At 30.2% G+C, this 57,671-nt stretch carries 55 protein-coding genes (2 of these 55 cut by a window edge); 52 read left to right on the top strand and 3 right to left on the bottom strand.

Going from position 1 to position 57,671, the window contains the following annotated elements:
- The 6 genes in view from cas6 to csm5 are tightly spaced (at most 9 nt apart) and all read left to right on the top strand, a layout consistent with a single transcriptional unit that may run on beyond the window.
- Positions 1–266, top strand: partial view of a CRISPR-associated endoribonuclease Cas6 gene (gene cas6 / locus BN3657_RS07600; RefSeq protein ID WP_062552429.1) — the final stretch only. 478 nt of this gene lie to the left of the window's left edge; 266 of the gene's 744 nt are visible here — the last part of the coding sequence; its start codon lies off the left edge, out of view; its stop codon occupies positions 264–266.
- Positions 259–2,580, top strand: coding sequence for a type III-A CRISPR-associated protein Cas10/Csm1 (gene cas10 / locus BN3657_RS07595; protein ID WP_062552428.1), 2,322 nt, complete (start codon positions 259–261; stop codon positions 2,578–2,580). Before cas6 ends, cas10 begins: the two co-directional genes overlap by 8 nt.
- A 1-nt stretch (position 2,581) precedes the next feature.
- Complete coding sequence (csm2, locus tag BN3657_RS07590; protein WP_062552427.1) at positions 2,582–2,962, top strand: type III-A CRISPR-associated protein Csm2; 381 nt, start codon at positions 2,582–2,584, stop codon at positions 2,960–2,962.
- 9 nt (positions 2,963–2,971) lie between these two features.
- Positions 2,972–3,649, top strand: a complete 678-nt coding sequence (csm3, locus tag BN3657_RS07585; RefSeq protein WP_062552426.1) for a type III-A CRISPR-associated RAMP protein Csm3 — start codon at positions 2,972–2,974, stop codon at positions 3,647–3,649.
- On the top strand, positions 3,649–4,572 hold the full coding sequence (gene csm4 / locus BN3657_RS07580; RefSeq protein ID WP_062552425.1) for a type III-A CRISPR-associated RAMP protein Csm4: 924 nt from the start codon (positions 3,649–3,651) through the stop codon (positions 4,570–4,572). Before csm3 ends, csm4 begins: the two co-directional genes overlap by 1 nt.
- 1 nt (position 4,573) lies before the next feature.
- Positions 4,574–5,644, top strand: coding sequence for a type III-A CRISPR-associated RAMP protein Csm5 (gene csm5, locus BN3657_RS07575; RefSeq protein ID WP_062552424.1), 1,071 nt, complete (start codon positions 4,574–4,576; stop codon positions 5,642–5,644).
- A gap of 745 nt (positions 5,645–6,389) precedes the next feature.
- Here csm5 and BN3657_RS07570 read toward each other — a convergent pair.
- Positions 6,390–6,752, bottom strand: coding sequence for a hypothetical protein (locus BN3657_RS07570; RefSeq protein ID WP_062552423.1), 363 nt, complete (start codon positions 6,750–6,752; stop codon positions 6,390–6,392).
- 507 nt (positions 6,753–7,259) lie between these two features.
- On the opposite strand from BN3657_RS07570, the gene csm6 reads away from it, so the two are divergent.
- The 27 genes from csm6 to tsaD all read left to right on the top strand — a co-directional run bounded on the left by csm6 (position 7,260) and on the right by tsaD (position 30,981).
- Positions 7,260–8,591, top strand: coding sequence for a type III-A CRISPR-associated CARF protein Csm6 (gene csm6 / locus BN3657_RS07565; RefSeq protein WP_062552422.1), 1,332 nt, complete (start codon positions 7,260–7,262; stop codon positions 8,589–8,591).
- A gap of 144 nt (positions 8,592–8,735) precedes the next feature.
- On the top strand, positions 8,736–9,122 hold the full coding sequence (locus tag BN3657_RS07560; RefSeq protein ID WP_019138472.1) for an Asp23/Gls24 family envelope stress response protein: 387 nt from the start codon (positions 8,736–8,738) through the stop codon (positions 9,120–9,122).
- Positions 9,119–9,517 (top strand): transcription antitermination factor NusB, encoded by a 399-nt coding sequence (gene nusB / locus BN3657_RS07555; protein WP_062552421.1) that lies wholly within the window; start codon positions 9,119–9,121, stop codon positions 9,515–9,517. The genes BN3657_RS07560 and nusB overlap by 4 nt, the downstream gene beginning before the upstream one ends.
- A gap of 1 nt (position 9,518) precedes the next feature.
- Positions 9,519–10,970, top strand: a complete 1,452-nt coding sequence (gene xseA, locus BN3657_RS07550) for an exodeoxyribonuclease VII large subunit (protein ID WP_062552420.1) — start codon at positions 9,519–9,521, stop codon at positions 10,968–10,970.
- Positions 10,971–11,195: an exodeoxyribonuclease VII small subunit gene (gene xseB, locus BN3657_RS07545; protein ID WP_019138468.1), complete on the top strand. Its 225-nt coding sequence runs from the start codon at positions 10,971–10,973 to the stop codon at positions 11,193–11,195.
- Positions 11,179–12,036 carry a polyprenyl synthetase family protein gene (locus BN3657_RS07540; protein WP_062552419.1) on the top strand — a complete coding sequence of 286 codons (858 nt, stop codon included), beginning with the start codon at positions 11,179–11,181 and terminating at the stop codon, positions 12,034–12,036. The genes xseB and BN3657_RS07540 overlap by 17 nt, the downstream gene beginning before the upstream one ends.
- Positions 12,036–12,836 (top strand): TlyA family RNA methyltransferase, encoded by an 801-nt coding sequence (locus tag BN3657_RS07535; protein WP_019138466.1) that lies wholly within the window; start codon positions 12,036–12,038, stop codon positions 12,834–12,836. The genes BN3657_RS07540 and BN3657_RS07535 overlap by 1 nt, the downstream gene beginning before the upstream one ends.
- A 7-nt stretch (positions 12,837–12,843) precedes the next feature.
- Positions 12,844–14,505, top strand: coding sequence for a DNA repair protein RecN (recN, locus tag BN3657_RS07530; RefSeq protein ID WP_062552418.1), 1,662 nt, complete (start codon positions 12,844–12,846; stop codon positions 14,503–14,505).
- Positions 14,506–15,057 (top strand): NUDIX hydrolase, encoded by a 552-nt coding sequence (locus tag BN3657_RS07525; RefSeq protein WP_019138464.1) that lies wholly within the window; start codon positions 14,506–14,508, stop codon positions 15,055–15,057.
- Complete coding sequence (locus BN3657_RS07520; RefSeq protein WP_062552417.1) at positions 15,050–15,850, top strand: purine-nucleoside phosphorylase; 801 nt, start codon at positions 15,050–15,052, stop codon at positions 15,848–15,850. The genes BN3657_RS07525 and BN3657_RS07520 overlap by 8 nt, the downstream gene beginning before the upstream one ends.
- Positions 15,850–17,151 (top strand): thymidine phosphorylase, encoded by a 1,302-nt coding sequence (locus BN3657_RS07515; protein WP_062552416.1) that lies wholly within the window; start codon positions 15,850–15,852, stop codon positions 17,149–17,151. The genes BN3657_RS07520 and BN3657_RS07515 overlap by 1 nt, the downstream gene beginning before the upstream one ends.
- A gap of 1 nt (position 17,152) precedes the next feature.
- Positions 17,153–17,785 carry a site-2 protease family protein gene (locus BN3657_RS07510; protein ID WP_019138462.1) on the top strand — a complete coding sequence of 211 codons (633 nt, stop codon included), beginning with the start codon at positions 17,153–17,155 and terminating at the stop codon, positions 17,783–17,785.
- On the top strand, positions 17,764–18,510 hold the full coding sequence (locus tag BN3657_RS07505; RefSeq protein WP_062552415.1) for a segregation and condensation protein A: 747 nt from the start codon (positions 17,764–17,766) through the stop codon (positions 18,508–18,510). The genes BN3657_RS07510 and BN3657_RS07505 overlap by 22 nt, the downstream gene beginning before the upstream one ends.
- Entirely contained in the window at positions 18,479–19,006 is a 528-nt protein-coding gene (gene scpB / locus BN3657_RS07500; protein WP_062552414.1) for an SMC-Scp complex subunit ScpB, read from the top strand. Before BN3657_RS07505 ends, scpB begins: the two co-directional genes overlap by 32 nt.
- Positions 19,003–19,710, top strand: coding sequence for a pseudouridine synthase (locus BN3657_RS07495; RefSeq protein ID WP_062552413.1), 708 nt, complete (start codon positions 19,003–19,005; stop codon positions 19,708–19,710). The genes scpB and BN3657_RS07495 overlap by 4 nt, the downstream gene beginning before the upstream one ends.
- Positions 19,707–20,261 carry a tRNA (mnm(5)s(2)U34)-methyltransferase gene (locus BN3657_RS07490; RefSeq protein WP_062552412.1) on the top strand — a complete coding sequence of 185 codons (555 nt, stop codon included), beginning with the start codon at positions 19,707–19,709 and terminating at the stop codon, positions 20,259–20,261. The genes BN3657_RS07495 and BN3657_RS07490 overlap by 4 nt, the downstream gene beginning before the upstream one ends.
- Positions 20,258–21,448 carry a BaiN/RdsA family NAD(P)/FAD-dependent oxidoreductase gene (locus tag BN3657_RS07485; protein ID WP_062552411.1) on the top strand — a complete coding sequence of 397 codons (1,191 nt, stop codon included), beginning with the start codon at positions 20,258–20,260 and terminating at the stop codon, positions 21,446–21,448. Before BN3657_RS07490 ends, BN3657_RS07485 begins: the two co-directional genes overlap by 4 nt.
- Positions 21,449–21,537: 89 nt before the next feature.
- Positions 21,538–22,158: a (d)CMP kinase gene (gene cmk, locus BN3657_RS07480; protein WP_062552410.1), complete on the top strand. Its 621-nt coding sequence runs from the start codon at positions 21,538–21,540 to the stop codon at positions 22,156–22,158.
- 3 nt (positions 22,159–22,161) lie between these two features.
- A complete protein-coding gene (locus BN3657_RS07475) occupies positions 22,162–22,752 on the top strand; it encodes a lysophospholipid acyltransferase family protein (protein ID WP_062552409.1) in 591 nt (196 codons plus the stop codon).
- Entirely contained in the window at positions 22,737–24,821 is a 2,085-nt protein-coding gene (locus tag BN3657_RS07470) for a bifunctional 4-hydroxy-3-methylbut-2-enyl diphosphate reductase/30S ribosomal protein S1 (protein WP_062552408.1), read from the top strand. Before BN3657_RS07475 ends, BN3657_RS07470 begins: the two co-directional genes overlap by 16 nt.
- A gap of 197 nt (positions 24,822–25,018) precedes the next feature.
- Positions 25,019–25,624 carry a hypothetical protein gene (locus BN3657_RS07465; protein WP_062552407.1) on the top strand — a complete coding sequence of 202 codons (606 nt, stop codon included), beginning with the start codon at positions 25,019–25,021 and terminating at the stop codon, positions 25,622–25,624.
- A complete protein-coding gene (locus BN3657_RS07460; protein ID WP_062552406.1) occupies positions 25,615–27,858 on the top strand; it encodes a DUF3160 domain-containing protein in 2,244 nt (747 codons plus the stop codon). The genes BN3657_RS07465 and BN3657_RS07460 overlap by 10 nt, the downstream gene beginning before the upstream one ends.
- An 83-nt stretch (positions 27,859–27,941) precedes the next feature.
- Positions 27,942–28,475: a nitroreductase family protein gene (locus tag BN3657_RS07455; protein WP_062552405.1), complete on the top strand. Its 534-nt coding sequence runs from the start codon at positions 27,942–27,944 to the stop codon at positions 28,473–28,475.
- Positions 28,459–28,917 (top strand): tRNA (adenosine(37)-N6)-threonylcarbamoyltransferase complex ATPase subunit type 1 TsaE, encoded by a 459-nt coding sequence (gene tsaE, locus BN3657_RS07450; protein WP_062552404.1) that lies wholly within the window; start codon positions 28,459–28,461, stop codon positions 28,915–28,917. Before BN3657_RS07455 ends, tsaE begins: the two co-directional genes overlap by 17 nt.
- Positions 28,898–29,572, top strand: coding sequence for a tRNA (adenosine(37)-N6)-threonylcarbamoyltransferase complex dimerization subunit type 1 TsaB (gene tsaB, locus BN3657_RS07445; RefSeq protein WP_062552403.1), 675 nt, complete (start codon positions 28,898–28,900; stop codon positions 29,570–29,572). The genes tsaE and tsaB overlap by 20 nt, the downstream gene beginning before the upstream one ends.
- Positions 29,544–29,978, top strand: coding sequence for a ribosomal protein S18-alanine N-acetyltransferase (rimI, locus tag BN3657_RS07440; protein ID WP_019138448.1), 435 nt, complete (start codon positions 29,544–29,546; stop codon positions 29,976–29,978). Before tsaB ends, rimI begins: the two co-directional genes overlap by 29 nt.
- A 4-nt stretch (positions 29,979–29,982) precedes the next feature.
- Positions 29,983–30,981 (top strand): tRNA (adenosine(37)-N6)-threonylcarbamoyltransferase complex transferase subunit TsaD, encoded by a 999-nt coding sequence (gene tsaD / locus BN3657_RS07435; protein ID WP_019138447.1) that lies wholly within the window; start codon positions 29,983–29,985, stop codon positions 30,979–30,981.
- Positions 30,982–31,091: 110 nt separating this feature from the next.
- Here the strand turns inward: tsaD and BN3657_RS07430 are convergent, their stop codons facing one another.
- Positions 31,092–32,609, bottom strand: coding sequence for an oleate hydratase (locus BN3657_RS07430; protein ID WP_062552402.1), 1,518 nt, complete (start codon positions 32,607–32,609; stop codon positions 31,092–31,094).
- 98 nt (positions 32,610–32,707) lie between these two features.
- Here BN3657_RS07430 and BN3657_RS07425 point away from each other — a divergent pair, with 98 nt between their 5' ends.
- The 16 genes from BN3657_RS07425 to BN3657_RS07350 all read left to right on the top strand — a co-directional run bounded on the left by BN3657_RS07425 (position 32,708) and on the right by BN3657_RS07350 (position 53,523).
- Positions 32,708–35,599, top strand: coding sequence for an insulinase family protein (locus BN3657_RS07425; RefSeq protein ID WP_062552401.1), 2,892 nt, complete (start codon positions 32,708–32,710; stop codon positions 35,597–35,599).
- Between the two features lie 13 nt (positions 35,600–35,612).
- Complete coding sequence (locus BN3657_RS07420) at positions 35,613–36,392, top strand: inositol monophosphatase family protein (protein WP_062552400.1); 780 nt, start codon at positions 35,613–35,615, stop codon at positions 36,390–36,392.
- 167 nt (positions 36,393–36,559) lie between these two features.
- Complete coding sequence (locus BN3657_RS07415; RefSeq protein WP_062552399.1) at positions 36,560–37,477, top strand: Ppx/GppA phosphatase family protein; 918 nt, start codon at positions 36,560–36,562, stop codon at positions 37,475–37,477.
- Complete coding sequence (gene ppk1 / locus BN3657_RS07410; RefSeq protein ID WP_062552398.1) at positions 37,455–39,605, top strand: polyphosphate kinase 1; 2,151 nt, start codon at positions 37,455–37,457, stop codon at positions 39,603–39,605. Before BN3657_RS07415 ends, ppk1 begins: the two co-directional genes overlap by 23 nt.
- A 253-nt stretch (positions 39,606–39,858) precedes the next feature.
- A complete protein-coding gene (locus BN3657_RS07405; RefSeq protein ID WP_062552397.1) occupies positions 39,859–41,037 on the top strand; it encodes a CAMP factor family pore-forming toxin in 1,179 nt (392 codons plus the stop codon).
- A gap of 466 nt (positions 41,038–41,503) precedes the next feature.
- Positions 41,504–42,184, top strand: a complete 681-nt coding sequence (locus tag BN3657_RS07400; protein WP_062552396.1) for a phosphoribosylaminoimidazolesuccinocarboxamide synthase — start codon at positions 41,504–41,506, stop codon at positions 42,182–42,184.
- A gap of 9 nt (positions 42,185–42,193) precedes the next feature.
- Entirely contained in the window at positions 42,194–42,670 is a 477-nt protein-coding gene (purE, locus tag BN3657_RS07395; protein ID WP_062552395.1) for a 5-(carboxyamino)imidazole ribonucleotide mutase, read from the top strand.
- Between the two features lie 11 nt (positions 42,671–42,681).
- Complete coding sequence (purM, locus tag BN3657_RS07390) at positions 42,682–43,713, top strand: phosphoribosylformylglycinamidine cyclo-ligase (protein ID WP_062552394.1); 1,032 nt, start codon at positions 42,682–42,684, stop codon at positions 43,711–43,713.
- Positions 43,697–44,299, top strand: a complete 603-nt coding sequence (gene purN, locus BN3657_RS07385) for a phosphoribosylglycinamide formyltransferase (protein ID WP_062552393.1) — start codon at positions 43,697–43,699, stop codon at positions 44,297–44,299. Before purM ends, purN begins: the two co-directional genes overlap by 17 nt.
- Before the next feature lies 1 nt (position 44,300).
- Positions 44,301–45,812, top strand: coding sequence for a bifunctional phosphoribosylaminoimidazolecarboxamide formyltransferase/IMP cyclohydrolase (gene purH, locus BN3657_RS07380; protein ID WP_062552392.1), 1,512 nt, complete (start codon positions 44,301–44,303; stop codon positions 45,810–45,812).
- A gap of 8 nt (positions 45,813–45,820) precedes the next feature.
- Entirely contained in the window at positions 45,821–47,068 is a 1,248-nt protein-coding gene (gene purD / locus BN3657_RS07375; protein WP_062552391.1) for a phosphoribosylamine--glycine ligase, read from the top strand.
- Positions 47,069–47,168: 100 nt separating this feature from the next.
- Positions 47,169–47,843: a YoaK family protein gene (locus BN3657_RS07370; RefSeq protein WP_230204199.1), complete on the top strand. Its 675-nt coding sequence runs from the start codon at positions 47,169–47,171 to the stop codon at positions 47,841–47,843.
- A 445-nt stretch (positions 47,844–48,288) separates the two neighbouring features.
- Positions 48,289–49,626, top strand: coding sequence for a DUF3798 domain-containing protein (locus BN3657_RS07365; protein ID WP_062552389.1), 1,338 nt, complete (start codon positions 48,289–48,291; stop codon positions 49,624–49,626).
- Between the two features lie 100 nt (positions 49,627–49,726).
- Positions 49,727–51,319 carry a sugar ABC transporter ATP-binding protein gene (locus tag BN3657_RS07360; protein WP_062552388.1) on the top strand — a complete coding sequence of 531 codons (1,593 nt, stop codon included), beginning with the start codon at positions 49,727–49,729 and terminating at the stop codon, positions 51,317–51,319.
- Positions 51,312–52,388, top strand: a complete 1,077-nt coding sequence (locus BN3657_RS07355; protein ID WP_062552387.1) for an ABC transporter permease subunit — start codon at positions 51,312–51,314, stop codon at positions 52,386–52,388. The genes BN3657_RS07360 and BN3657_RS07355 overlap by 8 nt, the downstream gene beginning before the upstream one ends.
- Positions 52,381–53,523: an ABC transporter permease subunit gene (locus tag BN3657_RS07350; RefSeq protein WP_062552386.1), complete on the top strand. Its 1,143-nt coding sequence runs from the start codon at positions 52,381–52,383 to the stop codon at positions 53,521–53,523. Before BN3657_RS07355 ends, BN3657_RS07350 begins: the two co-directional genes overlap by 8 nt.
- A gap of 189 nt (positions 53,524–53,712) precedes the next feature.
- Here BN3657_RS07350 and BN3657_RS07345 read toward each other — a convergent pair whose 3' ends face one another.
- Positions 53,713–54,555, bottom strand: coding sequence for a DUF4300 family protein (locus BN3657_RS07345; RefSeq protein WP_062552385.1), 843 nt, complete (start codon positions 54,553–54,555; stop codon positions 53,713–53,715).
- A 157-nt stretch (positions 54,556–54,712) separates the two neighbouring features.
- On the opposite strand from BN3657_RS07345, the gene dpaL reads away from it, so the two are divergent.
- The 3 genes from dpaL to BN3657_RS07330 all read left to right on the top strand — a co-directional run.
- Entirely contained in the window at positions 54,713–55,906 is a 1,194-nt protein-coding gene (gene dpaL, locus BN3657_RS07340; RefSeq protein WP_062552384.1) for a diaminopropionate ammonia-lyase, read from the top strand.
- Positions 55,907–56,330: 424 nt separating this feature from the next.
- The gene (locus BN3657_RS07335; RefSeq protein ID WP_062552569.1) at positions 56,331–56,861 is read left to right on the top strand and encodes a TetR/AcrR family transcriptional regulator; all 531 of its coding nucleotides are present in this window, start codon (positions 56,331–56,333) and stop codon (positions 56,859–56,861) included.
- 9 nt (positions 56,862–56,870) lie between these two features.
- Positions 56,871–57,671 carry the beginning of an efflux RND transporter permease subunit gene (locus tag BN3657_RS07330; protein ID WP_062552383.1) on the top strand. The gene runs 1,254 nt beyond the window's last position, so 801 of the gene's 2,055 nt are visible here — the first part of the coding sequence; it begins with the start codon at positions 56,871–56,873; the stop codon falls past the right edge of the window.

The raw sequence follows: 57,671 nt of genomic DNA, 5'->3' as shown, positions 1-57,671 counted from the left end.
AAGAAGAGATGTTTAGTTATGAACTTTTAAGAGAAATAGATGAATTAGTAAATATTTCTAAATACAATTTGAGGAGTAGATTATTTTACTTAGAAAAGACAAAGATTCCCGGTTTCGTGGGGAGTGTAAGTTTAAAATCATATACAAATAAAGAGATTTTAAAAATATTAAATTTATTAAATAAGTTTAGTGAATTTTCTGGCACAGGTATTAAATCCTCCATGGGCATGGGAGGAACAAGAGCTGGAGGTGAAAGGCTTGGATGAAAGAAAATTAAAATTGACATTTGCTACAATGCTAAAGGATTTAGAGGAAAATATATATTTTACAGAAAATAGTATAAAAAATTTTTCTTATCCTCAGTTTTTAGAAAATGATTTAAATATTAAAGATAGAGATATTTTAGATTCTAGCATTTATAAAAATCCTAAGGGTTTAAGAAAATCACAAATTCCTAAAGATAGTTTAGCCTATATAATTTCTCTCGCAAATGATATTTCCAGAGATTCAGATAAAATAGAATTTAAAAAAGTAAAAGAAATAAATAAAAATAATATTGCCTTAAGAAGTATTTTTAATATTTTAAATGGAAATAACAAAAATGGAAAATATGAAGGGAAATATTTAAGCCATGAATATGGCATTAATTATCCAAGTGAAGATGTAATTAATTCTAATGCAAATTATTATAGGGAGATTGAGAATAAACTTAAAGTCTTATTTAAAGACTTTAAGCTAGAAAAAAATCACCTTGCATTTTTGATAGAGAGCTTTGAAGGATATTTTTCATATTTGCCTTATTTAGATGACAAAAGAGAAGCTTTTGATATTTCACTTTTTGACCACATAAAAATGACAAGCACTTTTGCATCTTGTATTTACGACTATCTAATTTCAAAAAATATAAATGATTTTTCGATGCTATTAGAAGAAAAAGATAAATTCTACGAAGAAGACATATTTTATATATACAGCTTTGATTTTTCAGGAATACAAAGTTTTATTTACAATATTTCATCAGATAAAGCTATGAGAAGTCTTAGAACTAGGTCTTTTTATCTTGAAATTTTACTCGAAGATATTATTGATACTTTGCTAGATAAATTAAATTTATTTAGGACAAATTTATTATATTCAGGAGGAGGACACTGTTACTTAATTCTTCCGAATACAGATTTTGTGAAAAATACTCTTGATGAATTTAAAAGTCAAGTAAATGAGTGGCTTCTAAATTTGTTTGGCAGTGAATTATATTTAGCTGGTGGAGGAGAAGTCTGCAGTGCAAGGACATTTAGTGCAAAAAACACAGGTGAATACAGTGAGCTTTTCAGATCTATTTCAAATAAAATATCAAAAAATAAATTAAATAGGTATAATGCATCCGATCTTAAAAAATTAAACTTTGAAGAAATAGTAGATGGAGCACGAGAATGCAAAGTATGCAGGCGAGTGGACCATTTAATAGAAACTGAAAATGGGCTAATTTGTAATATTTGTGACGAAATTGAAAATTTTTCTAAATCTATATTAGAATCCAAAATCTTTATTGTAGAAAATAAATCTGGGGATAAAAAAAGATATTCATTGCCACTTCCTTTTGATAAAATTTTAAGCTCTGTAAAGGACGAAGATGAGTTTAAAAATAAATTTGAAAAGCAAGATTTTATCAGGGCATATAGCAAAAACAATGATTTTTCAGAGAAGAAAAATTTAACAAGACTTTGGATTGGTGATTACTGTTACGACAATAAATTAAATATTTTGACAGAAAATGCAGAGGGAATCAAGAGGCTTGGTGTAATAAGAGCAGACGTAGACAATTTAGGAGAGTCTTTTGTAAGAGGTTTTTCTAAGGAAGAAACATCACTTACAAGGAGTGCAGTTTTCTCTAGAAATATGTCATTATTTTTTAAATATCACATAAATTATTTATTGGAGAATGGAAAATATTCTCTCACAGGAGAAAAAACACCTATAAAGAGAAAAGCTCTAATTGTTTATTCTGGTGGAGACGATATTTTTGTTGTAGGTGCGTGGGATGACATAATAGAGTTTTCCATAGATTTAGTAAAAAGTTTAAAAAAATTTACTTTAAATTCTCTAACAATTTCTGCAGGACTTGGACTTTTTGCTGAAAAATTTCCAATAAAATCTATGGCAGAAATTACTGGAGATTTGGAAGATTATGCAAAGACAAATAAATATGAAGTAGATGGAGTAGAAAAGGCTAAAAATTCTGTATGTATATTTGATAAAGAAAATATTTATTCTTGGAAGGATTTTGAAGAAAAAGTTTTGGGAGAGAAATTAAAACTTTTACAAGATTATTTTAAAGTAATTGACGAGAGAGGCAAGAGTTTTTTATATAGACTTTTAAATCTTTTAAGAGAAGTAGAAGATGACAAATTAAATATAGCAAGGCTTGCTTATTTACTGGCAAGATTGGAGCCACAAAATGAGGATTTAAAAGAAAAACACAGCGAATTTTCTAAAAAGATTTATCGCTATGCAAAAAATGAAAAGGATAGAAGTGAACTTATAACTGCGATATATATATTTGTGTATCTAGAAAGGAGATAAAATGGAACTTACAAAGACAAATTATGTTGACCAAGCTGAAAATGTAATTGCAAGACTAGTTAGGAATAAAAAAAATAAATTGGTTTTAACTACATCAAAAATAAGAAATATCCTCACAACTTCAGCCACTATTTATGACAAAGTTAGAAGAAAACAAGGTAGTTTAACAGAAACTGAAAAAGCTGATATACAAAATTTGAGAATGAAACTTGTCTATGAATATGGAAGAAATGAAGCGGGAGTACAAGATTTTATTGACAAGTCGCAGTTAATTGAAGAAATAAAAAAGATTGGCGACGACAGAGAAAAGTTAATTATATATTGCAAATATATAGAAGCTCTAGTTGCATATCACAGATACTTTGGCGGACAAGATAAATAGGAGGATGAAATGTATAGCAAATTAGAAATCACTGGAAAAATAAAAATTATGACTGGTCTACACATTGGCGGATCAAAAGAATTTTCTGCAATTGGTGCAGTGGATTCACCAGTTATGAGAGATACTTATTCAAATATGCCCTTCATCCCTGGATCTTCTTTAAAGGGAAAACTGAGATTTTTGCTTCAAGAAAAATACGGTAAAAAGGCACGCAATGAAAAAACTAATCATAATGATGACGATTTGAGAGTAAAAAGACTTTTTGGAAGTTCAAATGATAAAAAAGATGAGAAATCCTTTAAAAGTAGACTATATTTTTCTGACTCCTTTATATCTAATGAAAAAGACTTAAATAAAATGGGCATAGAACAAATGACAGAAGTAAAGTTTGAAAACACAATCAATAGATTTACAGCAATTGCAAACCCAAGACAAATTGAGAGAGTTATTAGAGGAACTGAATTTGACATGTCTGTAATTTATAATGCAGATAGTAAAGAAGATTTAAGAGAAGATATAAAAAATTTAAAAGAAGCTTTTGAACTTTTAGAGTACGATTATCTTGGTGGCAATGGTTCAAGAGGATATGGAAGAGTAAAAATAGAAAATTTAGAATTAAATCAAGTTTTTGGAGATTTAGAGAATCAAGAGATAGAGGAACTTAAAAAAATTATAGGAGAAATTTAATGAAATATAAAATATATAAAATGTATTTCAAAACTGGTGTCAGGTCTGGTATGGGTAAAACAGAACTCAATTCCATTGAAATACCTGCTGATATTATTTTTTCTGCCATAATTAACGAAGCATCAAAAGTTGATGAAAAAATTTTAAAAGATATTTTAGATTCTTTTAAAAAGAGAACAATTCTTTTGTCGGATGCTTTTCCTTTTATAGGTGATGAATATTTGCTCCCAAAACCACTTATTTCTTTTACAAAAAATGATAGTAATTCTTCAGAGAAAAAACTTTATAAGAAAATAAATCATATACCAATTTCTAATTTTAAGGATTATGTGAGAGGAAATTCCAATCCACAAGAAATATTAGAGAAAATAGAAAACTTAGGCAGTACACAAATTGATACAAAAATCCAAAAAAAATTAGAAAGAGATAATGAAATATATTTTTTATCCTACTTTAGATTTAATAAAGACAATGGCTTGTATTTTATTTTAGCTTTTGAAGATGAAAGACTTGAAAAATTATTGCATAATTTAATTTATTCAATTGGATTTACAGGTATTGGTGGCAAAAAAACATCGGGACTTGGAAAATTTGAAATAATAGAAGAAGAATTGCCAAGGAATATTTTAAATAAAATAAATTCAGAAAAGGCAAATATGCTTTTGACATCATCAATGGCAAGAGAAGATGAACTAGAAAAAATTGACAAAGATGCAAAATATTCACTTATAAGACGAGGCGGATTTATATATTCAGAAAGTGAAGTAGGAAGCAAAAACAATGTTAAAAGAAAAAGGACAATGCATTTTTTTAAATCAGGTTCCATTTTTAATAAAAAATTTGAGGGCGACATATTTAGAGTAGATGACGGATTTGTTCATCCTGTTTACAGATATGGCATACCTATGTGGCTGGAGGTGTGATATGAAAAATTATGAAATTACATTAAAAACATTAGGACCAGTCTTTATAGGAAGTGGTGAAATTTTAAAGAAATCTGGATATATTTATGACAGAAAAGAAGGAAGAGTTTATATACCAGATGATAGAAAAATGATAAATTGGATGATCCATAATAACTTATTGGACTCCTTTGAAGATTTTTTCTATGATAATAGATCAAAAACAAAAGATTTGTATACTTGGTTTAAGTTAAATAACTTACTTGGATCTTATAAAGAACTCATGAAATATTCTCTTCCAGTGGGAGATTTTAGTCGGGATAGAAAAAAAGGACTAAATGATATTCAACTCTTTATAAAAGGAGGAGATGGAAAAGCTTATATACCTGGAAGTTCCTTAAAAGGTGCTATCAGAAATATACTATTTGCAGAAAAAAATAGATTTTCAAATCCAAAATATTTTTCAGATTATTTAAACAAAAAAGAAAATATAAAATATATTGAAAGAAAATCGGTCCAGGAAGATAAAGAAAGTTTTAGAAGAAAAATTAATGAAAGAGATTATGAAGATATAATGAAATATCTTTTAATATCTGATAGCAATCCAATTAGTGTCGAAGATTTTATTATAGTGCAAAAAATTGACAGAAATATAAAGGGCAAGGAAAGTACAATATCTACATTTAGAGAATGTATAAAACCTGGTACTAAAATAAAGTTTCAAATGAAAATAAAAGATGGATTAGCTTTTAATATTAATGGAATAAAAAATGCCGTAGAAAATTTTTACAATGATATAGATTATTATTTCTTGCAAGAATTTGGAGTAGAAGAAAGAGAAGGAGACTATATCTATCTAGGTGAAGGAGCTGGCTTTGTAACAAAAACATCAACATACCCTCTTCTAGGAGAAAATAAAAAAGCAAAAGAAATAGTGGGAAAAATTCTAGAAGATAAATTTAGAAAAATAAAACACAGAAGTTTAGCAATAAGAAATGATGTATCTCCTCAAGTATTAAAAGTTACAAAATACAAAAATGAATATTATGAAATGGGACTTTGTAAAATTGATTTTAAAGAAGTTAATATTTAAGATATAATTAATAAAACCCCGCAAGGGGACGGTAACAAAAAAATATTTAATTGTTTTTTGTTGCTCTTATTATATCAACATGAACGAAAGAAAAACCCCGCAAGGGGACGGTAACTTTTTTATTAAACTTTTTTTACTTAACTACATTCTTATTTTTTACAAAACATGAAAAAAAGAAAAACCCCAAAAGGGGACGGTAACATTATTATTTCAGAGCCTTTTTTTAGTTCGATTGTTTTGTTATGAACAAAATAAAAACCCCACAAGGGGACGGTAACGTATAAGGCTAAATTTACCCTTGATTTTTTTGAATTGCTTATGAACAAAAGAAAAACCCCATTAGGGGACGGTAACTCTTTTATGAAGACTCCGTTAATTGTCTTGCCTTTTCTATCCTATGAAAAAAATAAAAAGCCCCAGAAGGGGACGGTGACCAGATTGAGTAAAAGTATTGTTATTTCTAGTAGCTCTTTTTTAATGAACAAAACAAAAACCCCATAAGGGGACGGTAACCTAAAAAGCACTTCTTCCATAGGTTCTTTTTAATTATGAACAAAACAAAAACCCCAAGAGGGGACGGTAACTGCTCCAGTACACTCTCATGTCCTCTCTTGATAATATTATTATGAACAAAAGAAAAACCCCACAAGGGGACGGTAACTTAGCTATCCATAGGGCAACGTTCCATGTACTTCTATTTTTCCAATGAAAAAAATAAAAACCCCATTAGGGGACGGTAACAGTCCTAGCTCTTCTTGCTTTTTAATAACTTCTTCTTTTGTTTTATGAAAAAAAAGAAAAAACCCCAGTAGGGGACGGTAACTAGGTTTGCTTGGATTTGGTTTATATTATTTATTAATTCTTTCATGAACAAAACAAAAACCCCACAAGGGGACGGTAACCAGTCAGTCTCCCAGTCTGTGAAAAAATATTCTTCGTTAAATATGAACAAAATAAAAACCCCACAAGGGGACGGTAACTTTTCTATTCTGTAAGCTTCTTCTGTTAATTCATCGTAAGTATGGACAAAATAAAAACCCACATGAGGGGACGGTAACCCAAAGTACTCTACACCTTTCTTAGGGTGCTTAGTTTCAGGGATGAACAAAAGGAAAACCCCAAGAGGGGACGGTAACGTTACTGAATCTGGGATTGTTACACTTGTTAGTTGGTTGTAATGAACAAAACAAAAACCCCATAAGGGGACGGTAACCTTATAAAATAGTCAATCAAGCTTCCCATTTGCTTGGAGTCATGAAAAAAAGAAAAACCCTAAGAGGGGACGGTAACTTCATTAAATCTTCTTCTTGAGGCATTTCGGGAACATTAATAGATGAACAAAAGAAAAACCCCAAGAGGGGACGGTAACTGTCAAAAAGCTCCTTCATTTCTTCAGGTGGGTTATCTGTTTGCTTATGAACGAAAGAAAAACCCCAAAAGGGGACGGTAATTCCTTAGGCTCGTCCTTTGGTTCTTCTTGAACTTCAGAAGTTTGACTAAAAAACCCCGAAAGGGGACGATAAATTTTTATCAGGATTTTCTTCTGGTTTTTCTTCACGGTAAAAAAACAAAAAACCCCAGCAGGGGACGTAAAATATAAATAAAGGAGTATTACATGAAAGTATTATTTTCACCAATTGGGATGACGGATCCAGTTTCGCAAAGAAATTTGAATGAAGGTTCTCTTTTAAATATCTGCAGATTCTATAAGCCTGATAAAATTTATCTATATATGTCAAAGGAAGTTATGGAATATCACGAAAAAGACGATAGATACATTAAATGCCTAGAGAGAGTTTATAAATATTTGGGGAAAAGTTTTGAATATGAAATCATAGATAGAAGTGAGCTTGAAGAAGTTCAAATTTTTGACTTTTTCTATAAAGAATATAGGGATATCTTGTATACAATTCATGAAGAAAATCCAGGAGCAGAGATTCTTTTAAATGTTTCTTCTGGGACTCCTGCCATGAAGTCGGCACTTTTTGTTCTATGTGCTTTATTTAATTTTCCAATGACACCAGTCCAAGTTTCTACGCCTGAAAAGAAGTCAAATTCTGAATCTGAAGAAAATCCTCTTGATGATTTTTTGGGACTAATTGATGAAATTATGACTGAGCCTGAAATTTATGGGGATAGGACAGAAATTGCTATAAAGGAAAATTTAAACCTTGAACTTTCAAAGGATATTATTAAAAATCATTTGAAAAAATATAATTATTCCGCGGCTTTTGAAGTTGCACAAATGACTCGTGAATTTTTGTCAGAAAAATCTTATTATTTGATTAAAGCTGCTTTTTACAGAAGCAATCTTGACAGAAATAGAGTTAAGGAAAACTTAAAACTTGCCAATGATAAGTTTGATTATTATGAAACTGCACAATTAAAATTAGTGGAATATATTTTGTATTTATCAGTTAATGTAAAGAGAAATATGCTCTTGGAATTTATTAGAGGAATTTCTCCAGTTTTAGATTTATTATTTAAAAGAGCTTTTGAATCGGAAAGTGGAATAAATTTAGATAACTATTTGACAGATAAAAAAGGAAAAGTTAGTTGGAATAAGAAAAAGCTTTTGTCAGATAAAAATGGAGAAAAAATTCTCAAGGTATTAAATGAATCCTATAATGGCTTTACTTTTAAAAATACTGCTTCTAGCGATAATTATTTGAAATTGATGGAATCTGATGATTTTGGAATGTCTGAAAGGTTTATTACAAAGAAGGCAGAAAAATTAAGAGATATTGAAAGAGATGGAAGAAATAAGGCAGCTCATCAAATTGTTTCCATTGATGATGATTTCTTAAAAAGAGAAACTGGATATAATAGTGAAGAAATTTTAAATAGAATTATTGATTTTGTAGAAGATATTAAACTTGGCATTAAAAAAGAACATTGGAACTCTTATGAAATTATGAATGAAAAAATTATAGATTTATTAAAATAAATTAAGCCCTCGGGCTTTTTTTATTTTACTTTTAATGATATTTTCATTTTAAATTTTTTATGCAAAATCTTTCTAAAACTGCAATAAATTGATAATATAAAAAGTATTTGGTATAATTATTTTAGTTAATTTGGAGGTGTAATAGTGGATAATAAATATCTTGTTGATGGTAATGGAGCAGACGGTAAGGTTAAGATTTCTGAAGATGTCATTGCTACAGTTGCGTCAGTTGCAGCTGAAAGTGTCGATGGTGTTGTTAAAGTTGGATCTAACTTTAAGTCTCAAGTTACTGACATTTTAAATACAAAAAATTTCAATAGGGGAGTTAAAGTCAATATTGGCGAAAAGGAAACTATTGTAGATGTATATATTACTATTGAGTACGGAATAAAGATTGTTGAAGTATCTGAAAAGGTGCAAGAAGAAGTTAAGGAAGCAATTGAAAATATGACTGATTTTGATGTTGTTGAAGTCAATGTTCACATTTCAGGTATTGCTGTAAAAAATTCTGAAAAGACTGTTGTAAAATGAGTAGGAAAAAAGCAAGAATAGGTGCTATGCAAGCTCTATTTTCCATGGATATTAATGATGATTTTTCTCTTGATAATTTAGAAGTTTTTATGGAAAATAATAACTTTCAAGGTGATGAGGCTGATTATATTAATAGGGTTGTGCCAGATATTTTGGATAAGCTTGATGTTGTTGATGAGACAATTGAGAAAAATTTAAAGGGCTGGACTATGGCAAGGCTTGCCAAGGTTGACAGACAAATTCTTAGGATTGCAGTTTATGAATTTTTATATAAAGATGATATTCCTAAGGAAGTTTCTATTAACGAAGCTGTTGAGATTGCTCGACTTTATAGTTCTGACGAGGCACCTAAATTTATAAACGGAATTTTGGGAACAATTTATAGGAGTTTTTAATTTGACAAGGTCTGCTTTTAATGTAAGTGAATTAAATAATTACATCAAAAAGCTAATATCTATGGACTATATCTTGAGGGATATTAACATCACAGGTGAAGTAACTAATTTAAATTTCCACAAAAATGGAAATGTTTATTTTTCTTTAAAGGATAAATTTGCCCGCATTGATGCCATGGCTGATCTTTCGGATATAAATATTGATTTATTCGATGGTGCCAAGGTTATGGCAAAGGGAACTGTCACTTACTATAATAGAAGTGGCAGAGTTTTTTTATATATTAGTCAAATGGAACTTGATGGAAAGGGAAAGCTCTATCAAGAATATTTGAATTTAAAAGAAAAACTTGAAAGAGAAGGTCTTTTTGATACTTCTCACAAGAAAAAGCTTAGTCCTTATCCTTCTTCTATTGGACTTATAACTTCGACAAGTGGAGCAGCTATTAAGGATGTTATAAATATTTTTAGAAAAAGAAATAAAAGTTGTGATATTTATGTTTATCCAAGTCTAGTTCAGGGACATTTTGCTGCAGAATCTTTAATTTCTGGTATAAAATTTTTTAATAAAGAAAGAAAAGTGGATAGCATAATTATTGCTCGTGGTGGAGGAAGTTTTGAGGACCTTTTTGTCTTTAATGACGAAAGTCTTGCAAGGGAAATTTTTGCCTCAAAGATACCTATAATTTCAGCAGTAGGTCATGAGATTGACTACACTATTTGCGATTTTGTTGCAGATTTAAGGGCTGCAACTCCTACAAATGCTGCAGAGCTTGTGACAAGAAGCGAAGGAGAAATCATATCAGAACTAGATAAGAAAAAGACTGAGTTAAATAATTTAATTGAGAAAAGATTAAACTACAATCGCTTAAAACTTCTTAATTTATATAAAAATATTTCTATAAAAAATCAAATTTATAAGATAAATCAAATGACAAGAAATTTATTTTGGATTCAGACAAGGCTAAATTCTCTTATGAATGAAGCTTTTGATAAGCATAAATATAATCTTCAAAATATGAGATTTTATCTTTCAAATTTCAAATTAAATAAGGCAAAGGAAATTGAGAATTATTTCTACAGGCTTAAAAATATTTCTAATAATATAAATGTAAATTTAAATAAGTCAAAAGAGTCTTTAGATTTTGATAAAAAGCTTTTAAATTATTACTTTAAGACAAAAGTAAATGAGGATTATAAGAAATTTAAGGCACAAGAAAAATTTATTTTATCTTATGACTTAACATTCAAATTAGAAAATGAAAAAAGAAGATTAAATTATCTAAAGATGGGTTTGGACTCTGCCTTTGACAAAATAAATAAAGTAGAAATTTTAAGAGAAGATGGAAGCAAATTAAGTTCTGCTAAAGATGCAAATGTTGGAGAAATTATTTCTTTGACTTTTAAAGATGGAAAAGTTAAATCCAAAGTTCAAAATGTGGAAATGAGGGATTAAATGGAAAGAGATTATGAAAGTTCTTTTAAAGAGCTTGAAAATATTATAAAGGAACTTGAGTCTAAGGACATTAGTCTTGAAGATTCCATAAAAAAATATGAAAAAGGGATTGAACTCTATAAGTATTTAAATAATACTTTAAAGGCTTATGAAGGCAAGATAAAAACTATTGCAGAGGAAAATTCTGAATTTATTGGGGACAAAAAAGATGAGAGATATAGATAATTTGTTAGAAAAATTTAATAATTATTTGAGTTCTTTGCTTGAATACGACAACAGTCTTCAACACAAGGTCATTGATTCTATGAAATATTCCTTGTTTTCTGGAGGAAAGAGAATTAGACCTATGTTATCTCTTATAAGTTTTTGTGAATTTTCAGATGAAGATTTGGATAAAATCCTTCCTTTTGCTGCTGCAATTGAAATGATACATACCTATTCTCTTATTCACGATGACCTTCCAGCCATGGATGACGATGATTTTAGAAGGGATAAACCTACTAATCACAAGGTTTACACTGAAGGTGTAGCTATTTTAGCTGGCGATGGTCTTTTAAATATGTCAATGGAAATTCTTTTAAGACACATTGAAAATATTGAAGATAAAATCGATTTAAAGCGTGCAATGAGAGCAATGAAATATATTTACAGTGCCACTGGTGTAAATGGGATGATCGGTGGTCAAACTATTGATATTGATTTTGATGTAGCTGATTACACTGAAGAAGATTGCGAAAATATGTATAAGTTAAAGACGGGAGCACTTATTAAGGCTTCAGTTGTTGTAGGTGGAATCATTGCTGGTTTAGAAGCTGATAATATAACAAAACTTTCTAAATTTGGAGAATCTATTGGCATTGCATATCAACTTGAAGATGATCTTTTAGATGAAGAAAAAGATCCAGACAGTGGAGAAGTAAATATGCTTTTATTCAAGGATAAAGAAGATCTTCAAAATGAAATTATTGACTTAACTAATGCTGCTTATGAAGCTTTAGAAGGTCTAGAATTAAGGCAAAATGCGCTAAAACCTTTTGTAGCAAAATTAGTAAACAGGAGCAAGTAATGGCAAAAAAACGAGCAGATGTATTATTAGTTGAAAAGGGACTAATTGATTCTAGAGAAAAGGCTAAAAGACTAATAATGGAAGGCAAGGTTTTTATTGGAACAGAAAGAGTAGAAAAACCTGGAACTCAATTAAAAGATAATGAAAAAATTTATATAAAGGGTCTTGAAAATACTTTTGTATCTCGTGGTGGTCACAAGCTTGAAAAGATGATTGATGATTATGAGATCGATTTAAAAGATTCTGTTTGTGTTGATATAGGAGCTTCTACTGGTGGTTTTACCCACTGTATGTTAAAACATGGAGCAAAAAAAGTTTATGCCATTGATGTTGGATACAATCAACTTGATTATAAACTTAGGATGGACGATAGGGTTGTATCTCTTGAAAGGACAAATATAAGATATTTTGACAAGGACCTTATAGAAGAAGACGTGTCTTTTATTTCTATTGATGTGTCCTTTATTTCTCTTGAATTAGTTCTTCCAGTTGCAAAAGATATTCTTGGTCAAAGAGGAGAAATAGTTGCTCTTGTAAAGCCACAATTTGAAGCTGGCAAGGGAAAAGTTGGAAAAGGTGGAATAGTTAGAGATAAAAAAGTACATATTGAGGTTATAGAAAAAATCCTTAATCTCACAGAAGAACTAGGTCTTAATATTAAGGCTCTTACTAATTCTCCAATTAAAGGAACAAGTGGAAATATAGAGTTTTTAATTTATTTGTCAAATTATGGCGAAAGCACTGAAACTTTTGATGCTAAAGAAGTTGTAAATAAGGCTTATGAAAATTTAAATGATTAGGTGAAATATGCTTTTAGAGTTAAATATCGAAAATTTTGCAATAATTGAAAATATGAAAATTGAGTTTGAATCTGGTCTAAATGTTTTGACTGGGGAAACTGGTTCAGGTAAATCAATCATCATAGACTCTCTGGGACTAGTGCTTGGTCAAAGGGTCAACAAAGATATTATAAAAAAAGGAAAAGACAGGGCATTTATCGAAGCAGTTTTTTCTTCTTATGACGAAGAAACCAAAGATCTCTTATTAGAATATGGGATAGAATCAGGGGATTTAATTGTTGTATCAAAGGAAATAAGAGAAAAGGGACCATCAATTACAAGGATAAATAACAGAACTGTTACATCTCAAATTTTATCAAAGATTTCAACTCATCTTATCGATATTTTTGCTCAACATGAGTCAATTTCATTAATGGACAACAAAAATCAACTAAAATTAATTGATGATTTTTCTGCAAAGGAACAAAAGAATTTACTTTTAAATTTAAAAGATGTAGTTCAAGAAATTAATGATTTAAAAAATGAATATCATGAAAAATCAATGCTTGAACAAAATAAGGATAGAGAAATTGATCTTCTTGAATATCAAATACATGAAATTGAAGATGCAGCTTTAACAGACTATGATGACGAAAAACTTTATGATGATTTCAATTATTTAAACAATATGACAGACACTCTTGTGAAACTCTCTGAAGCCAAATCTCTTATTAATGAATCTTATGAAAGCAGTTCCTTAGAAGATATTCTCGATATAATAATTGCAAATATAGTTGATGTTTCAAAATACAACAAAGATCTAAAAGAAGTTGAACAAGATTTAGAGGATATTAGATATAGGATTTCTGATATTGCAAAAGAATTGGATAGATATGTAAATTCTAGTGAAATTGATGAAGAAAAGCTTTTATACTTAAAAGAGAGGATAGACTTAGTCAATAATTTAAAATTAAAATACGGAAACAATGTAAAAGCTATAAATAAATTTTACAGTGATATAAGTGAGAGACTTAACTTTCTTCAAAATTATGAAGATAACTTAAATAAACTTCAAAATAAAATTAAAAATATGGAAGCGGAAGCTCTTCTTCTTGCAGAAAAAATAAGTCAAAATAGAATAGACACTGCAAAAGTTTTAGAGAAAAAAGTTGAAGAAGAGATTGTAAAATTAAATATTAAAGATGCAAAATTTAAAATTGATATAAGTAAAAAAGAGCTTTCCAAAGATGGAATTGACAAAATCGAATTTTTAATTGCTCCAAACCTTGGTCAAGATTTGATGCCTATGGCAAAGGTTGCATCTGGTGGCGAAATGTCAAGAATTATGCTTGGTTTTAAGAGCATAATAGCAGAAAAAGATGATATTCCAACGCTTGTGTTTGATGAGATAGATACGGGTATAAGTGGAAGGACAGCACAAATTGTAGGCAACAAGATAAAAGAACTTGCAAGAGATAGACAGATTATAGTAATTTCTCACTTACCACAAATTGTTGCACTTGCTGATACTCATTTTGCAATAAAAAAAGATGTAGTTAACAACAGCACAATTTCTACAATTGACAAATTAAATTACGATGAGCGAGTTAGTGAAGTTGCGAGATTAATTGGCGGAATAAATGTTAGTGAAATTGCAATTGAAACTGCAAAGGAAATGATTGGTGATTAAATGACAAAATCAAATTATGAAGAGAGAACTATGAAATCCACAAAAATATTTGATGGAAAGGTTCTGCAACTTAGAGTTGATACTGTTGAGATGGAGGGTCAAAAATATACAAAAAGGGAAATTGTTGAAAGACATCCATCTGTTGGCATTGTTGCTATAACTGAAAATGACGAAATTATTTTAATAAAGCAATACAGAAAGGCAATAGATAAAGAAATTTATGAAATACCAGCTGGAATGGTAGATTTTGGAGAAGAACCTCAAAAAGCCGCTCTTCGTGAACTCAAAGAAGAAACTGGTTATGATGCCAATAAATCGGAATATCTTGCAGAAATTTATTCTTCTCCTGGTTTTACAAATGAAAAATTATTTATTTTTTATGCAGAGGACTTAACTTTAGGAGATCAAGACCTTGATGAATTTGAACATCTTTCTGTAGAAAAAGTAAAATTTGAAGAAGCACTAAAACTTGTGAGTTTAGGTGAAATAAATGATGCAAAGAGTCTTGCTGCAATTTTATATTACAAGAACTTTAGGAGGAATAATGGATAAATCAATTAATTATATAAAAGAAAAAATTAAAAACGAGCCAGAAATTGGAATAGTACTTGGTTCAGGATTGGGAGATTTCGCAGACACAATTGAAGATAAAATAGAAATTCCTTACAAGGAAATACCTGGTTTTCCAGTTTCTACTGTAAAAGGACATGATGGAAAATTAATTTTTGGAAAAATAGATTCTAAAAATGTATGTGTAATGAAGGGAAGAATTCATTACTACGAAGGTTACGATATAAAAGACGTGGTTTATCCTATTGAAGTTTTGGCAGGTCTTGGAATAAAGACAATAATTTTAACAAATGCTGCTGGTGGAGTTAATGAAGAATTTGAACCAGCTGATTTAATGATTATAAGTGACCACATTAATTTAATGGGTAAGAATCCTCTAATTGGACCAAATGATGAAAAAGTTGGACCGAGATTTCCAGATATGACAGATTTATATAATAAGGAACTTGTTGAAGTGGCAGAAAATTCTGCAAAAAAACTTGGGATCAATGTAAAAAAAGGTGTTTATATGTATTTTACTGGTCCATCTTATGAAACTGCTGCTGAAGTTAGAATGGCTAGAATTTTAGGGGCAGATGCTGTTGGAATGAGTACTGTTCCGGAAGCAATTCTTGCAAGACATAGAGGCCTTAAAATTTTAGGTATTTCAACAATAACTAATATGTCTACTGGAATATTAGACACTCCACTTGATCACACAGAAGTTGTTGAAGTGGGAAAAGAAGTAGCAGGCAAATTTAAAGAATTATTAATTGAAATCATTGAGGAAATTTGATGAATTTTTTAGATATTATACAAAAGAAAAAAGAAAATAAAGTTTTAAGTCAAGAAGAAATAGAATTTTTTATAGAAAATTATGTAAAGGGAGAAATTCCTGATTATCAAGTTTCAGCCTTTTTAATGGCAGTTTATTTTAATAAATTAAATTTAGATGAAACTTATTATCTTACAAAAGCTATGATTGATTCTGGAGAAACTGTTGATTTATCAGGAGTTCCTGGATCTAAAGTTGACAAACATTCAACAGGTGGAGTTGGAGATACTGTTACTTTAGTTCTTGGACCTTTGCTGGCTTCAGTGGGACTTGTCTTTGCAAAAATGAGTGGCAGAGGACTAGGACACACTGGTGGAACCCTTGACAAATTAGAATCAATTCCAGGATTTGATATCAAAATTGGCGGAAAAGATTTTATAGAAATTTTAAAAAAATCAAATATAGCAGTAATTGGGCAAACAGAAAATATTGTGCCTGCTGATAAACTTTTATATGCCCTAAGAGATGCAACAGCTACTGTAGATAATGTAAGTTTAATTGCATCATCTATACTTTCAAAGAAAATTGCCCTTGGAACAGATGCCCTAGTACTTGATGTAAAAGTTGGAAATGGTGCCTTTATGAAAGATGTGCCATCAGCTGTAGAACTTTCTAAATTAATGGTAGAACTTGGCAAAAAATTTGGCAGAAATACAAAGGCTATTATCACAAGTATGAATGAACCTCTTGGAGATGCAATAGGAAATAGTCTTGAAGTTATTGAAGCTATAAATATCTTAAAGGGAGAAAAGGAAGGTCATCTTAAAGATATAGCCTTGAGAATTGGTGCAAAACTAATGCTAATGGAAGGAATTGCAGATTCAGAAGAAGAGGCAGTTAAAACTCTTGAAGAAAAAATTAAGGATGGATCTGCAATTGAAAAATTTAAGGAAATGGTAGAACTTCAAGGTGGAGATAAAACTTATATTGATGATACAGATAAATTTAAAAAATCTTCAATAATAAAAGATATTTATGCAGAAGAATCAGCTTATGTAAAATCAATTGAAGCAATAGAAATTGGGATTGCATCGAGAGATTTAGGTGCAGGAAGACATGAAAAGGGCGATGTTCTAGATTTGAGTGCAGGAATTTATCTTCACAAAAAAGTTGGAGACTTTGTGGAAAAGGGAGAAAAACTTGCCACAATTTATACTGAAAAAGAAAATGAAGTTGATTCTGCTATTGAAAGAATTAAAAATGCCTATACTTTTTCTGACAAAAAAGAATCTTATGAACTAGTTTTAGAAGAGATTGATTGAGATGAAAAACTTAGAAATAGGATCAATTATAATTAATATAATTGCCCTAATGGTGGCGATTATTCCTCACGAGATAGCTCACGGTTATGTAGCATATCTCTGTGGAGATACAACTGCAAAAGATGATGGAAGGCTTAGTTTAAACCCACTAAATCATATTGACCCAGTGGGTTTAATTTCCATGATTATTTTTAGATTTGGATGGGCTAAGGCCGTTCCTATTAATCCCTATAGATTTAAGGGAAATAGAAAAGTTTCTTCTCTTTTAGTATCTCTTGCTGGAGTTTTTACAAATTTTGTTCTTGGATTTATTTCAGGAATAATTTTAGTCTATTTAAATTATAAATCATCAGCTCTAGTACCATTATTTTCATCAATTTTTTGGTACAATATTATGCTTGGTGTTTTTAATCTTGTACCCTTGCCACCTTTAGATGGTTCCAAGGTTTTGGCTACACTTTTGCCAGAAGAAATAGAATATAAATTTTATAAATACGAAAAGTATTTTTACTTTATTTTAGTTATTATGCTTTTTTCTGGAATAGTTGATAAATTTATTGGACCTATTATTTATGGAATAATTAATGGAATTATTTCAGTGGGAATTAATTTATGGAATACAATATTGTTTTAAAAACTTATGAAGGTCCAATGGATCTTCTTTTAGATTTAATAAAAGAAAATGAAATAGATATTTATGACATACCAATTTTTAAAATTACTGAAGAATTTTTAGAATATATTGAAAATATGAAAAAGCTAAATTTAACTCTAACTTCAGATTTTATTTTAATGGCGTCAACTTTATTAGAAATAAAATCAAAAATGCTCCTTCCAAAAAAAGAAGCCCTTGATGAAGAGGCCGAAGTGGAAGAAGATCCTAGACAAGATTTAGTTGAGAGCCTTTTGGAATATAAAAGATATAAGGAGGCTTCAGAAATTTTAAAAATTCAAGAAGAGTATGAATCCAAGTCTTTTTACAAGCTTAGGACAGAAATTTTTTCTATGAGTGAAATGGACTTTTTAAAGGATTCAAATGTTGATAAACTCTCCCTTGCATTTTTTAATATTTTAAAGAGGTATAAGGATAAGGAAGTTGTTGGCATTGAGAGAGAATACTTTAAAGTTGAAGATGCTACTAGAAAGATAAAACTTGCTCTTCACAAAAATAAAAATATTAAATTTAGCGATTTATTAGTGGATATAGTTTATAAAGTTGATGTAATCACATATTTTTTGGGAATGTTAGAACTTATTAAGAATGAATACATTTATGCAAATCAAAGTGATAATTTTGCAGATATTTTGATTAAAGAGAGAGAATATAATGGACAGGAACAGACTGAAATCAATAATTGAATCAATTCTTTTTATTTGGGGTGATCCAATAAGTATAGATGATTTGGCAAGCACTCTAGAACTGAGACGTGACTATACTAGAGAGATTTTATTAGAGATGAAAGAAAATTATAAAAATGAAACTTCAGGTCTTAGACTTAGAGAAGTTGATGGTAAATTTCAACTTGGAACAAAACAAGAAAATGAACCTTATTTAAAGAATTTAATTAAAGAAAAAAATGAAAAAAATCTTTCAAAGCCTGCTCTTGAAACTCTTTCTATAATTGCCTATAAACAACCAGTTACAAAACTTGAGGTTGAGGAATTAAGAGGAGTTAATTGCGACTCAACAATAAAGGGGCTTTTGGATTTTAACTTAATAGAAATTTCTGGAAAGCTAGATAGGATTGGTCACCCTAACTTATATTCCACAACTGAAAAATTTTTACAAAAATTTGGAATGGAAAACTTGGAAGAACTACCAGACCTTAAAGAATTAGAGGAGGAATCTAATTGAGATTACAAAAATACATGGCTCATTGTGGGGCTGCATCGAGAAGGAAGTGCGAGGAATTTATAAAAGATGGACTTGTTAAAGTAAATGATAAAATCGTGACAGAACTTGGCACTAAAATCGATCCAAATGTTGATAGAGTTTATCTAAATGGGAAAAGACTTACTTTAGAGGCTAAAAAAGTTTATATGATTTTGAATAAACCTATTGGCGTTGTCACAAGTGCTAATGATGAAAAAGATAGACAAACTGTAACAGATCTTGTACCAGATGATTACAGAGTCTATCCTGTGGGAAGACTTGACATAGATACAAGCGGTTTGGTTCTTTTAACAAATGATGGTGAACTAGCTAATATTATGATGCATCCAAGATATAAAATTGGAAAAAAATATATTGTGACTGTAGAAGGAAGGCCAAATGCACATGAACTTTCACTATTGAGAGAGGGACTAGACATTAGAGATTTAAAAACTTCTCCTGCAAATGTAAAAATTTTAAAATCTTTTAAACAAGATTCAATCCTAGAAATTGAAATTTTTGAAGGACAAAATCATCAAGTGAAGAGAATGTTTGACTATGTTGGTCACAAGGTAAAAAAATTAAAGAGGATTTCCATGGGTCAAATTGAACTTCTAGACTTAGAAGTTGGAAATTATAGATACCTCAATGAAAAAGAAGTAAAATATCTAAAGGGATTAAAATGATAGTAAAGGAAAAATATTTTGAGATAGTGGATGAGGTCCTATCTCATAATTTTTTAGGAAAAATTGCCGTCGATTGTACTCTTGGCAAGGGAAATGACACTTTAAAGCTTTTAAAAGCTGTTGGAGAAAGTGGCTTTGTTTATGGCTTTGACATTCAAGAAGAAGCAATAGAAAAGACAAAAGAATTGTTAAAAGATTATAAAAACTTTAAACTCTTTTTAGATTCTCATGAAAATATTGACAGGATAGAGAGCTTTGATCTTGCGATTTATAATCTTGGATTCTTACCAGGTTCTGATAAAAAAGTTACAACCCTAAGAGATTCCACTTTAAAATCCTTAAAAAAAGCAACAGATAAAATCAATGAAGCTGGAATTATTATTGTGGTTTCTTATCTTGGACATGTTAACTCTTTAGAAGAAAGAGAAGGAGTTGACGAATTTTTAAAAAGTTTGGACCAAAAGAAATTTAAAGTTGAAAAGAGAGAATTTTACAACCAAGCTCATAATCCTCCAATTGTCTATTTAATTGAAAAGAAGGTTTTAAAATGAAGATAGGAATAATTGGTGGAGGACCTGCTGGCATGATGTGTGCCATAAAAGCAGGAGAAAAACACGACGTTGTCCTCTTTGAAAAAAATGAAAAACTAGGAAAAAAATTATTTATAACTGGAAAGGGAAGATGTAATTTAACAAATTACACAGATGAAAAAGATTTTTTAAAAAATATCGTAAACAATAAATCTTTTATGTATTCTTCTATTTATTCTCTATCACCTTTTACAACTTATTATTATTTTGAAGAATTAGGGCTTCCTCTTAAAGTTGAGAGGGGAAATAGGGTTTTTCCAGCAAGTGACAAATCTTCAGACGTCATAAAAGCCTATGAGAAAAAATTAAAAGAACTTGGAATTGAAATAAAATTAAATACTGAAGTTAGATCCATAGAAAAAGATGGAGAAAGTTTTATAATAAATGGAAAAGAAAAATTCGACAAGATTGTAGTTGCAACTGGTGGCCTTTCATACAAGTTAACTGGTTCAACTGGAGATGGATATAGATTTGCAGAAAAATTTGGACACAAGATAGTGGAAGCAAGACCAGGACTTATTGCTATGAATTTAGCCAATAATTTTAATTTAGCAGGACTTAGCTTAAAAAACGTGGAACTCTTTGCAGAAAAAGATAAAAAAATTATTTCAAGAGAATTTGGCGAACTTTTATTTACCCACAGGGGAATTAGTGGACCAATTGTCCTTACAAGTTCAAGTAAACTCAATAGATTAAATAATTTTGAACTTTATCTTGATTTAAAACCAGCTCTGTCAATTGAAAAATTAGATAATAGAATTTTGAGAGATTTTAGTGAAAATCAAAATAAAAATATTGAAAATGTATTGAAGTTACTTCTTCCAAAAGATTTAATTTCTTATATTTTAGATGCTGCAAAAATTTATCCTGACAAAAAAGTAAATCAAATAACTAAAGAAGAAAGAGAAAATTTAATAAAAACTATTAAGAATTTTAAACTTATTTTTGATGGGTTTGATGACATTAACAGGGCCATAGTTACTAGTGGCGGCATTGATGTTAAAGATATTGATCCAAAAACAATGGAGTCAAAACTTGTTAAGGGGCTTTACTTTATTGGAGAGCTTCTTGATGTTGATGGACTAACTGGTGGATTTAATATTCAAATTGCAAATTCAACAGCTTACTCTTGTGGGATTAATTTATAATATCTTTACTTATTTTGAAAAATAAAATATAATGATAAAAGTCACTACAGTTCAATACAGGAAGTAGTGATTTTTTTTGGAGGTAAAAAATGAAAATTGCAATAGATGGACCAGCGGGATCTGGCAAAAGTTCTCTTGCAAAGGAAATTGCAAAAAGACTTGGGGTTCTATATATTGATACAGGAGCAATGTATAGGGCAATTACTCTCAAACTTTTAAATGAAGATGAAAGTGATTATGAAAAAATACTTAAAAATACTGAAATAAATTTTGATGGAGATAAAATATTTTTAGATGGAAAAGATGTCTCAAAGGAAATTAGAGAAAATGAAATTTCTAATAAGACTTCTGAAATGTCAAAAAAGAAAATCATTAGAGATTATCTTGTAAAAATGCAAAGAGAAATAGCAAATGACAGAGATGTTGTTATGGAAGGAAGAGATATTGGTTCTGTTGTATTAAAAGATGCTGAATATAAATTTTTCTTGACAGCAGATGTAGAGACTCGTGCTATGAGAAGATTTAAGCAATTAGAGGATAATAAGGCAAGTTTTGATGAAATCTTACAAGATTTAAAAAAGAGAGATTACAATGACTCCCACAGAGAAAATTCTCCTCTAATTAAAACTGATGATGCAATTTTAATTGACAGTACAGATTTAAATGCAGAAGAAACAATTGAAAAGATAATTTCTTATATTAAAAGGTGAGATATGTTTTATTTTACTGTAAAAAGTATTGTGGGATTTATTGCCAAACACATTTATAGGATTGAAGTTATAGGAAAAGAAAATATTCCGCAAGGCAATAAGAGACTTATAATTTGTGGAAATCACAAGAGCAATCTTGATCCTGTTGCCATATCTGCAGTTTTTGACAGACAAATTTTTTGGATGGCAAAGAAAGAACTTTTCCAAAATAAATTATTTGGAGGATTTTTGACAAAGCTTGGAGCTTTTCCCATTGATAGAGAGGGAAATGATCTTGCTGCAATAAAAAAATCTCTAAAAATCTTAAAAAGTGAAAATGTGCTTGGAATTTTTCCCGAAGGAACTAGAGTTAAGGAAATTGATTATACAAAGATAAAATCAGGTATTGCTCTTATTGCGCAAAAGACAAATTCAGAAGTTTTGCCAGTTTTTATAGAAGGAGATTATAAGCCTTTTAGAAAGACAAGAATTTATTTTAGAAAACCTGTAAAAATTAATAAAGAGATAAAATATTCTAATGAAGATTTAGAAAATATTTCTCAGGACATAATGAGAATTGTATATGGTGATGAAATAAAATGGAAATTATTGTAGCTGATAAATATGGATTTTGTGGTGGTGTAAAAAGAGCTGTTAAAATGGCTTTTAACAATGCAGAAGATGGAGTTTACTCCTATGGTGATCTTGTTCACAATGAAAAAATAGTAAATGACTTAAAAGATAAGGGCGTAAAAACTATTGATGATACAGATGTAGAAAATTCAAAAGTTATAATAAGAAGTCACGGAGTTCATAAAAGCATTTTAAAAGAGCTAGAAGAAAAAAATAACCAAATAATAAATTGTGTATGCCCTAAGGTAGAAAAAGTTTATAATATAGTAGATAATTTCTATAAAAAAGGTTATAATATAGTAATTATTGGGAATCAAGACCACCCAGAAGTGGTGGGAATAAATTCTCGATGCAATGATTCTGCAACAATAATTTCAGACTTGGAAGATATAAAAGTTCCTGAAGGAAAACTTGTCGTGGTCTCACAAACTACAAATAATGTAGATTTTTTCGAAAAAGCAATAAATATTATAAAAGATATTTCAAAAGATGAAGTTTTAGTTTATAATACTATATGTAATGCAACTTTCGAGAGACAAGAAAGTGTTAGGGATTTATCAAAAAAAGTTGACGCTATAATTGTTTTAGGCGGCAAGAAATCTTCTAACACAAAAAAACTTGCAGAAATTGCAAAATTAAATTGTAAAAATGTATTTTTAATTCAGTCCATTAGAGATATTGATTTAAATATATTTAAAAAATTTAATAAAATAGGTATTACCGCCGGAGCATCCACACCGGATTCGGTAATCAAGGAGGCTGTTAGTAGGATGGAAAATTTTGACAAAGGTGAGATGATGGAAGCCATTGATAATTCTTTTAAGAGAATTAGACGTGGTGAAGTAGTAACTGGAGAAGTTTTATATATAACTGATTCAGAAGTAATGGTAAATCTTGGATACAGATCAGATGGTATCATTTCAAGAGATGAACTTGCAGGAGGACCAGATGTAAATCCTCAAGATCTTTATGAACAAGGACAAGAAATCGACGTTTATGTTCTAAAGATGGATGATGGAGACGGCAATGTTGTTCTTTCAACAAAGAGAGTTGCTGACATGAAGGTTTGGGATGAAGTTGAAGAACTTTATAACAACAAGGAAAATATAACAGTAACTGTTAAGAACCAAGTAAAGGGCGGACTTACTGCAGATTACAGAGGACTTAATGCATTTATACCAGCATCTCATGTTTCTGTTAGATTCCAAAAAGATTTAAGCAAATTCATTGGAGAAGAATTCGAAACTGAAATTATCGACTTTGATAAGAGAAAGAGAAGAATTGTTCTTTCAAGAAAAAATGTACTTCAAGAAGAACTAGATAAGGTTCGTGACGAAGTATATGATAAGCTTCACGAAGGAGACATTATCGAAGGAACTGTACAAAGATTAACTAACTTTGGTGCATTCGTAGATGTTGGAGGAGTAGATGGACTTATCCATATCTCTGAACTTTCTTGGAATAGAGTTAAACACCCTTCAGATGTTGTAGCGCCTGGAGATGTAGTTAAAGTACAAGTTCTTAATGTAGATAAAGAAAAAAATAGAATTGCACTTGGACTAAAACAAACTATGGAAAAACCATGGGATGTATTTACAAAAGAAGTTAAAGTTGGAGATGTAGTTAAAGGTAAAGTAGTAAATCTTCTTGACTTTGGTGCTTTCGTAAGACTTGAACAAGGTGTTGATGGTCTACTTCACGTTTCTCAAATTTCAAGAGAACACGTTGAAAAACCTCAAGATAAACTTTCTATTGGCGAAGAAGTTACAGTTAAAGTAACTGATATTGATGAAGAAAATCAAAAAATTTCTCTTTCAATCAAGGCTCTAATTGAACCTGAAGAAAAAGACGAAGAAGAAGCTAAACCAAAAGAAAGAAAACCTAGAAGAGAAAGAAAAGCTCCTAAAAAAGAAAAGAAAATTGAAGAACCTAAACAAGATGACTTCAACATGACTATTGGAGAAATGCTAGGACTTAACTTCTCAGATGCAAATCTTGACGCTGATCTAATCGATGAAGATGCAACTGAAGAAAATACAGATAATGAATAATAATTCTTATTTAAATTTTAAATATAAAGAAATTCATCAAAGAATCTTTTGAAACTATAGAAAACTCAGGAAAATTTCCTGGGTTTTTTTGTTTTTATATTTTTAAATAGAGGTAAAAATTCGACTTATTTATATAAAAATTTTTAAAATAATACTTTATATAATTAAATAATTAAATTAAATGTTATAATTATCTTATGAAGTACATACTATTTTTACTTATTTTTTTAACAGCTTGCATGGGAGAAAAAGAAACTGTTTTAGATAGCGAAACTAGAGATAATATTTCTTTTGAAATTATTTCTTATGATAGAAAATTTGGAAGTGAATTAAAGATTAAAGATAAGGGCGAAGAATTCTTTATTGATGTAGATGATTTAAAGGCTTGGAAAGTTGATTTTGGCAATGTTGATGGAGGTGAGATGGAACTTGCACTTGGAGTTTATAAAAAAACTCCCTTTGATAAAAAGTTTGACAAGAGATGTTTTTTGTACAATATTGACTTTAAAAATGAAAAGTTGAAGCCAAAACTTAGAATTTCGAGATTATACAATCCCATTAAAGATTTTAATTTATGTGACATTGATGACGACACTTACGACGAAATAATTTCTATTGAAAAAAATATTGATGGAAATTTTCTATTTGCTGTCTATGATTGGACTAATTTTGCCGTTGAGAGAAATTATAGTAGCGCAGTCTTAAAGGATGAGCCAAAATTTCTAGACAAGGAGAAAAAAGTTGTAATAGATGGAATAGAAAGAGAATTATATTTAGAAGGAGATGAAATTAAATGGAAGTAAAGAAAAAGCTACTTATAAGTTCACTTTTGGCACTTACTCTTCTGTCAGCCTGTAAAAATGATAAGGGAGCTTTGCCAGAAAAAGAAGCTGCAAAGATTGAACTGCAGGATACTAAATTTTTAGACGAAATGGAAAATAAAACTACTTACATTGATTACAAGCTATCAGAATTCAAACCTAGCCTTGAAGATTATGAAATTGCGAAAGATTTTTCCAATGTAGAAAATTTTTCTAAATTTGGAAATTTTACTGAAAGCCAAAAAGAAATGCTATTAAGGAATTCTTTTGTGATTACTAAGCCAAAGAACTTAGAGGATAATGAATACTGGGAAGAGCCTTGGAATTATGAATTTGACCAAATCCACCAAATTTATGAAGATAACGAGTATACATATTTGTCAAGCTTTGTCACAACTGATTCAGTAACTCACATTTTTCACGTTTTTTATGATGGATTTTTGAGAAATTTGGAAAAAGATGAACTATATCCAAAATCTATTGAATTAAATAAAAATTTACTTGCAGAAAATATTGAACTTTTAAGCGAAATAAAAAATGAAAAATTAAAAGACATACAAATTAAAAATATTGCCTTTATAGCAACTGGCCTTAAGCTCTTGGGAATTGAACCAGAAAACTTACCTGAAGAAGCCAAGAAGATTTATGAAGAAGAGATAAAAAAGGCAAGCTCAGAAGAAATTGCTTCTTCAGCTATCACTGGAAGGGACGTAGATTTTTCACAACTTAAACCAAGAGGTCACTACACTAGAAGTGAAGAACTGAAGAAATATTTTATGGGTACAATGTATTTTGGTCAAGTTGGCTTATTTATTGAAAATGATGGAAAAGCTGATGAAGACAGTATCTTGCAAGGACTACTTCTTACTCATTCAATTTATAAAAATCCTGAAATTTTAAAGACTTGGGAAGATTTAGTTGAACCAATTGACTTTATGGTGGAATCTGCTGATGATCTTTCTATAAGAGAATATGCCAGGACACTTTATGGAGTTTATGGAAAAGATTTTGACATAAATAAGTTAGATGATGAGAAAAAATTAAATAGTGCCTATGAACTTTTAAAAGAATATCCAGATCCACAAGTTGCAGGTTTTATGGGTAAGTCCTTTAGATTTATGCCACAAAGAGCAGTTATGGATAGCGTATTAATGCAAAATGTCGTTGACCTTGCAAGTGAGGCTAAGCCATCTGATAGACCAATTTATTCTGGACTAGACCTAATGACTGCCTTTGGAAATGAAAAAGCCTGGGAAATTCAAAAGGAAGACCCTTACAATTCTCACTGGGATAAGTACCAAGAGAGAACAGAAGAAAATATTTCAACTGTGAAAAAAATGGAAGACTTAGATTGGCAAAAGAATATGTATCGCGGCTGGCTATGGATGCTAAAGTCCTATGACCAAAAATTTGGCGAAGGCTATCCAACCTTTATGAAAAATGAGGCTTGGGAAAGAAAGGATTTAGTATCTGCTCTTGGTTCCTTTGCAGAGTTAAAACACGACACAGTCCTATATGGCAAGGCTCTCATGGCAGAAATGGGTGGTGGAGGAGATATGGAAATTCCAAAATCCTATGTTGAACCAAATGTTGAGCTTTACGAAAAATTAAATTGGCTACTTGAATTTACAAAAGTTAATTTAAAGGATCGCCAAATGTTAAGTGAAAAATATGAAGAAAAAATAAATAACTTCCAAGCCATGGTTATTAAATTTAGAGATATTTCTATAAAGGAACTTCAAAATGAGCCACTGACAAAAGATGAAATATTTGACTTGTTATGTATTGGTGGAGAAATGGAAAGGATAATGGTTGACTTCGTTGAGTCATCTGATGAAAATAATATTTCTTATTGGTATGAAATCCAAAATGCAACTGACAGGAGGATGCCAGTAGTAGTTGACCTAATGAGAGTAGTAGAGAACAATTTGAGTCTTCCAGAAGGAGACATATCTCACATTGGAACAGGTAAACCAATAGAAATTTTTGTAATCTATCCTCACCAAGATAAGCTTTATATGGGTAGGGGAGCGACTTTCTCTTATTATGAATTTTTAAACAAAGAAAGGCTTACTGATGAAGATTGGCAAAAGATGGTTTACGATGAAGAAATAGATTTTCCAACTTGGTACAAGGACCTTGTGACAGAAGAAAAGAAAGCTATAGAAATTGATAGATATGGACCAGATTATGAAGAAAGCATGTATAAAGAATAGTTAAAGAGGGCTAGTCCCTCTTTTTTCTTTTTAAATTTTTAAATTTGAAATTACTATGTGTTATAATATTTTGAGGTGATAATATGCTTTTAGATTTAGTTGAAAAGAGAAGAAGTATAAGAAAATTTACTGATGAAAAAGTTTCTGAAGAAGACTTAAAGGAAATTTTAACTATTGCACTTCATGCCCCAACGGCAAAAAACAGAAACCCAGTTAGATATATTGTGATAAGAGATAAAAAAAGATTAGAAGATCTTTCTAATTTTAAAATAAATAGTGCCAAGTTCTTGGCTGGCGCTGATGTGGCTATTGCCATAGTAACAGATAGTGAGATTGCACCAAACACAAACCATCAAGATGCATCTATTGCTGCAACATATATTTTACTTGCAGCAGCTGACTTAGATTTTGGGGCAACTTGGGCGAATGTGACAGATTCCAAACACGAAAGTGGAATCTCTGCTCAAGAATTTTTGCACAAATTCTTTGATCTTGAAGATAAATTTGATGTTGAATGTATAATTGGCCTTGGTCATCCAGCTGAAGAAAAATCAGAAAAAGTTCCCTTTGACTATTCTGAAAATGTATTTGAGGATTTACATGATAAACTTAAATAATTTAGAAGAAACTAAAAAATTTGGAATCTTTCTTGGAGAAAATTTAAGACCAGGTGATGTCTTGTGTCTTAATGGAGATCTAGGAGCAGGAAAGACCACACTTACAAAGTCCATTGCCAAGGGACTTGGCATAGATGATTATGTAACAAGTCCAACTTTTACAATTGTCAATGAATATTATGGGGATATAAATTTATATCACATAGATACTTATAGACTTGATGATAAAATTGATGTAGAATATCTTGGCTTTGATGAATATTTTTATTCTGATGGAGTGACTATTGTGGAATGGGCTGATAAAATTAGAGATGCTCTGCCAGAGGAATATATGGAAATTAATATAAGTTCTAAGGACGATAAGAGAATACTGGATATAAACTACCTTGGAAATAGATTTGATGATATTAAGGAGAAATTAGATGAAAGTTTTGGGAATTGATACTTCCACAAAGACAACTTCAGTTGGCTTAATTGAAGATGAAGAAGTTCTAGCAGAATACAATTTAAGAGGCCTAGTTTCTCATTCTGAATCGGTTACAGATATGATTGAAGAAATTTTTAAAAAGTTTGATTTTAATCTAGAGGATTTAGATTTAATAGCTGTTGGAATTGGACCTGGGTCTTTTACAGGATTAAGAATTGGAATAACAATAGCAAAGGTATTGGCATTTTCTCTAGACAAGGATTTAATTGGAGTGTCTTCTCTTGTGGCAAATGGAATGTCTGATTATGGAAACGTTGCAACTATAATTGATGCAAGACGAGGCAATGTCTATGCGTCAATTATAAATAATGAGGAAAATCCAGAAGTTTTATTTGAAGATTCTTTGCTTCCTTTTGAGAAATTTAAGGAAGAATTAAATAAATACGATGAAATAACTATTGCTGGTTTAGATGCAGAAAAATATGTTGATGAAATAAAAAATGCAAAATTATCTAAAAATAAAGGCATGAGAGGAATAAATATTGCCAAATTGGGCTTAATTGAATTTAAAAATAAAGGACCAATGGATATATTTAGTCTTGTACCAAATTATTTAAAACTTTCACAAGCTGAGGCTCAATATGATAAAAAGAACGAGACTAGCAAATAAGAATGATATTGAAAAAATTCATGAAATAGAAGTTGAAAGTTTCGAAAATCCATGGTCAAAGAAATCTATTGAAAATGCCATTGTTAATGATGAACTTTCAGATATTTTGCTTGTTGATGTGGATGAAGATTTGGCAGGCTACATTTCTTTTATGAAAATTTATGATGAAATTCATATAGGAAATGTTGCTGTTGCAAAAAAATTTCGAGGGCAAAATATTGGAAATGACCTCTTTGAGGGACTTATAAAAATTGCTGAAAAAGAAAATTTTAAGATGACCCTAGAAGTTGAAAAAACCAATGAGGTAGCCTTTAATCTTTATAAAAAACATGATTTTGAAATTGTAGGAGAAAGAAAAAATTATTACGGCTTAAATAGGGATGCTTATATAATGTGGAGGGAGTGATGAGATGAAAGTATTGGCAGTGGAATCTTCTTGTGATGAAACTTCTGTTGCAGTGGTAGAAGATGGCAGAAAAGTTTTTTCAAATGTAATTGCATCACAAATTGATACTCATAAAAAATTTGGAGGAGTAGTTCCAGAGATTGCATCGAGACAACACGTTGAGGCCATAAATACAGTCTTAAAAGAAGGACTTGATGAAGCGGGAGTTTCTTTAAAAGATATAGATATTATTGCAGCTACTAAGGGGCCTGGTCTTATTGGAGCTCTTTTAGTTGGACTAAGTGCTGGAAAGACTCTTGCTCTTGCGACAAATAAACCCTTTGTTGGAGTAAATCACATTGTAGGTCATGTGTGTGCAAATTATATTTCTTTTAAAGACTTAGAGCCGCCTTTTATAGGCTTAATTATTTCTGGTGGACACACATATTTAATTGAGGTAAAAGATTATGTTGACTTTACTCTTCATGGGAGGACAGTTGATGATGCAGTGGGAGAAGCTTTTGACAAAGTTGCAAGATCCATGGGCATTGGTTATCCAGGTGGTCCTATAGTAGATAAACTTGCAAGAGAAGGCAAAGAAACAATAGATTTTCCTAGAGTTATGATAAAAGAAGATAACTATAATTTTTCTTTTTCTGGACTCAAAACTGCAGTCTTAAATTATTTAAATTCAACAAAACTTCGTGGAGAAGAGATAATTATAGAAGATGTTTGTAAATCTTTTCAAGAAGCTGTCGTTGATGTACTTCTTGAAAAATCTTTTAGATTGGCAAGAGAAAAAAATATGGACAAAATTGTCTTGTGCGGTGGAGTTTCTGCAAATTCTAGGATAAGAGAGGCCTTTGAAGAAAAGGGAAAAGAAGAAAATGTGAAGATTTTTTATCCAGAATTAAAACTTTGCACAGATAATGCAGCCATGATTGCATCGGCTGCTTACTATGAATATATATCTGGCAAAGTTGAAAAAGAAAATTTTGCAAATCCAAATTTGGGATTAGAATAGTTTTATATTTTTTTAGACAAAAATCAAATGGGATAAATTTTATAAATTCAAAAGAAAAAGAAGTGTCAAGATGCACTTCTTTTTCTTTTGATTAAATTTTAGTAATAAAATTATAAACTATTTATAAATTTCAAAATTTCCATTTTTGAAATACTTTTTTCATGAACTTCTAGATGTTCAATGCCCATAATATCGTGGGCATTTTTTAAGCCTTCTTGAATTAATTTTTCTACTGAATATAGTTCTCCAAAGTCAGAAATTTTTGAAGAAAGGAAAAACAAATTAGATATTTGATTTACATTTCTCTTGTAAACTTCTCCAGGAATTTTTTTGTAATTTTCTAAAATTGAAATAGAAACATTTTTAAGATTAAATCTTAAATCTGCATATTTATCTTCTAGTCCAAATAACTTAATTAGTTCAAAAAAAAAGTCTTCACCATTTAAGGCTTTAAATACATCTCCCACAAAAATTGAATTTTTGCTTGGATTTAGTATTTTTAAAATTATATTCTTGTCCAAAATTTTAACAGAAATACCAGATTTTATTTTAAAAATAAAGAAGTCAGAATCTCTTAAATCTTTTCTCAGATTATTTATAAAAATAGAATCCTTAAATTCGAAGTTAACATATAAAATTGATGAATCAGATGTCTTTCCTTGGATTTCCCTGTAAATATTTTGCCCAATAATTTTTTCCTTTGAATAATAGCTGTTTAAAATATTTTTTGGAAGTTCTTTAATGTTTCCAAGGGATAGATTATCTAAAAAAGTTGGCGATTCTATAGAAATTATATCTTTTAAATCAGTGTAAACTTCTTCTATTTGCTCATCTTTTTCAAAGACAAGTTTATCCACATAGGACTTGGAAGAAGAAAACTCTATAAACTTATAGCCATCTAAAAAGTTAACACCTTCTTTTGCAAGATAGTCGCGAAGTTTTTTATAAATCTTATCTGCATCAAGATTAAAATAATCACGAGACCCTATATAATCTAAGAGGGCTTCCTTTAGTTCAAAGACGGGACTTTTGGATTTTAGATTGTAAATATTTGCCAAGTAATAATATAAATTAGAAGTCAAAAAATCTGAAAAAAGAAAATATCTTTCTATGCTAGATCCGTCGTCAAAGTCTAGGGGAGATAAAAGAAGTTTGTAGAGTTTTTTCTTACTCATCTCGTCTAGGTCCTTTATTTTTGAAGTTGATGCTAGAGACAAATCCAAAATTTTTGGATTTTCTTTTTTTGCAATTTTTTCTGTAATTTCTAAAAATTCTTCTTCACTTGTTATATTTTTTAAAATCTCAAGAGTGTTTTTAAGATTAAATTCTGAAAATCTATTGTCAAAGCTAATATAATTGTTTTCGCCTTCAGTAATTTTTGTGAATTCATTAAAGTGTTTTGTGTAGATATTTATATTTTTTGAATCTAAGTTTGCATGATTGATGAGCCCGTAAGCAAGGGCCAAATTGCCAAAACCATCTCCCAAGAGATAAGCAAGAGAGTTTTCGTCACGATTTGGCATGAGGACTTTTACCTCATCATCTGAAACTTTTTTTGCAGCAAATATTGCAGCAGAAATTGTCGCAGCTGCAAGAGCTAATTTTTTGATGTCATCTTTTTTTGACATAAACTCACCTCATAAAGCTTTTACCCAAAATAAGATCTCTTAATTCTAATTTGTTAAAATGTTTTTTAACAAGTATAATGATGAGTGGAGGGATTAATGTGAATAATTATGAATTAATCGAAGAAAAATATATAGACGAGGTTGCATCAAATTGCAAAGTCTATACTCATATAAAGACAGGAGCAAGAGTCTTAACTCTTGAAAACAATGATGACAATAAGGCCTTTGGTATAGGTTTTAGAACTCCACCAGAAATCGGAAATGGAGTTTGTCATATTGTGGAACACTGTGTTCTTTCAGGTTCTAGAAAATTTAGGACTAAAGAGCCTTTTATGGATCTTATTAAGTCATCTCTACAAACTTTTTTAAATGCTATGACTTTTCCTGACAAGACAATTTATCCAGTATCAAGTAGGAATGAAAAAGACTTTTACAACTTAATGGATGTTTATCTTGATGCTGTTTTTTATCCAAGTATTTATGAGGAAGAAAAAATATTTTTTCAAGAAGGCTGGCATTATGAATTAAAGGATAAAAATGATGATTTAAAATACAATGGCGTAGTTTACAATGAAATGAAGGGAGTTTATTCTTCTTCTGAAAATATTGTGTCTGATGCCATGGTATTTGCTCTTCACGAAGATTCAAGCTATGGTGTTGATTCTGGTGGAGATCCAAAGTTAATTCCTAGTTTAACTTATGAAGAATTTAAAAATTATCATAAGAAGTACTATCATCCATCAAACTCTTACATTTATCTTTATGGTAATCAAAATATGGAAGAAGCATTAGATTTTATAGATAAAAATTATTTGTCTGACTTTGATAAAAAAGATATAAATTCTAAAATTATTTTAAATGAAGACCTAAAGGAAACTAAGGATGTTGATATTACTTTTTCTGCCTCAAAAGAAGAAATGAAAGATGATATAGACTATCTTTCTAAGGGATGGACTATTGGATATGCAGATTCTAAGGTGGATGTATTTATGAGAGATTTCTTGGCAGAACTTTTAATTGATGCCCAAGGAGGACCACTTAAAAAGGCAATTTTCGATGAAGGACTTGCTGAAGATGTTTATGCAGAAACTTCATCATCTTTACCTCTTGATTTATCCATAGTTTTAAAAAATACAGATGCCAATAAAAAAGACGAATTTTTAAAAGTTTTACAAGATACTTTAAAAGATTTAGTTGAAAATGGCATTGATAGAGATTTACTTGAAGCAACTTTAAATAAATTTGAATTTATATTTAGAGAAGGTGGAGGAACTCAAAAAGCCATAATTTATTATATTAGGGCTCTTAACTCTTGGTTATATGATGAGTCACCTCTTGACGCTCTTTATTACAATGATGTTTTAAAAATAGTTAAAGAAAATTTCGATGATAATTTTGTGGAAAATTATATTAAAGAAAAATTAATTGACAATCCTTACTCTGTAAACTTGTCCGCAAGACCTGAGTTAAATAAAAATGACACAGAAGAAAAAGAATTAAAGGAAAAACTTCAAGATTTAAAAGCAAAAATGTCTGATAAAGAAATTGATGAAATAGTAAAAAAATCAAAAGATCTTGAAGAATATCAAAGTGCAGATGATTCTTTGGAGGATAAGGCAACTATTCCTGCTCTAGAACTTTCAGATATTGATGAAAGTGTAACTGACTATGAACTTGAAAAAGATAAAATTGATGATGTTATTTATTTAAAATCTAATCAAGAAACAAATGGAATAGTCTACACAACACTTTCTCATGATATTTCTTTTGTAGAGAAAGATGATATTGAATTAATGTCACTATTATTGTCTTTGATTGGTCTTATTGATACAAAGAACTATTCCTATGAAGAATTAAATAACGAAATTTATAAGGCAACTGGAGGAATTTCATTTAATCCAAGCCTTTATGTGGACTCCAAGGACAAGGAAAAGTATGTCCTTAGGATGAATATCAAGATGAAAGCAACTTCAGATAAGTTGGAAAGAGGCCTAGAAATTATTGAAGAAATTATGAATAATTCTATTCTTAATTCCAAAAAAAGAATTAAGGAACTTCTAAATATACTGAAGTCTAGAGTTGAATCTACGATGTTACAAAATGGACACCAATTTATAATTTCTATTTTAAAATCATATTATTCAAGGGTAGCAGATATTCAATCCCACATTGGTGGTTTAGACTATTATTATTTTATGAGAGATTTAGTTGAAAATTTTGATGAAAAGTGGGATGATTTTGAAAAATCTGCAGAAAGAATTTACAAAAATCTTTTTGTAAGAGACAATTTAATTATTTCAGCCGCTGGTAATCTTGAAGATTTAAATAAAATTAAAAAGGAACTAAAGAAATATATTGATTCTTTAGAAATAAAAAATATAAAACAAGCTGAATATAATTTTACTAAAGATAATAAAAATCAAGGATTATACACGACTTCAAATGTTGTCTACGCCTCAAAGGGATATGATTTGGAAGACTTGGGCATAAAATACACTGGTGACTTGACGGTTCTTGCTAATATTTTAAATTCCTCTTACCTTCACAATGAAATCAGAGCAAAGGGTGGAGCTTATGGAGCAGGAATAACTATTGGAAGAAATGGTGACATGGCAACTTATTCTTATAGAGATCCTAATCTAAAAAATTCTTTGAAAGTCTATGACAGTATTGGAACTTTTGTAGAAAAGTTAAAGCTTTCTGATGAAGATTTAAAGAATTTCATTATCGGGTCTATGAATGCCTTTGATCCACTTCTTTCTCCAGAACAAGTTGGAGATATTAATCTTTCAAGATTTATTACAGGCTTGACAAGAGAAGACCTTGAAAAATCAAAAAAAGAAGCTCTAGAAACAAGCTTAGAAAAATTAAATTCCTATGGCAAAGTCTTTGATGAAGCCATGAAGAAAAATTATCTTGCAGCCTTTGGTAGTGAAAGTATTATTAGAGATGGAGAAGATTTATTTAAAGAAATAAAATCTATTAAATAAATTGGAGGATTTTATGATAAATTATACAGAAATTTTAATAGAAGTTGAAAAATTAATGGAAGAAGCTTCTAAAATTTTCTTTGATTTAGATCCAAAAAACAACTATGAAATGAAGGGGAAAAATGACTTTGTGACAGAAGTCGATTTTAAGGTGCAAGAATTTTTAGAGAAAGAGCTTTTAGAAGTAATCAAAGAATCGAATCTTTTGGCAGAGGAAAAAGAAAAATCAAAAGAGGATATAGCTGAGTATACTTGGGTTCTTGATCCTGTGGATGGAACTACTAATTTGGTCCATGGTTTTGATCATTCTGTTATTAGTCTCGCTCTTTTAGAAAATTCTAAAATTGTTATAGGGGCAGTGTATGATCCTTTTAAAGATGAGTTTTTCTCTGCAATTCTTGGTGAAGGTGCTAAATTAAATGGTAAAGAAATAAGTGTTTCAAAAGAAAAAGAATTAGCCAACTCCTTAATTGGAGTTGGAACTGGTGGTGGAAGACTTAATAGAGTTGATGAAACTTTTGATATGCTTAGATTTGTTTATGAAAACACAAATGGAATAAGAAGAATAGGTTCTGCTGCACTAGAAATGTGTTATTCAGCTTGTGGCAGATATGATGCTTTTATTGAAGATGGTCTAAATCTTTGGGACTATGCTGCAGGATCTTTAATAGTAAGAGAAGCAGGTGGTCTAGTTATAAATATGCATGGAGAAGATCTTGCATGCCAAAGACAGGGAGGAATAATCTCTGGAAATAAATATATGGTTGAAAAATTAAAGAGATTTGTTTATTAAATATTAAAGGCAGGATGTAAGAAGATATCCTGCTTTTTTAAAAATTTTGGAATTAATTTGAAATTTTAAGAAATATTACATATTATAAATTAAAAATTTACAAGAAATTTACAAAGGAAGTTTAAGATTATTTAGAGAGTTTTTTTTAGAAAGGGTGAGTTTGATTTATGAGACACGCAATAGTTGATATAGGCTCAAATACCATTAGACTAATTGTCTTTGATATTTTTGATAATAGCAGTGAATTTAAAAAAGTTTTGAACAAGAAATACACTGCAGGTCTTATTACTTATGTTCACGATGGTGAACTATCTAGAAAAGGAATAAAAAAACTTATTAAGACACTTCAAAGTATAAAAAATATTGTACTAGAACTCAAAGTAGATACTTTTTCACCTTTTGCAACAGCATCTCTAAGAAATTTAGAAAATACTGAAGAAGTTTTAGAGATGGTAAAAAATGATTTAGATATTGATATTGATGTATTAGAACAGGTGGAAGAAGCCTTTCTAGGAAATATTGGTATTAGAAGTGAATTAAAAGTTGATTCTGGAGTTTCCATTGATATTGGTGGTGCCAGTACAGAAGTTGTTTATTTTGAAGAAGATGGACCTTGCGAATTTATTAATTTGAATACAGGTTCACTACTACTTTTTAGAGAAAATGTAAGCATGGTTTTGCCGAAAAAAAGTGAGATTCGTGCAATAAAAAAATCAGTTATTCGTGAAATTAATTCTTCCCATTTTTCCAAAAAAGCTAACAAATTAATAGGAATTGGTGGCACCATTAGAACCACTGGAAAGGTAATTGCAGATCTTTGGGGAGAAGATGAAAAACACTTTACCCTAAAAGATATTTACAAGTTACTAGATTTGATAAAAGATAAAAACACAGATACTATTAGGTCCATTATTAGTACTAATCCTGCCAGAATTCACACTCTTATTCCAGGTATTATTATATTAAAAACTCTTATGGAAGAACTTGAAATTAGTGAAATTGAAGTTTCTGGCAATGGTCTTAGAGAAGGTTATTTAATTTATAAAGTATTGGAAGGTAATAATGAAATCACATTTTCAAAATAGGGAAATATCCTGGCTTAGATTTAATGAACGTGTACTTTTAGAGGCAACTGAAGAAGATGTTCCAGATCTTGAAAAATTAAAATTTATAAGTATTTTTGTTTCCAACCTTGATGAATTTTTTATGGTTAGAGTTGGGTCTTTGCACGATTTATCTCTTTTAAGGAAAGAAGTTATTGATAACAAGACTGGTATGAATGCTCAGGAGCAAATTGATGCAATATTAAAAAGTTTGCCAGAAATGTATAGAGAAAAGGACGAAATTTTCAAAAAAGTAAGTGAAAGTTTAGAAAAGTCGAGTATTAAAAAAGTAAAATATAATGAATTGGATAAGGAACAAAAAGAGTTTGTAGAAGATTTTTATTTGACAAGGATTGATCAACTTGTTTCTCCTCAAATTGTCGATATTAATCATCCCTTTCCTTTTTTAGAAAATACAAAACTCTATGCCTTTGCTCAATTGCAAAAAAATAAAGAAAAAGTTTTTGGAATTGTTCCTGTGAGAAAAACTTATCCAAAATATTTAATTCTTCCAGGCGAAAAGCTTGAATATATTTTGATGGAAGAAATAATTTTAAATAAAATTGAAGAAATCTTTGAAGATTATGAAATTTTATCAAAAAATATTATAAAAGTTACTAGAAATACAGACTTTGTAGACGATAGGGATACTTGGGAAGAATTTGATGATTACACTGAATACATGAAGAGTATTCTAAAAAAGAGGAAAAGATTAAATGTTGTAAGACTTGAATCTGAATATAAACTTTCAAAAGCATCACTTAACTTTTTGCTCGATAAATTGGAATTAACTGAAAAATCATATTTTTCATGTGATTCACCCTTAAATATGAAATATGTTTTTTCTTTAATTGGAGATATTCCAAAGGCAATAAAAAGCAAGCTCTTGTATAAGGAATTGTTGCAATATAATCCAGCTGAATTTACTACAAGTGTAACTAATGATATAAGAAAAAAAGACAGGCTTTTATCCTATCCTTACGAAAGCATGGATACCTTTATAAGTTTGTTAAAAGAAGCTGCCAATGATCCAGAGTGCAGGTCAATAAAAATTACAATTTATAGACTTGCAGAAAATTCTAAAGTTGTAAGATACTTAACTGAAGCTGCTCAAAATGGCAAAGAGGTAACAGTTTTTGTAGAGATAAAGGCTAGATTTGATGAAGAATCAAATATTAAATATGCAAATATTCTCTATGAAGAAGGTTGTAATATTATTTATGGTTTCAATAAGTATAAGATGCACTCAAAAATCTGTCTTATAACTTATAAAGATTCAAAAACAGGAAATTTAAATTACATCACTCAAATTGGGACAGGAAACTACAATGAATCCACAGCAAAACAATATACTGACTTTTCTCTAATGACAGCAAATTCTGAAATTGGTTTAGATGCAACTGACTTTTTTAAGAATATGTCCATTGGCAACTTAGATGGAAAATATAAGTATCTCTTACAATCACCAACTACATTAAAATCTGGACTTATGCATCTTGTGGAAAGAGAAATTAAAAAAGGAGAAAAGGGCTATATTCTTTGCAAATTTAATTCTCTCACAGATAAAGATTTTATAGAAAAATTTATTGAAGCTTCACAAAAGGGAGTAAAGGTAGATTTAATTATTAGAGGAATTTCTTGCCTTTTACCTGAAATCAAAGATCAAAGTGAAAATATTAGAATTAGGTCTATAGTTGGAAGATTTTTAGAGCATCCTAGAGTCTATGTTTTTGGAAAAGATGAAAAGGACATGTATATCTCTTCGGCTGATTTGATGACTAGAAATACAGAAAAAAGAGTCGAAATAGCCACTCCAATTTTAGATGAAGATATTAAAAATAGGCTTTTAGATTACCTAGAAGTTCAACTGAAGGACAATATTGGTGCAAGGATTATGAATAGTTCTGGTCAATATGAAAAAATTGGAGTAGAAGAAAAGAAAATATCCTCTCAAAACTATTTTATAGAAGAAGCGGAAGAAAATACTATTTGTGCAAGAAATAAAGTAGAGAATAATAAAAAAGAAATACAAGACAAAAACCATAAGCAGGAGAGAAGTATAGAAGAGAAATATTCTCTTTTGGATAAACTAAAAAAACTTTTCAGATAAGAAGAAGTATAATATAATATTATGATATAAAAATACATTTCTTTAGATAAACAAATCTTGTTTGTTAAAGGAATGTATTTACATTAAGTAAAAATAAATGAATTAACTTTACAAATAGTAGCGTGAGATGTATACTTAAAGCGTAGTAAATGATAAGAGCACCATGTAAATTAAATAATTCATATAAATTAATATATCATTTACCAACATAAGTTTATTTCAAAATAGATTAAATAATAGGGGGTAATTATTTATGAAAGCTAAGAAAAAATTAGTAGGAATATTGGCAGTTACAATGTTAACTAATGCTGCAATGCCTGTAGTTTATGCAGCAAATGAAACAGAAGATGTTATTGCGCCTGTTCAATATTTAGCGCAAGAAAGAGCTGCCGATGAAGCAAATGCTAAATTAGATTACTTAGGTGACTTAATTGAAGGTCTTGAAAAAATTGCTGGAGATTTAACGGGATCAGAATTAGGTTGGTTAAAAGAATTAAAAAATGCTTTTGACTTTATTAGCAAAATCATGGACAAGGGAATTGGATCTATAGCGGAACTTAGAACGAAGATTATTCCAAGACTTGATTTACTGATTAATGTTGCAGAAACAATTACTGCTGATGCTACCGAATTGGTTGATAGTGAACAACAAGCACACGTAATTGTAGGATTTTCTGTAACACGTGCTTTATTAAAAGCAACTGATCTTTTTGAAACTGCTGACGGTCTAAATAAAGCTTCAGAAGATTTAACTGCTGCCTTAGATAGAGCTAGACAAGTTCCAAAACAAACAGAAGATTCTGTAAGAACTCACTACAATTTAGATAAATTAAATAGAGCTATTAACAATGCTAAAAATATTAGAAATAGAGAATTACGCAACAAATTAGATCCTACTCAACTTGCTGAAGTAGACATGGTGATTAGAAAAGCTGATGATGTAAGAAGAAACAATAGAGCAACAGTTAAAGAAGTAGAAGAAGCAACTCAAGAACTTAATGCTAAAATTGAAGAAGCTTATGCAGCTATACCTGAAGGTGAAAGGGCAGCTAACAACAGCACAAAACTTCAATTAGAAAAAGATATCCAAATTGCAAAAAATTTACGTGACTTTAAATTAAAGGGAAATGTTGATTCTTCTGTTATTAAAGAACTTAATAGAGAAATTGCAATGGCAAATAGGGTTCTAAAAAATAATAGATCAACAGTTAATCAAGTGTTAGAAGCTGACAAAGCAATTGTAGAATCTACAAATGTCAGTAAGGATGCTTTAAATGCTAAAGAAGAAACAGAAGCTTCAGTTGAAGAAGAAACTGAAACACCAGTTGTGGAAGAAGAAACTGAAATTGAAGATATTGAAGTTGAAGAAAATGAAACTTTAAATGATGAAGTTGAAAATTTTGATGAAGGATTAGTAGAAGTTGTAGAATAATATTATTAATTAAAAATTCACAAAAAAAGAATTTTAAATGTATGTATTTTTTAATATATAGCAATATAAAATCTCTTTTCAAAAAAAGGCTCAGGATATATTCTTTGAGTCTTTTTTAGTTCTAATAAATTTGTTTTTATTAAAACTAAAAAGTGAACTTATAAATTTTTACAAGTAAAATTTTATTATAATTTTTTAGAAAAAATTAGTTGAAAAAATTAACTTATTTCTTATAAAAAAATTTGATTAGATAATCTTGACAATTTTTATCTAAGTTGATAAGATTTAATTGTATGAGAGCTCATATCATGAGTGAAAGTGTGCCTAGGGATCCGGGCTTTGCCAAGGACCGAGCGGTACTGGTACTTTTTTATTAAAGTATCACACCTTAGGGAAAAAAGCCCAGAGGGGTAGGTTTTACAAAAATCTGCCTCTTTGGGCTTTATTTAATTTACTGGAGGAAATTATGAAGACTATTTACCAAGGAAAAACTAAGAATGTTTTAGAAGAAGACGGAAGATGTTACCTTAAATTTAAGGATGACATGACAGGAACTGACGGAGTTTTTGATACTGGTGGAAACCAAGTAGCTGGTAGTATTGAAGGTGCAGGAAAAGAGTGCTTAAAGGTTACAAAATACTTCTTTGAAAAGATCAATGAAGCTGGAATTAACACTCACTATGTTTCTGCTGATGTTGATAATAATTTAATGGAAGTAAAAAGAGCAAGTGTATTTGGCAAGGGTCTTGAAGTTATAACAAGATTTAAGGCTGTTGGATCTTTCTATAGAAGATATGGTCTTTATGTAGAAGAAGGTGCTGACCTTCCAGAATATACTGAAATCACTCTAAAAGATGATGATAGAGATGATCCACTTATTACTAAAGAAGGACTTGTTGCCCTAGGAATTTTAAAAGCTGAAGAATACGATACAATCGTAGAAATGAACAAAAAAATTGCAAATATTGTTAAAGATATTTTAGCTGAAAATGGTCTAGACCTTTATGATATTAAATTTGAATATGGAAGACTTGAAGGTTCTGACGAAATCGTATTAATAGACGAAGTTAGTGGTGGAAACATGAGAGCCTATAAAGATGGAGAATATGTAAAACCACTTGATGTTTCAAAATATTTAAATATTTAAGGAGTAAAAATGAGAGTATCAATTATAATGGGTTCAATTTCTGACAGAGAAATTGCAGATAAAATTGTTGCAAAATTAATGGAATTTGGAATTGAATATGAAGCCAAAGTAATTTCTGCTCACAGAGCCTTAAAAGAATTACAAGAATATGTGACAAGTGCACAAGAAGAAAGCCAAGTATTTATCTCAATAGCAGGAAAAGCTGCTCACCTTGGTGGTGTAATCGCAGCTCTAACTACAAGACCTGTAATTGGAGTTCCTGTTAAGAGTTCAACTCTTGATGGACTTGATGCACTTCTTTCTACTGTTCAAATGCCAAGTGGGGTACCAGTTGCCACAGTTGCTATTAATGGTGGAGAAAATGCTGCAATTCTAGCAGCAGAAATTCTAGCAATTTCCGATGATGATTTAAAGGAAAAGCTAAAACAATTTAGGTCTGATATGTCAGAAAAAATTGCAAACACCGAATATATTTACGAAGGATAAAAGGAGCGGAGATGGCAATTAATTATAAGAATGCAGGCGTAGATGTTGATGCCGGACAAAGAGAAGTTGAATTAATTAAAGGTATTGTTAAAAAAACTCAATCCAAAGATGTATTATCATCTCTTGGTGGATTTTCAGGTCTTTTTAATTTAGATTTAGATGAAATTAAAAATCCTGTACTTGTAAGTGGAACTGACGGAGTGGGAACTAAAGTTATTCTTGCACATATGCTTGATAAACACGATACTATTGGAATTGATTGTGTGGCAATGTGTGTAAATGACATTTTATGTCAAGGAGCAAAACCTCTTTTCTTCTTGGACTACATTGCAACAGGTAAATTAGTTCCAGAAAAAATGGAAGAAATTGTAAAGGGAGTTGCTCAAGGTTGTATTCAATCTTCTGCTTCACTTATTGGTGGAGAAACAGCAGAAATGCCTGGAGTTTATCAAGAAGATCAATACGATTTAGCAGGTTTTTGCGTTGGAGTTGTTGATAGAGATAAGATTATCGATGGTTCAAATATAAAAGAAGGAGACTTAGTTTTTGGTCTATCTTCTAATGGAATTCACTCCAATGGATATTCACTTGTAAGAAAAATTGTATTTGATCATTGTAAGAAAGATTTAAATGAAGAAATTGATGAATTAAATTCTACTCTAGGGGAAGAACTTTTAAAGCCAACAAGAATATATGTTAAAGAAATTCTTGAACTACTAAAACTAATTGATATTAAGGGAATGAGTCATATAACTGGAGGAGGATTCTACGAAAACATCCCAAGAATGATACCAGATGGACTTTGTGCAAAAATTGATGCATCTGTTATAGAAACTCCAGAAATTTTTAAACTTTTAAAGAAGTGGGCAGATCTTAAAGACGAAGATATGTATGCTACTTTTAATATGGGAGTTGGGCTCACTCTTGTGGTATCTGAAAAAGATAAAGACAAGCTGGTTGACTTTTTTAAAGATAGTGATTTAAAACTTTACGAACTTGGAAAAGTTGTTGCTGGAGAAGATAAAATTGACCTCACTATCTAAGAATATCGCAGTTTTAATCTCAGGTGGAGGCACAAATCTTCAAGCCATTATAGACAATACTGAAAATAATTATATCAACGGAAAAATAAAAATTGTCATTTCTAATAGAGAAGATGCTTATGGTCTTATCAGAGCAAAAAAAGCTGGCATTCCTGCTTTTTGTATAAAAGATGATGAAAAACTTTTAAGTAAACTTCAAGATAATAAAATTGATTTAATTATTCTAGCAGGATATTTAAAAATCTTGCCAGAAAAAATTACCCAAATATATGAAAATAAAATAATAAATATACATCCATCATTAATTCCTGCCTTTTGTGGCAGGGGTTATTATGGATTAAAAGTTCATGAGGCCGTCATTAAAAGAGGTGTTAAATACACTGGTGCCACTACTCATTTTGTAAATGAAGGGGCAGATGAGGGTCCTATTATCATGCAAAAAATTGTTGAAGTTGAGGGAGAAAATCCAGAAGAGCTTCAGCAAAAAGTTTTAAAAGTCGAACATGAGATTTTACCTAAGTCAGTAAAATATTTTTGTGAAGATAAATTAAAGCTTGTTGATGGAAAAGTTGTGATTGGAGGTTAGTATGAGGGCACTTATTTCAGTTTTTGATAAAGAAGGAATTGTTGAATTTGCCAAGGAGCTTGCAAATAGAGGTTGGGAAATCATTTCTACTGGTGGAACTTATAAAAAGTTATTAGATGCAGGAATAGAAGTAATTTCTGTAGACAAAGTAACTGGATTTCCAGAAATTTTAGATGGAAGAGTGAAAACCCTAAATCCAAAAATTCACGCAGGTATTCTTGCTAGACATGATATAAAAAGTCACATGGAAACTTTAGAGAAAGAAGAGATTATACCAATTGATATGGTTGTAAATAACTTATATCCCTTTGAAGAAAAATTACTTGAAAAAGCAGATCATGATACAATGATTGAAAATATCGATATTGGTGGACCTTCTATGATTAGGGCTGCTGCCAAAAATTATAAAGACGTCTACATTGTGACAGATCCAGCTGATTACGATAATGTACTTAATTACTTAGATAAAGATGATTTAAAATTTAAGGAATATCTTGCCTACAAAGCTTTCAGTTACACAGCTCATTATGATGCAGTAATTTCAAATTATTTTGCAAAAAGAGAAGGGGAAAGATTTCCAAGATATATTAATAAGTCCTACAAGCTTTCTGAAGAATTGAGATATGGCGAGAATCCTCACCAAAGGGCAGCTTTTTATGAAGATTCTTATACTCCAGACAAAATAGAATATAAGGTTCTTCATGGAAAACAAATTTCCTACAACAACTTAAATGATATGTATTCTGCTCTAAATGCAGTTATAAATTTTGAAAAAGCAGCTGCTGTTGCTGTTAAACACACAAATCCTTGTGGAATTGGAACTGGAGAAACTCTTGAAGATGCCTTTGTAAAAGCTTATGAATGTGATGACGAATCTATTTTTGGAGGAATAATTGCTCTAAATAGAGAAGTAGATGTAAAAACTGCTGAGCACTTATCAAAAATTTTCTTGGAGATTGTTGCAGCTCCAAGCTTTTCTAAAGAGGCTTTTGATATTTTAACTAAGAAGAAAAATATTAGACTAATAGAAATTCCTGATTTTGAAAAACTTTATGATCCTGGATTTAGATTTAAACAAGTTTTAAATGGAATTATAATACAAAACTTTGATGATGTAATCTGGGATGAAGATAAACTTTCCTTTGTATCAAATAGAAAGCCAACAGAAAAGGAACTTGAAGAATTAAAATTTGCCTTCACTTGCTGCAAGCCAACTTTCTCAAATTCTGTAGTTATTGCAAAAGATGGTGGCACTCTTGCTTTAGGTCAAGGTGAAACAAAAAGATCTTGGGCTGTTGAAGAAGCAATTGAAAGAGCTGGAGAAAAAGCTAAGGGAGCAGTCCTCGCATCTGATGGATTTTTCTTTAGAGATACAATAGAACTTTTATACAAGGCTGGCATTGATGTAATAGTTCAGCCAGGTGGTTCTGTAAAAGATCAAGAAGTAATTGATTTTGCAAATGAAAATAATATTTGTCTTGTCTTTACTAATGTAAGACATTTTAGACACTAGGAGGCCAAATGAAAGTACTTGTAATTGGAAATGGTGGAAGAGAGCACGCACTTGCATGGAAGCTTAATGAAAGTAAATCTGTTGATAAAATTTACATGGCAAGGGGAAATGGTGGAACAGAAGATTTTTGTGAAAATTTAGATATTGATCCCAAAAATATTGACAAATTACTTCTTTTTGCAGAAGAAAATAAAATTGATTTGACAGTGGTTGGTCCAGAAGATCCTCTTTGCATGGGCATTGTTGATGCTTTTAATGAAAAAAATCTCAAGGTTTTTGGACCAAACAAAGCTTGTGCAAGATTTGAAAAATCAAAAGAGTTTACAAAAAAATTCTTAGAAAAATACTCTATTCCTACTGCTAAGTATCAAAGTTTTGAAAATTATGAAGATGCAAAAAATTGCCTAAAAGATTTTTCTTATCCTCTTGTTGTAAAGGCAGATGGCCTTTGCCTAGGAAAGGGCGTAATAATTTGTCAAAACGAGGAAGAAGCAATAGATGCCCTAGAAAAGATCTTTAAAGATAAAATTTTTGGTGGCGAAGGAAATACAGTTGTAATCGAAGAATTTTTGACAGGAGAAGAAGCATCTGTACTTTGTCTTGTTTCAAACAATAGATTATTTCCACTAGAAAGAGCTAAAGATCACAAGCAAATTTACGATGGAGATAAGGGACCAAATACTGGCGGAGTTGGAACTTATTCTCCAGTAAAAGCTAGTCATGACTTAGAAGTAAATCTAGAAAAAATCTATAAAAAAATTGAAGATGGATTAAATAAAGAAAAACTTAACTATTCAGGAATTTTATTTGTTGGATTTATGATTGAAGAGGATAAACCAAAAGTTTTAGAATTTAATGTTCGTTTTGGAGATCCTGAAACAGAAGTCCTAATGCCAAGACTTGATGTAGATTTATTTGAACTCTTAAATAAAACTATTGAGGGTAAATTAGAAAAAGAGGACATAAAATGGAAGGATGAAACTTGCCTAACTGTAATTATGTGTTCAGGTGGTTATCCAGGGTCCTATGAAAAGGGAAAAGAAATAGAAGGTCTTGACCAAGTAGACGAAGACACAATTGTATTTCACAATGGCACAAAAAGATCTGATGGAAAATTTTACACAAATGGAGGAAGAGTTTTGTCAATCACTTCTCTTGGTAAAAATCTAGAAGATGCTCGTGAAAAAGCCTATAAAAATGTGGAAAAAATAAAATTTGATAAAGCATATTTTAGAAAAGATATAGGAACAAAATAAAATAAATAATTGAGCAGGTGATTTGCTTTAGAAAATTCAGTCTAAAACAATCATCTGCTTTTTCTTGCAGAAATTTATTTTTGTATTAAACTATATATTGGTGGTTAAATTGAAAATAAAATCCTACGAAAATTTACATGAAACATTTTTAGTTATTGTTTTTATAACTTTGGCTGGTGGATTTCAAGATGCTTATTCTTACTTAATGAGAGGAAAAGTATTCGCAAATGCTCAAACAGGCAACATTGTTCTTTTATTTAAAAATATAGTTGATTTGAATTTTAAAGAATCACTTGCATATTTTATACCAGTTCTTTCCTTTGCCTTTGGAGTTTATATAGCTGTTCGTTTTGAAGATGCCATAGAAAAGAGGATTTTGCACTGGCGTCAATACATAATTGGGTTCGAAGTGCTTATAATGATTTTTGTTGCTTTTCTTCCAGAGAGCCTTAACAACCTGGCAAATGCTCTACTGTCTTTTTCTTGTGCTATGCAGGTTTACACTTTCAAAAAAATATATGGTCTTAACTTTGCAACAACAATGTGTATTGGTAATTTAAGATCTGCCACAGAAAATCTTTCAAAATATCACATAACAAGAGAAAAAATTTATCTTGAAAATGCAAAAAAATATTACACTGTAATATTTATATTTGGCATGGGAGCAGCTCTTGGTTATATAACATCAAAAAGTTTTGATTTCAAATCAATTCTTATAGCAGCAGGACTTTTATTAATTTCCTTTGTAATTTTATTTTTTGAAGAGAAGGGATAAAAAGCTTAAGCTTAAAATAAGAATTAGATGATTAAATTATAAAAATTTGTGATTTAAAAACAAAACAATTGAAAAATATTAATAATTAAAAATTTTTTTGTCTGAGTCTAAGTAACTCAGATTTTTTTATTTATATAACTTTACTCTGATATAGGTTAAAATGGAAAAAGGATTATACTTTGTACAAGATAATTTTTAAAATCCAAAGTTATAAAAAATAAAAATAAATTTTAAAGAAAAATGAAATCATTTACATTCTTGAAAGAATGAGATTGTTAATTTTTCATGAATTTTTACTTTTGATCCATAAGTTGTAAAAGGATTGTATTTATTTTTATAAAATTTATTAAAATTATTAATAATACCATTGAATTTTGTCATTTAATGTGATAAAATCTCATTAATTTATAAACCAATATTAAATAAATTAGAAGAGGTGTAAAAAATGAAAAAATTTAAAGGGTTTATGGGTATCATGCTTTTAATGCTTTTGGCATTAGCATTCACAGCTTGTCAAAAAGTTGACAACGGAGCAGCTAAGGAAGAAGGAGAAGCTTCCACAACTGCTGATGCAGGTCAAAAGGCAAAGTTTGAAACTGTAAAAGAAGGCGAAGAATATCACATTGGAATCATAACTGGTACAGTATCTCAATCTGAAGATGAGTTCCGTGCTGCTGAAAAGGCAATAGAACTTTACGGTTCTGCTGATGAAGGCGGAGTTATTAAACACGATACTTATCCTGACAGATTTGAAGCTGAACAAGAAACTACTATTTCAAAAATCGTAGCAATGGCAGACGACCCTCTAATGAAGGCTGTACTTGTAAATCAATCAGTTCCAGGAACTGTTGCAGCTTTTAATCAAATTAGAGAAAAAAGACCTGATATCATTCTTGTAAACTTAGTTGCACAAGAAGATACAGTAATGGTTGAAAATGCATCTGACCTTGTAATGGATGCTGATAACGTATCTAGAGGTTATAGAATTATAGCTGCTGCTAAAGAAATGGGCGCAACTAAATTTGCACACATCACATTCCCAAGACACATGTCTATTGAACTTCTAGCTCTTAGACGTGCAATTATGGAAGAAGCTTGTAAGGACCTTGGACTTGAATTTATTTCATTAAACGCACCAGATCCTACAACTGATATTGGTGTTCCAGGAGCACAACAATATGTTGCAGAAAATATCCAACCATGGATTGACAAATACGGCAAAGACACTGCTTTCTTCTGTACAAATGATGCCCACACTGAACCATTATTAAGAGGTGTGGCAGCAGGCGGAGCTATCTTTGTAGAACAAGACTTACCATCTCCTATCATGGGATATCCAAAGGCATTCTCAGTTGACATCCAAAGCATGGCTGGGGACTGGAAAGCAATTAATTCAGCTGTAGAAGAAGCAGTTGTAGCAAAAGGTGGAGATAAGAGAATGGGTACTTGGGCTTATTCACTAGGTTATTCACTAACTCTTGGCGCTGTTGATCACGTTATGAACGTTCTTAAAGGAGAAGGAGAACTTCTTAACCAAGAACAAATTGTAGCTGCAATCCAAAATTACACTGAAGGTGCAAAATGGATGGCTGAAAACTATATAGATAGAGCTTCAGGAGAAACTAAAGACAATCACTTCTTACTATCTCAAGACACTTATGTATATGGTAGAGGTTATCTAGGTATGGATAAGGTTAAAGTTCCTGAAAAATATCTAAATCTAAATGTTGACTTAGATGCTATTAAGGAAGCTCAAGAAAGTGCTGAAGGAAAAGCTGAATAATCAAATTAGAGCTTTATAAAAAATGTATTAAGAAAAAAAATTAAAGTCAACGGGTGACCGTTGATTTTAATTTTATATTTATTAAGATGGAGGGATTCTGTTGACAAATAGTTTACTTGAAGTCAAGAATGTCAGCAAGAGTTTTGGCGATAATGCCGTCTTAAAAGATGTAAATTTTTCTCTTAATAAGGGAGAAATTTTGGGACTTGTTGGAGAAAATGGTGCCGGCAAGTCAACATTGATGAATATAATTTTCGGTATGGAAGTTATAAGGGATACAGGCGGTTACAACGGTGAAATTTATTTTGACGGGAAATTAATTGACTTTAAAAATCCAATAGATGCCTTAAATGCAGGCATAGGAATGGTACATCAAGAATTTAGTTTAATCCCTGGATTCACAGTAGCAGAAAATATAACTTTGGATATGGAAAAGACTAACTCTTCTGTCATATCAAAGGTTTTTGGAAAGAAATTAGAAAGTATAGATTCAAAAGAAAACATTAAAATAGCAGGAAAATCATTAGATACTTTGGAAGTTGATATTGACACTAACTCTTTGGTATCTGAAATGCCTGTTGGTCACAAGCAATTTATTGAAATTGCAAGAGAAATGACTAGAAAAGATGTCAAGTTAATTATTATGGATGAGCCTACTGCAGTTTTAACAGAAACTGAGGCAAATAATTTAATAGAGTCTTTGAGAAGACTTGCTAATATTGGTATCTCTATAATTTTTATCACTCACAGACTTCGCGAAATCACAAGTGTTTGTGATCAAGTTGTAGTTTTAAGAGATGGTGAAATTATAGAAGATAGGAAAAATGAAAACTTATCTATTGAGCAAATTGCTGAATGGATGGTTGGAAGAGATGAAGAAAAGAAGATAGTTGCAGAAAAAGTGGCAAAAAACCTAAATATGGACGATCATATAATGGAAATTGAAAATCTTTGGGTTGATATGCCAGGAGAAGCTGTCTATGATGTAACTTTATCTGTTATAAGAGGAGAAATCCTAGGTATTGCAGGTCTAGCTGGTCAAGGCAAATTAGGTATTCCAAATGGAATTCTTGGAACTTATCCAGTTGGTGGAAAAATAATTTATAACGGAAAAGAATTAAAACTTGGAGATACACTAGATATTTTGAAAAATAAAATCGCCTTTGTATCTGAAGATAGAAGAGGTGTTGGACTTTTACTAGAAGAACCAATTTTTTGGAATATAGCTTTTAATGCAATGCAAGTTCAAGAAAAATTTATTAAAAGAGTTTTTGGACTTAAATTTAGAGACGAAACAAAGATGAGAGAGTTATCAGATCATTATATTGATTCTCTTCACATAAAAACCACAGGATCTGATCAAAAAGCAGGTAACTTATCTGGAGGTAACCAACAAAAAATTTGTCTTGCCAAGGCTTTCGCCATGGAACCAGACCTTCTATTTGTATCAGAACCAACTAGAGGTATTGATATAGGAGCTAAGGAACTTGTGCTTGATGCTTTAAAAGAAAGCAATGAAAAAGATAATACAACTGTTGTAATGGTTTCATCAGAACTTGAAGAGCTAAGAAGTATTTGTGATAGAATTGCTGTAATTTGTGAAGGTAAAATTGCAGGTATTCTGCCAGCAAGTGCTGATCCTACAAATTTTGGACTTCTAATGAGTGGGGAAGGAGAGCTAGGAAATGACTAAAAAGAAAAGTTTAATTCAGCGAATTGGTATACCAAGACTTATCATTGGAGTTTTCTTATTAATACTTTTTATAGCTGCTCCAATAGCAGGTGTTTCCCTTACTGACTCAATCCAAAATGTTCTTTCAAGATTTGGAATGTTCTCAGTTTTGGTTTTATCTCTTGTTCCAATGGTTCAATCAGGTTGTGGACTTAACTTTGGTATCCCAATTGGTGTAGTAGCAGGAATACTTGGCGGTGTAACTTCTATTGAATTTGGTTTTAAGGGATTTACAGGAATTTTTATAGCAATGATATTTGCTGCACTTATAGCAATTGTTTTTGGATTTTTCTATGGACTACTTTTAAATAGGATTAAGGGCGATGAAATGCTTATAGCAACTTATGTTGGTTATTCTTTCACAGCTTTTATGTGTATTGCTTATTTAATACTTCCTTACAAGAATCCAGTATCTGTTTTAAGTTACAGCGGTAAGGGACTTTCTCAACAAATTCCAGTTGCTGATTATTGGATGAAATCAAAAGTACTTAGCAATGGAACAAAAATTACAGAAGGTCTATTAAACAACTTTTTATCTATTAATATACTTGGAGTGAGAATTCCAGTAGGTATGTTTTTATTATTTGCTCTTATGGCTTTTATAGTTTGGGCATTTTTCAAAACAAAAACTGGTACAGCTATGACAGCTGTTGGATCTAACCCAGAATATGCCAGAGCATCTGGTATAAACATCAATAGGGTTAGACTTGTATCAGTAATTTTTTCAACAGTACTTGCTGCAGTTGGAATTATTATTTATCAACAATCCTATGGATTTATTCAACTTTATCAAGCTCCACTTGCTTTTACCTTCCAAACAGTAGCAGCCCTACTAATTGGTGGTGCAAGTATTAACAAGGCATCTATTCCAAATGTTATAATTGGTACATTTTTATTCCAAGGTGTAATTACTCTTACTCCTACAGTAATAAATGGTGCACTAAATATAGATATTTCAGAAATTTTAAGAATGATAATCACAAATGGAATGATAATTTACGCACTTACAAGGAGGAGTAAAGATGAATAAAAAATTTAATTTTAAAGAATTTTTATACAGATTTATGGTTCCAATTTTGTTTATAATTATAGTTGTGGCTGGGCTTATAATTGCAAAACCACCACTATCCTATATAACAAATGAACTTTCAAAGAGAATGGTGAGAAATACTTTCTTAGTATTGTCACTTATTATTCCTATTATAGCTGGTATGGGTATTAACTTTGGTATCCCACTAGGAGCTATGGCTGGACAAATTGGAATAATTTTCGCACAAGATTGGGGATTTACAGGAGCGACAGGACTTTTAATAGCTGCTCTTATTGGTACTCCAATTGCCATATTACTTGGACAATTTTCTGGTAGAGTTCTTAACAGAGCTAGAGGAAGAGAAATGATCACATCAATGATGCTTGCCTTCTTTATATTAGGTTGGTATATGTTGTTCTTGCTTTACTTCTGTGGAACAATAATTCCAATGAGAACTAAATCAATGGTACTTTCTCAAGGATATGGAATTAAAAACTCAATTACTCTTGCATCTGCTCAAGGTTTTGACAATATCTTAAAATTTAGAATTAACATTCCAATTACTGCTAAACATCAAATTCTTTTTGATGTGCCAGTAGTTACAATTATAATTATTGCTTTGTTGTGTCTATTCATTGTTTGGTTTAGAAACACTAAACTTGGTCACGACATGAAGGCAGTTGGACAAGATCAATTTGTTGCATCAAATGCTGGAATGAATTCTGACAAAATTAGAATTGCATCAATTGTAATGTCAACAGTGCTTGCTTGTTATGGACAAATTATTTATTTACAAAATATTGGAACTCTTGCAACTTATGCAGGACAAGACCAAGCAGCTCTTTATGCAGCAGCATCAATCCTTGTTGGTGGTGCATCTGTATCAAAGGCATCAATTCCTAATGTAATTTTAGGTACTGCTTTGTTCCACTTGATGTTTATAGTGCTTCCACAAGCAGGAAGAGTTTTAACTGGAGATGCTATGATGGGTGAATACTTCAGAACATTTATCTCTTATGGAGTAGTTACTCTTGCTCTTATTCTTCATGCTTTCGAAAGAAAGAGAGAACTTGAAGCAAATAGATTAAAGCTAAGAGAAGATAAAATAAATAATGGAAAAACTGTTGCAGAATAAATTTGTAAAAACTAAATAAATAAAAAAATTGCTCCATGAGGGGCAATTTTTTTGTGGTTCTTAAAGCTGAATTATTTTAAAAGCTTTAGATTTAAAAGTCTTATTTTAAATTAGACTAAAATTAAAAGCAAAAGTGAATATAAAAATAAATTTACTTATAAAATTAAAACTTTAAATAAAATTAAAATTTTATATTTCTACATATTTATCATTTTCCATAATAAAAGGTGGGCAAACTTCTGGATCAGTATAATCCTCAAATTTATTTTTCAAGTATTTAAAACATGACTTTTTATCTGGAAATTTTATAGCTTGATAGGGTTCTTCAAAAGAAATTTTTTCCAAGAATAAATAGCCATCATCTATTGGAAGAAGAACTCCAACATGACCAATAAAGAGAAAGTCTCCATCTAAATTGTCATGAAGTACAACAGAAATCATCTTTGCATTTTTTGGAAAATTAAAATTTGATAAAAAGTCAGACATTATTTTAGCTTGTTTTTTTGGATTTTTGCTTTTAATAGTTTTAACTCTGCTAAAAAGCTTCTTAAATTTTTTGCTTTCATCTTCATTAAATAGCTTTGATTTTTCAATTATATCTATGTCCATAAAAAGTATAGAATCGTCAATATCTACATTTTCCTTTAAACTTAAACTATCCTTTAAAAGAAGATAACTGTTAATTCTGCAATTTGTATTGAGATATTTGTGATTTATTTTGTCTCTTTCTTTTATAATTTCTCCTATGTCGTAATCAGGATGCAAATTATTTGAGAAATCAGCAGAAAGTAAATTTGTAGAAATAGAATCATTATAATCTCTTACAAGATTTATAAACTTATCTGTGTTTTCGTCTTTAATTATCCATTTTAATGACTCTTTAACAAAAGATAAAGTTTTTTCACTGTTCATGTTAGACATTTGAATTTCTTTATTTTCTTGAGATGTAGAATTATTCCTAACAAAATTCTTATTACAAGCTGTAAGTAATAATAGAAAGGAAGTAAGAATTATTAGTGATTTTAGTTTCATTTTTCCACCATTTTTTAAAATATATATTAGATTATATAATATGATTTATTTTTTGTAAAAATAAGACTTAAAACTTACTTAATAACTACGATATATAATTTTATGATTTAAAATGTTATGCTATTAATAGATTTAAAATATTTTATAGAGGTGTTTTATGGATAAATTTAATTTAACTCATATAAAAAATAAAAATTTTAATGCAGATATTTCTGATTTTAGTTATGAGTCTGCAAAAATTGTAAATAATTATCACAAATCTTTTGATATTTATAAGGTAACACCCTTAGTAGATTTAAAAAATTTAGCTAGTGAACTTGGAATTAAGGGGTTTTTTGTCAAAGATGAGTCTTATAGATTTGGATTAAATGCTTTTAAAGTTCTTGGCGCAAGCTATGCAATGGCAAAATTTATTGCAGATAAAATTGGAATGGATATTAGTAAGTTGACATTTGATGAAATAACATCAGAAACTACTAGAACAAAATTAGGAAACTTAACTTTTGTCACTGCAACTGACGGAAATCATGGTAGAGCTGTGGCATGGACTGCAAATAAGTTACATCAGAAGTCAAAGATTTTTATGCCAAAGGGATCATCTTTAGAAAGGCTAGAAAATATTAGAAGAGAAAATTCTGATGCAAGTATAATGGATTACAATTATGATGATTGTGTAAGACTTGCAGAAAATTATGCAAGAGAAAATAGGGGAGTTTTAATACAAGATACATCTTGGGAAAATTATGAAGAAATTCCAAAAAATATTATGAAGGGTTACATGACTATGGCTCTTGAAGCCTATGAAGAATTAAAAGAAAAAGATATGCTGCCAAGTCACATATTTTTGCAAGCAGGAGTTGGTTCTCTTGCAACAGCAATTACTGGTTTTTTTAGAAATGTGATGAAAGAAGAAGCTCCTAAAATTATAATTGTTGAAGCTAATAAGGCAAACTGCATTTATAAAACTGCAAAGGCAAATGACGGAAAACTTCACAGAGTTAAAGGAAACCTTGATTCAATTATGGCTGGTTTAAATTGCGGTGAAGTCGTAAGTATTGGTTGGCCGATTTTAAAATCATACATAGACTACTTTATTTCTGTTGACGATTTTTATTCTGCAATTGGTATGAGGGTTTTAGGTAATACAATTGGAAATGATAGAAAAATTATATCTGGAGAGTCAGGCGCAGTTACATCAGGAGTAGTCTATAAACTAATGACTGATGAATCTTTAAAAGAATATAAAGAAGAAATAGGACTTGATAAAAACTCTATTGTACTTTGCTTTTCAACAGAGGGAGATACTGATAAATTAAGTTACAGAAAGATTGTTTGGGAAGATAAGTTTTAAATTTTTATATAATAGTTTGTAAAATTAAATGGGACAGAAATAAAAAAGGATAAATAGGCTCAAGTATAAATAAAATGAAATTATAGTAATTTAAAATTGATTTTAAAATATTTTTATTAAAAATTCTTATCTTTTAAGATTGGCGAAAAATAGACAAGATTAATAAAATTTTTGGACTTTGCTGTGTGCAGAGTCTTTTTATTTTGTAGTAAAGGTTTTAAAAAATTATTAAAAGCTAAAAATAAAGAATTATTTATACATAAAATTTTATACAAAAATAAAAATTTTTCTTGAACTTTTTTTATAAAAGAGTTATTATATCATTTGCAAAGATGAACAATGTTCAATTTTATAAAAAGGGGGTAGAAAATTGAAATCAGAAGATAAGAGAAAAGAAAAAGAAAATAAAATCTCGGCGGCTGCTATGGAATCCTTTAGAGATAAAGGCATAGAAGTAACTTCTATAAGAGATATAATGAATAGAACTGACTTTGGACTTGGGACTTTTTATTTATACTTCAGAGATAAAAAAGATCTAGAGCAAAAAATAGTTTTAGATATATTGACGGAACTTTTTTATGAGGCTGAATCTACTTGTAAGGGAAGTGATCCTAAAAAGAGATATATTTCTTTTATAAATTATATAATCGACTACTTAATGAAAGATCCCTTAGAGCTACAACTTATTTCAAATAATTTAAATTGGGCTCTTTATGCAAAAATTGAAAATGATGATAGATATAAAGAAGTAGAAAATAGTTTGCAATTTATTTTGAATAAATATTCTAACTTATTTAATGATGAGCTTTCTGATTCTGAAAGATTATTTGTGTTATCACTAACTATGCACATAGTTCTTACAACATGTGAATCTGCCTTGATGGAAGATTCTATTTTAGGAATTGATGATATGAAGCCAGCTTTATATAAAATTGTAGAAAGAATATTTAGATAAAGGAGAAATATGAAAAGATTTACAAAATTTATTTCTCATAAACCAAAATTTGTTTTATTAGTGATGACCTTGCTCTTAATTCCTTCTTTTTTAGGATATAAATTGACAAAGGTAAATTATGACATTCTATCTTATTTGCCAGAAGATTTAAAATCAACACAGGGTCAAAAGATTTTGGATGAGGATTTTAAAAACGCAGCAACTGGTATGCTTATCTTAGAGGGTAGTGACCATGATGCAGAAGTCTTGAGGGAAAAAATACTTGAGATTGACGGTGTAGAAGATGTTATTTCAAAATCTTCTACTGTTGGGGATATGATCCCTAGTGAATTTTTGCCAGACGATATAAAAGATATTTTTTATGCAGATGGGTCAACTTTAATGATAGTTAAATTTAGTGACTCGTCTTCTTCTTTAAAGACCATGAATGCTATAGATGAGATTAGGCAAATCGAGTCCAATCAGAAATATTTAAGTGGTATTTCTTCACTGGTAAAAGATACTAAAGATTTGATTGATAAAGAAACTCCAATTTATGTTGGGCTTGCAGTTGCCCTGGGTTTAGTTATCTTATCACTTACAAATGAATCCACTATAGTACCCTTCGTTTTTATGCTGACAATTGGTTATGCAGTCTTGTATAACTTTGGGACTAATATATTTTTGGGAGAGATATCCTATATAACAAAGGCAATAGCAGCTGTATTGCAACTTGCTGTTACCATGGACTATTCAATATTTCTTTATCACAGATATGTTGAAGAAAAGAAATATTACGACAACAAATATGATGCAATGGACCTTGCAATT

The organism is Peptoniphilus phoceensis (genome assembly GCF_001517665.2).
Taxonomy (GTDB): Bacteria; Bacillota; Clostridia; order Tissierellales; family Peptoniphilaceae; genus Peptoniphilus_A; species Peptoniphilus_A timonensis.
The sequence above is the reverse complement of the archived record's forward strand: the minus strand, read 5'-3'. Positions and strand labels throughout refer to the sequence as shown.

Bases quoted from the DNA above. Each gene is read 5' to 3' on its own strand.
- BN3657_RS07490 (WP_062552412.1), top strand. From the start codon at position 19,707: ATGATAGTAAAGGAAAAATATTTTGAGATAGTGGATGAGGTCCTATCT.
- xseB (WP_019138468.1), top strand. From the start codon at position 10,971: ATGGAAAGAGATTATGAAAGTTCTTTTAAAGAGCTTGAAAATATTATA.
- csm4 (WP_062552425.1), top strand. From the start codon at position 3,649: ATGAAATATAAAATATATAAAATGTATTTCAAAACTGGTGTCAGGTCT.
- BN3657_RS07475 (WP_062552409.1), top strand. From the start codon at position 22,162: ATGTTTTATTTTACTGTAAAAAGTATTGTGGGATTTATTGCCAAACAC.
- csm2 (WP_062552427.1), top strand. From the start codon at position 2,582: ATGGAACTTACAAAGACAAATTATGTTGACCAAGCTGAAAATGTAATT.
- BN3657_RS07355 (WP_062552387.1), top strand. From the start codon at position 51,312: ATGACTAAAAAGAAAAGTTTAATTCAGCGAATTGGTATACCAAGACTT.
- rimI (WP_019138448.1), top strand. From the start codon at position 29,544: ATGATAAAAAGAACGAGACTAGCAAATAAGAATGATATTGAAAAAATT.
- purE (WP_062552395.1), top strand. From the start codon at position 42,194: ATGAGAGTATCAATTATAATGGGTTCAATTTCTGACAGAGAAATTGCA.
- ppk1 (WP_062552398.1), top strand. From the start codon at position 37,455: ATGAAATCACATTTTCAAAATAGGGAAATATCCTGGCTTAGATTTAAT.
- BN3657_RS07420 (WP_062552400.1), top strand. From the start codon at position 35,613: ATGATAAATTATACAGAAATTTTAATAGAAGTTGAAAAATTAATGGAA.
- tsaE (WP_062552404.1), top strand. From the start codon at position 28,459: ATGATAAACTTAAATAATTTAGAAGAAACTAAAAAATTTGGAATCTTT.
- purM (WP_062552394.1), top strand. From the start codon at position 42,682: ATGGCAATTAATTATAAGAATGCAGGCGTAGATGTTGATGCCGGACAA.
- csm3 (WP_062552426.1), top strand. From the start codon at position 2,972: ATGTATAGCAAATTAGAAATCACTGGAAAAATAAAAATTATGACTGGT.
- BN3657_RS07515 (WP_062552416.1), top strand. From the start codon at position 15,850: ATGAATTTTTTAGATATTATACAAAAGAAAAAAGAAAATAAAGTTTTA.
- BN3657_RS07460 (WP_062552406.1), top strand. From the start codon at position 25,615: ATGGAAGTAAAGAAAAAGCTACTTATAAGTTCACTTTTGGCACTTACT.
- BN3657_RS07505 (WP_062552415.1), top strand. From the start codon at position 17,764: ATGGAATACAATATTGTTTTAAAAACTTATGAAGGTCCAATGGATCTT.
- BN3657_RS07470 (WP_062552408.1), top strand. From the start codon at position 22,737: ATGGAAATTATTGTAGCTGATAAATATGGATTTTGTGGTGGTGTAAAA.
- BN3657_RS07525 (WP_019138464.1), top strand. From the start codon at position 14,506: ATGACAAAATCAAATTATGAAGAGAGAACTATGAAATCCACAAAAATA.
- recN (WP_062552418.1), top strand. From the start codon at position 12,844: ATGCTTTTAGAGTTAAATATCGAAAATTTTGCAATAATTGAAAATATG.
- BN3657_RS07520 (WP_062552417.1), top strand. From the start codon at position 15,050: ATGGATAAATCAATTAATTATATAAAAGAAAAAATTAAAAACGAGCCA.
- dpaL (WP_062552384.1), top strand. From the start codon at position 54,713: ATGGATAAATTTAATTTAACTCATATAAAAAATAAAAATTTTAATGCA.
- tsaD (WP_019138447.1), top strand. From the start codon at position 29,983: ATGAAAGTATTGGCAGTGGAATCTTCTTGTGATGAAACTTCTGTTGCA.
- BN3657_RS07350 (WP_062552386.1), top strand. From the start codon at position 52,381: ATGAATAAAAAATTTAATTTTAAAGAATTTTTATACAGATTTATGGTT.
- BN3657_RS07400 (WP_062552396.1), top strand. From the start codon at position 41,504: ATGAAGACTATTTACCAAGGAAAAACTAAGAATGTTTTAGAAGAAGAC.
- scpB (WP_062552414.1), top strand. From the start codon at position 18,479: ATGGACAGGAACAGACTGAAATCAATAATTGAATCAATTCTTTTTATT.
- BN3657_RS07455 (WP_062552405.1), top strand. From the start codon at position 27,942: ATGCTTTTAGATTTAGTTGAAAAGAGAAGAAGTATAAGAAAATTTACT.
- BN3657_RS07510 (WP_019138462.1), top strand. From the start codon at position 17,153: ATGAAAAACTTAGAAATAGGATCAATTATAATTAATATAATTGCCCTA.
- BN3657_RS07465 (WP_062552407.1), top strand. From the start codon at position 25,019: ATGAAGTACATACTATTTTTACTTATTTTTTTAACAGCTTGCATGGGA.
- BN3657_RS07365 (WP_062552389.1), top strand. From the start codon at position 48,289: ATGAAAAAATTTAAAGGGTTTATGGGTATCATGCTTTTAATGCTTTTG.
- cmk (WP_062552410.1), top strand. From the start codon at position 21,538: ATGAAAATTGCAATAGATGGACCAGCGGGATCTGGCAAAAGTTCTCTT.
- BN3657_RS07485 (WP_062552411.1), top strand. From the start codon at position 20,258: ATGAAGATAGGAATAATTGGTGGAGGACCTGCTGGCATGATGTGTGCC.
- csm6 (WP_062552422.1), top strand. From the start codon at position 7,260: ATGAAAGTATTATTTTCACCAATTGGGATGACGGATCCAGTTTCGCAA.
- BN3657_RS07405 (WP_062552397.1), top strand. From the start codon at position 39,859: ATGAAAGCTAAGAAAAAATTAGTAGGAATATTGGCAGTTACAATGTTA.
- BN3657_RS07540 (WP_062552419.1), top strand. From the start codon at position 11,179: ATGAGAGATATAGATAATTTGTTAGAAAAATTTAATAATTATTTGAGT.
- csm5 (WP_062552424.1), top strand. From the start codon at position 4,574: ATGAAAAATTATGAAATTACATTAAAAACATTAGGACCAGTCTTTATA.
- BN3657_RS07335 (WP_062552569.1), top strand. From the start codon at position 56,331: ATGGAATCCTTTAGAGATAAAGGCATAGAAGTAACTTCTATAAGAGAT.
- BN3657_RS07535 (WP_019138466.1), top strand. From the start codon at position 12,036: ATGGCAAAAAAACGAGCAGATGTATTATTAGTTGAAAAGGGACTAATT.
- BN3657_RS07345 (WP_062552385.1), bottom strand. From the start codon at position 54,555: ATGAAACTAAAATCACTAATAATTCTTACTTCCTTTCTATTATTACTT.
- purD (WP_062552391.1), top strand. From the start codon at position 45,821: ATGAAAGTACTTGTAATTGGAAATGGTGGAAGAGAGCACGCACTTGCA.
- BN3657_RS07415 (WP_062552399.1), top strand. From the start codon at position 36,560: ATGAGACACGCAATAGTTGATATAGGCTCAAATACCATTAGACTAATT.
- nusB (WP_062552421.1), top strand. From the start codon at position 9,119: ATGAGTAGGAAAAAAGCAAGAATAGGTGCTATGCAAGCTCTATTTTCC.
- tsaB (WP_062552403.1), top strand. From the start codon at position 28,898: ATGAAAGTTTTGGGAATTGATACTTCCACAAAGACAACTTCAGTTGGC.
- purH (WP_062552392.1), top strand. From the start codon at position 44,301: ATGAGGGCACTTATTTCAGTTTTTGATAAAGAAGGAATTGTTGAATTT.
- BN3657_RS07430 (WP_062552402.1), bottom strand. From the start codon at position 32,609: ATGTCAAAAAAAGATGACATCAAAAAATTAGCTCTTGCAGCTGCGACA.